The organism is Vibrio sp. Vb1574 (assembly GCF_033338675.1).
Genome location: NZ_JAWOTC010000038.1, coordinates 1 through 49,707, shown reverse-complemented (window position 1 = coordinate 49,707; position 49,707 = coordinate 1). Strand labels below are relative to the sequence as shown.

Genomic DNA, 49,707 nt, shown 5'->3' with positions numbered 1-49,707 from the left:
CGCTTAAGAAGATACTTAAAAAACGCGACGCAACTTGGCAGTAGATTGATTAATCTCGCCTTGTAACTCTCTGATAACTGGTTCATAGTTCATCCCATAATTAGCGCCGAGGACATAAGAATGCCTTATTTATTAGCAATTGTACTATCAATTTTCACTTTAACAGGGTGTCAATCTGCTTATTACTCAGCAATGGAGCAGGTTGGGTATCATAAACGAGATATTATGGTCGACCGCGTCGAAGATGCCAAAGAATCTCAACAAGATGCACAAGAAGAATTCACCAGTGCACTTGAAGCCTTGTCTGCGATCACCAACTTTGATGGTGGTGAGCTAGAAAATGTCTACAACAACATCAATGACAAATACGAAGATAGCGAAAAAGCGGCTCAAGACGTACGTGACCGTATTGCTGCGATTGAAGACGTATCCGGCGCACTGTTTGATGAGTGGCAAGATGAGCTAGAGCTGTACTCGAGTGCGAAACTGCGTCGTTCAAGCGAGCAAAAACTACGTGAAACCAAAGCCTCGTACAAAACCATGCTTAGCGCTATGAAGCGTGCAGAGAAAAAGATGACACCGGTACTGGATACGCTACGTGACAACACGTTGTACTTAAAACACAACCTTAACGCCAGTGCGATTGGTTCTTTGCAAGGTGAGTTCTCTAGCTTAGAGAAAGACATTCAGTTTGCGATCAAACAAATGAACGAAGCGATTGCAGAGTCCGATAAATTCCTACAAAAGCTCAATCAAAAGTAAATGATTTAGACCTCCTCCAAGTGAGGAGGTTTTAGTCGGCGACCTCACCGAGTAAACCGATGACTCTTCGAACAAAGCCTACCCTCTCTGGTACAGTTCCCCATGGCACTTCTACCACTTCATAACCCAACTCAGTATAGACACTCACTAACGACTGATGAATCTCCAATGCTTCTTCAAAGCTGTGCGGACGCACTTCATCTTGTACGTAAATGGATGCTTCAGGTCGACAAGTAAACACCTGACTATGGTACCCAGCGCTTTCGGTTAAGAAAGCTTGGTCAACCTTACAGCCGCCCACTTGTAGGTATGCAATGATGTCGGGGATGGCGCGATCAACAAACGCAACATCATGACAACGCGCATCACTCTTTTGTTTGTCCATCAACCCAAGGCATAACTTGGCAAACTCAGGTAAATTCGTCCACGGCAAAATACCATTTTCTAACTGGCTTTGCTGCTCAATCAAGTCGCGAGACCCTTCAGGAAACGTGGCATAACCACACGCGTCTAGCGCATTCAGCAGTGTTGTTTTTCCCGCACCAGGCCCACCGGTGATAATAATCGGGTTCATATTCAACTCCAGAAAACAAAAAGCCCCGAGCATAACTCGAGGCTTCTTCTTAATTGAATCGCTTAACGAAAATTATTTCGCGCCACGAGAAGCACGCTTACGGTCGCTTTCCGTTAGGAACTTCTTACGGATACGGATGCTTTCAGGCGTTACTTCTACTAGCTCGTCGTCATCGATGAATTCTAGTGCTTGCTCAAGAGTCATCTTGATAGGCGGAGTAAGAACCTGTGCGTCATCTGTACCAGATGCACGAACGTTGGTTAGCTGCTTACCTTTCAGTGCGTTTACCGTTAGGTCGTTGTCACGGCTGTGAATACCGATAACCATACCTTCGTAAACTTCAACACCGTGACCGATAAATAGACGACCACGCTCTTGAAGGTTGAACAGTGCGTTAGTTAGCGCTTTACCCATCGCGTTCGCGATTAGTACACCGTTTACACGTTGACCGATGTTACCGCCTTTGTGAGGGCCGTAGTGATCAAACGTATGGTAAAGAAGACCTGAACCTGAAGTCAGTGTCATGAATTCCGTTTGGAAACCGATCAGACCACGTGATGGCATAACGAAGTCCATACGCACACGACCTTTACCGTCTGGAGACATGTCTTTCAGCTCACCTTTACGTAGGCCGATGTTCTCCATGATGCCGCCTTGGTGCTCTTCCATTACGTCGATAGTTACCGTTTCGAACGGTTCCATCAACTGACCATCTTCTTCTTTGATGATTACTTCTGGACGAGATACTGCTAGCTCGAAGCCTTCACGACGCATGTTTTCGATCAGGATAGAAAGGTGAAGTTCACCACGACCTGATACGCGGAATTTATCTGGATCGTCTGTTTGCTCAACGCGTAGTGCAACGTTGTGTACCAGTTCCTTCTCAAGACGCTCAAGGATGTTACGTGACGTTACGAACTTACCTTCTTTACCCGCGAATGGAGACGTGTTTACTTGGAACGTCATTGTTACTGTTGGTTCATCAACAGACAATGGTGGTAATGCTTCTACTGCGTTTTGTGCACAGATAGTGTCAGAAATTTTCAGCTCGCCAAGACCAGTGATTGCGATGATATCACCCGCGTTAGCTTGTTCCACTTCGTGACGCTCTAGGCCAAGGTAGCCCATTACTGTACCCACTTTACCGTTGCGAGTTTTACCATCAGCACCAATAATGGTTACCTGCTGGTTTGGTTTAACGCTACCACGAGTTACGCGAGCCACGCCGATAACACCAACGTAAGAGCTGTAGTCTAGCTGAGAAACTTGCATCTGTAGTGGACCATCAAGGTCAACATTTGGCGCGTCAACAACATCAACGATAGTTTGGAATAGTGGTTCCATGTTCTCGCCAGTTTCGCCTTCTTCTAGAGAAGCCCAACCGTTAAGTGCTGATGCGTAAACTACTTTAAAGTCTAGCTGGTCATCAGTTGCACCTAGGTTGTCGAACAGGTCGAACACTTGGTCCATAACCCAATCAGGACGTGCGCCAGGGCGGTCAATCTTGTTGATTACAACGATTGGTTTTAGACCGTGAGCAAACGCTTTTTGTGTTACGAAACGCGTTTGAGGCATTGGACCATCAACTGCGTCAACGATAAGTAGTACAGAGTCTACCATCGACATGATACGCTCAACTTCACCACCGAAGTCCGCGTGTCCCGGAGTATCTACGATGTTGATACGGTAATCGTTCCAGTCGATTGCTGTGTTTTTAGCAAGAATGGTAATACCGCGCTCTTTCTCGATGTCGTTCGAGTCCATGACTCGCTCTTCAGCTTCACCGCGAGACTCAAGCGTGCCTGATTGTTGTAGCAGCTTGTCAACCAACGTGGTTTTACCGTGGTCAACGTGCGCGATGATCGCGATATTTCTTAATTTATCAATCTGTGGAGTAGCCATGGATATTGATTCACTTAGATAGATGAAATGCCCCCACGCTGAGAACGGGTGCTCTCTGGCGACATTTGCTGATTAAAAAAACGGCCATAATGTACCAGATTTTAGCAAAAAGCCTAGAAATATGTGATCTACTCCCGAGCATTTCTGCGATTTTTACGCTTAATGCCCATTTTCTTCCTCAGAACGAATTGATTAAACGCAACTTTATTCTAATCGATGCATAATTCAAATTGACTCTTGCTCAAAAACTGGGCTGAATACGCAATGTACCTGTCACATTATGGTGCAACAATGATTTTTGGCACCATAATAGTGCAAGCAAAGATCATTTTGGTGCAAGCAAGTGCACCAAACTAGCATTCAAAAACACAATTGCTTGAAATTAATGGAATATTTTTTTTGGCACGGTTTTGGCTTTAGTTAAAACAGCATCGATTAATGAAAAGTCAAATTGATTAATCAATGCCAGGTTTCATGAATAATTCATAAATCGAGCTTTTACCGCTTATTAACACTGGAGGTTATCCAAGATGTCAGTAGAAAACGTTCTATCGCTGATCCAAGAAAACGAAGTTAAGTTTGTTGACCTACGCTTCACTGATACAAAAGGTAAAGAGCAGCACATTTCGATCCCTGCTCACCAAATCGACGCAGACTTCTTCGAAGAAGGTAAAATGTTCGATGGTTCATCAGTTGCTGGCTGGAAAGGTATCAACGAATCAGACATGGTAATGATGCCTGACGCATCTTCTGCTGTGCTTGACCCATTCACGGAAGACGCAACACTAAATATCCGTTGTGACATCTTAGAGCCTGCAACAATGCAAGGCTACGACCGTGACCCACGCTCTATCGCAAAACGCGCTGAAGACTTCATGCGTTCTACAGGTGTTGCAGATACTGTACTTATCGGTCCTGAGCCAGAATTCTTCCTATTTGATGACGTGAAGTTCTCGACAGACATGTCAGGCTCTTTCTTCAAAATCGACGACGTAGAAGCGGCATGGAACACAGGTTCTGACTACGAAGAAGGTAACAAAGGTCACCGTCCAGGCGTTAAAGGTGGTTACTTCCCAGTAGCTCCAGTAGATTCATCTCAAGACATCCGTTCTGCTATGTGTCTAGTAATGGAAGAAATGGGTCTTGTTGTTGAAGCGCACCACCACGAAGTGGCAACGGCGGGTCAAAACGAAATCGCAACTCGTTTCAACACGCTAACAACCAAAGCTGACGAAATCCAAATCTACAAGTACGTTGTACACAACGTTGCTCACGCGTTTGGTAAAACAGCGACGTTTATGCCTAAACCACTTGTTGGCGACAACGGCAGCGGTATGCACGTTCACCAGTCTCTAGCAAAAGATGGCGTAAACCTATTTGCTGGTGACAAGTACGGCGGTCTATCTGAAATGGCGCTTTACTACATCGGTGGTATCATCAAACACGCTCGTGCAATCAACGCATTCGCTAACCCATCAACAAACTCGTACAAACGTCTTGTACCAGGCTTCGAAGCACCAGTAATGCTAGCTTACTCAGCGCGTAACCGCTCTGCTTCAATCCGTATCCCAGTGGTACCAAGCCCGAAAGCACGTCGTATCGAAGTTCGTTTCGGTGACCCAGCGGCGAACCCATACCTATGTTTCGCAGCAATGCTTATGGCTGGTCTTGACGGTATCAAGAATAAGATCCACCCAGGCGAAGCGATGGATAAAGACCTTTACGATCTTCCAGCTGAAGAAGCAGCAGAAATCCCAACTGTTGCATACTCACTAAAAGACGCGCTAGCAGAGCTAGATGCTGATCGTGAGTTCTTAACAGCGGGCGGCGTATTCTCTGACGACTTCATCGATTCATACATCGACCTTAAGTCTCAGGACGTAGAGCGTGTGAACATGACAACTCACCCTGTTGAGTTCGAACTTTACTACTCTGTGTAAGGTCGACACTGTGTAAAATGTAAACACAGCAATAAAATATTAGGCTCGCCTCGCAGGCGGGCCTTTTTTGTATTCGCCACTCAAGCTTCGACGTTTAACATGAGGGGATAATAAAAATACACTTAGAATTTTTCCTTACAGGTCAAAGAGCTAAGCCATTGAAACGTGAAATCATCGAACAAGAGAAGGTGAGCAATGAAAGTTCAGCTTATTCCATCACTGTGTGCACTCAGCGGATTGTTAATCGCCTCTATCGCCTTCGCGCAGGTCGCGTATACGTGGGTAGATGAAAATGGCGTGGTTCACTTTAGCGATACGCCAAACAAAGGAGCAAAAGCGATCGCACTGCCAAACCTTGAAGCCAGCGCACCAGCTCCTGAGGTAGAAAGTACTGAATCGCTCGCACCTCAGACTACGCCATCTACTGCATCACAAAACAAGCCAGATAAAACAACCGAGAAGCCTCTCCCATTACAACTCTCGATGCTGGCTCCCAAGCACAACGAGACCATCCGCAGCAATCGAGGCATCATCAATATTCAATTAGAAACCAATCGCAAGCTTGGTATCGGTGAGCAATTGCAATTGTTACTCGATGGAAAACCTTATGGTGCACCACAAAACCATATAGTGTGGCAGTTAAACAATATTGACCGAGGCACTCACACACTTGCTGTGCACGCGAAAAGAAGCGGCAAGCTTATTGCATCTACTAGCCCTATAACGGTGCATTTACATAGAGCAAGTGTTAAGCCGACCGTAAAAGGGGCAAAATAGAATATCTGGTGAAAAAAATCACATCACAGCGATGCTTTTCACTTTTTCTTCTAAGATTTATTCGCCATACTTAACGTTCAATTGCACCATTATTGTGCATCGCACAATCTTAAAGCAAAACAAGGACGTAATGTGGATACCAGTCTTCCTAGTGCCATTCTCAACAATATGGTGACAGCAACGCTGATTCTTGATGATGGATTGGCCATCCGTTATGCCAATCCGGCTGCCGAATTGCTGTTTTCTCAAAGCGCCAAACGAATTATTGAACAATCACTTTCTCAATTGATTCAGCATGCGTCGCTGGATCTCGCGCTGCTCACTCAACCGTTGCAAAGTGGCCAAAGCATCACCGACAGTGACGTCACTTTCGTTGTTGATGGCCGCCCTTTAATGCTAGAGGTGACGGTTAGCCCTATCACTTGGCAAAAGCAGTTGATGCTTCTGGTCGAGATGCGCAAAATTGATCAGCAGCGCCGACTCTCTCAAGAACTGAACCAACACGCCCAACAACAAGCAGCGAAGCTGTTAGTCCGAGGGCTTGCACATGAGATTAAAAATCCGCTTGGCGGCTTACGCGGTGCGGCGCAATTGCTAGAAAAAATGCTGCCAGAGCCCTCTCTCACCGAATATACACACATCATCATTGAGCAAGCAGACCGTTTAAGGGCGCTCGTGGATCGATTACTAGGACCGCAAAAGCCAGGTAAGAAGACACAAGAAAATCTGCACCAAATTCTTGAAAAGGTTCGCCAACTGGTTGAATTAGAGTCACAACGCTCAATCATCATTGAACGAGATTATGACCCAAGCTTGCCAGAGATTTTGATGGATACAGACCAAATCGAGCAGGCAATGCTTAATATCGTCAGCAACGCCGCACAAATTCTTAGCCATCAAGAGCACGGGAAAATAACCATTCGCACCAGAACGGTGCATCAAGCCAATATTCACGGCAAACGCTGTAAACTCGCTGCTCGTGTCGAAATCACAGACAACGGCCCAGGTATTCCACCGGAACTACAAGACACGCTGTTCTATCCCATGGTCAGTGGCCGCGAGGGAGGAACTGGATTAGGGCTATCTATTTCGCAAAATTTGATCGACCAGCACAATGGAAAAATAGACGTAGAAAGCTGGCCTGGTCACACAACATTTACTATTTATCTGCCGATCTGAGTGCGCTAATGGACTTCAAGTCGCGTCAGTTTTTCGGTTTGCTGCAAGGATTACTACATGAGTAAAGGATATGTTTGGGTCGTTGATGACGACAGTTCAATTCGCTGGGTAATGGAGAAAACGCTCTCCTCTGCCAACATCAAATGTGAAACCTATGCCGATGGGGAAAGCGTGTTAATGGCGCTCGAACGCGAAGTGCCGGATGTTCTAGTATCAGACATTCGCATGCCAGGTATTGATGGGTTGGAGCTACTAAAACAAGTACAGCGCGATTACCCAGACCTTCCCGTGATTATCATGACCGCGCACTCAGATTTAGATGCGGCAGTGAATGCGTACCAAAAAGGTGCTTTTGAATATTTACCAAAACCTTTTGATATTGATGAAACTTTAACTCTGGTTGAACGAGCCATTGCACACAGCCACGAAAACAAACGCGAGCAGCTCTCTCCAGAAGACATTCCAGCAGAAACGCCTGAAATTATCGGTGAAGCACCAGCGATGCAAGAGGTGTTTCGCGCCATTGGTCGTCTTTCTCGCTCCTCTATTTCAGTCTTGATTAACGGTGAATCGGGCACGGGTAAAGAACTCGTTGCTCATGCACTGCACCGTCACAGTCCACGTGCTAACAAACCTTTCATTGCGCTCAATATGGCGGCGATTCCCAAAGACTTGATTGAATCAGAACTGTTTGGCCACGAAAAAGGCGCGTTTACGGGGGCAAACAATGTTCGTCAAGGACGATTCGAACAAGCCAATGGCGGCACTCTATTTTTAGACGAAATCGGCGACATGCCATTGGACATTCAAACTCGTTTGCTACGCGTTCTAGCTGACGGGCAGTTTTATCGAGTGGGCGGTCACTCTCCGATCAGTGTCGATGTACGAATTGTCGCGGCAACACACCAGAACTTAGAAAAGCTGGTGCAAGAAGGTGACTTCCGTGAGGACCTCTTTCATCGCTTAAACGTGATTCGCGTGCAGATCCCGGCACTGCGTGAGCGTAAGCAAGACATTGAAAAGCTTACACAGCATTTTCTTATCCGTGCGGCTGATGAGCTTGGTGTGGAAACAAAAACTCTCCACCCATCGACCGTGGAGATTCTTAACCGCCTTGATTGGCCTGGCAACGTGCGTCAATTAGAGAATATTTGCCGTTGGTTAACCGTTATGGCCAGTGGTAGCGAAGTGTTACCAAATGACTTGCCAAGCGAACTACTCGAAGAGAAAAAATCCATTTCAGACTCTGCACATGGTAGTTGGCAAGAACAATTGGCGGATTGGGCACGGCATTCACTCGCAGAAGGAGATAAAGAACTACTTTCTTACGCTTTACCAGAATTTGAACGCATTTTATTAGAAGCAGCCTTAGAGCACACTAAAGGTCATAAGCAAGATGCCGCTAAAGTATTAGGCTGGGGGCGAAATACACTCACCAGAAAATTAAAAGAATTGTACTGACAATCACTTACGTGGTGCGTTAACAACGAGCGTCGTTTGTCACTCGATATTAATAAAAACATCAGTACAATTGTGGCGCACCACTATCTATGTGATTAGGCGATGTCTACTGCTACGACTCAAATTACACTGCGTACTGCTGTTCTGATTCCATTTGTCATGATCTTCTTACTGGCGATCGGTGTCATTGTCTACGTCCAAAAACAAAGTTACGAAGAAGTGGTCACGGATATCAGTGACAAGCAACTTTCCGTGTTAACCGAAAGTGTCCACGACCACCTCAATAGCTATCTACGTAAGCCTTTTACTGCGGTTATGGCTCTCGCGCACAACGTCAGCTATCACAACCTTTATCGCCCTCACGATACCTCAGACATTCAAAACTACCTGCTAAGTGCATTCAAAAATCTTTACCAATCGATACCGCAGTTGGATGTAATCGCATTTGGTTCAGAAAACGGCGACTTTGCAGGCTTTCGCCGCGAACTTTCCGACGATTACACCTTAATGGTGCAAGATCGCCACACCGATGGTGATCTGGTTATTTATGGAACCAACCATGTGAGTAACAACATTCGAACGGTTATCTCCCAATACGATCCTCGCACTCGCCCATGGTATAAGCCCGTTGCGGAGAGCCAAAACGCCACTTGGTCTGAAATTTATACCAACGCTGATGAACGCCAGGATATTACGCTATCAGCCATGACGCCGGTGTACAAACACGACCAATTTGCTGGTGTTTTGGTGACAGACATTCGTATCAATACATTCAACGAATTCCTGCGCGAGTTAAAATACAACACTAAAGCGTCGGTCTACATCATGGACCCAGATCATCGTTTAATCGCTCACTCAGGCCCGGGAAGCGTCATCTCATGGGGCACAAAATTTTCGGATAAAGGGCAGCGTTTGCTTGCCGCTGAAAACGCAGACCCGATCATCAAAATCAGTGCGAGCCGCGTCCGGTCTTTCGATCTCAACAACACCAAGCAACCTTATACTTTTTCATTTGAACATGATGGCCAACGTATTTTCAGTCGGCTAACCCCGTATCGAGACCAAGACGGCTTAACATGGTTTATCGGCACCTCCATTTCGGAGTCTGAGCTTCTCGGCCTGTTACCGAAAAGCCAGCAAGAGAGTTGGCTCGTTGGCATTATTGTAAGCCTATTTGGGATCGCCATCAGTTGGATCATTTTCAACCGAGTTACCAGACCAATTAACGCGACGGCCGCCGCCGCTCAGCACCTGGCAAATGGGGATTGGGATAGCGGCATGCCAAAGCCTGGTTATGTGTATGAGACAACCGTACTGGTTCATGCTTTTAATGAAATGGCGAACAATCTAAGAGCGTCATTCAAAGCATTGCGTGAACAGTTGGTTTATGACTCTCTAACACGCTTATATAGCCGTCAGGGTTTGGTCGAAATCTGTGAAAATCAGTCTGATCTTTGTCACGGCAGTTTATTTTTACTTGGCATCAACAAATTTAGAGATATCAACGACAGTGTGGGTCATCACAACGGCGACCAGTTGTTGGTCAGCATCGCTGAAAGGCTAAAACAGCAGTTTCGTGACAACGCATTATTGGCTCGGATTGGTGGTGATGAGTTCGCGGTGTTTCTCTCAAATGTCGACACTGAAACCAAAATTAAACAAACCGAGCGTCGATTACAGCAACTCTTTTCCACCCCATTTATGGTGGAAGGCGAGAATGTAGTGATGAAGATTTCACTTGGTATTGTACAAACCCAGCCAAACGAAACCATGCCTTTATGGTTACGCAACGCCAGCATCGCATTAAGTTACGCCAAACAAGACTCACTGACTGGTGTTTGTCACTACAGCCCAGAACTAGCGAGCGCTTCAAAGTTTCGTACGCAAATGCTGACCAAGATCCAAACTGGCATTGAAAACCGAGAGTTTATTCCTCATTACCAACCGATTGTGGATCTCGTCAGTGGCACAGTGTGTGGCGCCGAAGCACTTGCGCGTTGGCATAGCGACTCAGGTATGGTGTCACCATTAGATTTTATTCCAATCGCGGAAGAAAGCGGCATGATCAAAGCCATTGGCCAACAGATTCTGTTACAAGCTTGTCGCGACACTTACCAAGCGATCGAAAGCAAACAGTGGCCGTCGGACTTCCAACTGCATGTGAATATCTCCGTTAATCAACTATCTTGCCCAAGTTTTGTCGATACGGTGACAAGCGTATTGGATATCACGAAATTACCAGCAAGTAACCTCACACTAGAGATCACAGAATCACGCATCATTGATAGCGCACCGACCACACTAGAAAACATGACTAAACTGCGTGAAATGGGTATTGGTATCGCGATAGATGACTTTGGCACTGGTTACTCATCACTGGGTTACCTCCACTCTCTACCGTTTACTTGCTTGAAGATTGATCGCACCTTCATCAATCAACTCACACAAGAAAACTTAAACAGTTCAGTCGTCGCTGCCGTCATCAATATCACAGCAGGTCTCAAAACTAATGTCGTCGCGGAAGGTGTCGAGGATAGCAATCAAGCACAATTACTGCGCTCTTTAGGCTGTAATCAGGTGCAAGGCTTCTACTACAGCCGCCCTATGCCACTAGAAGAATGGCCAACACATTTGGTGAACATGAAGTAGAAAAGAGCGAGAATCGTTGATTTCCTAGTCATCCTCTACTGACAATCTACCCAACTGTTATTTATACTTAACTGCAAATCTTACCCATGTATTGTCACAGATGATGTTTGGGCCCTGTTCCAGTTCATAACTATCCGGATCGACAAAATGATAACGAAGAACCTTCCTCTTACTGATTTGCACCGTCACCTCGACGGTAACATTCGTACTAAAACGATTCTTGAGCTAGGCCAAAAGTTTGGCATTACCCTACCAGCGTACGATATTGAGTCTCTCACTCCTCACGTTCAAATTGTCGAAGCGGAACCCTCTCTTGTTGCTTTCCTTTCTAAGCTCGACTGGGGTGTTGCTGTACTGGGCGATCTAGATGCGTGTCGTCGTGTCGCGTACGAAAACGTAGAAGACGCGCTAAACGCACAAATCGATTACGCAGAGCTGCGTTTCTCTCCTTACTACATGGCGATGAAACACAAACTACCAGTAGCGGGGGTTGTTGAAGCCGTCGTGGACGGTGTGCAAGCGGGTATGCGCGATTTTGGCGTGAAAGCCAACCTGATCGGTATCATGAGTCGTACATTTGGTACTGACGCATGTCAACAAGAACTGGACGGCATTCTGAGCCAGAAAGATCACATCGTTGCCGTCGACCTTGCGGGTGACGAGCTAGGCCAACCGGGTGATCGCTTTGTGTCTCACTTCAAGCAAGTACGCGATGCTGGCCTTGGGGTAACGGTCCATGCTGGTGAAGCAGCAGGTGCAGAGAGCATGTGGCAAGCAATCAATGAGCTAGGCGCAACTCGTATCGGTCACGGCGTAAAAGCGATTCACGATCCAAAACTGATGGATTACCTAGCAGAAAACCGCATTGGTATTGAATCTTGCCTGACGTCAAACTACCAAACAAGTACGGTAGAAACGCTAGAAAACCACCCTCTCAAGCAGTTCCTAGAGCATGGCGTTCTTGCGTGTCTTAACACTGACGATCCAGCGGTTGAAGGTATCGAACTGCCATACGAATACGAAGTAGCGGCACCAGCCGCTGGTCTGAGCCAAGACCAGATTCGCCAAGCGCAAATCAATGGCCTTGAGATTGCGTTCCTTTCAGAAGCAGAAAAAGCGGAACTGAAAGAAAAAGTAAAAGATCGCGCTTAAATCCAGCGAAAACATAAAAAAATGCCAGCATCTGCTGGCATTTTTTATATCTTGAATCTGTATCTCGGATTAAATAACACGAGAGAATTGTTGCTGACGCGCCTTCGCTCGCAGGTACTTATCGAAGCTCATACAAATATTACGGATCAGCAAACGACCTCGCAGCGTCACACGAATTTCATTGTCATCCACTTCCACCAGCTCATCGTTGATGAAGGTCTGAAGTAGCTGTAAGTCTTCTTTAAAGTACTGATCAAACTTCACTTTAAACTCAGACTCAATGGCTTTCTTGTCTAACTTGAAGTTACAAATCAGCTGCTTAATCACTTCACGACGGAGCAAATCATCAGAGTCCAGCGAGACCCCTTTCCATAGAGCGTGACGAAGTTCGTTGACTTGAGCGTAGTATTTCTTCAGCTCTTTCTGGTTTTGCGCGTACGCATCGCCGATCATCGAGATTGCAGAAACACCAAAGCCAACCAAGTCACATTCACCTTGTGTGGTGTAGCCTTGGAAATTGCGATGCAAAATACCTTCGCGCTGGGCAACAGCAAGTTCATCGTCCGGCAAAGCAAAGTGGTCCATACCGATAAATTGGTAGCCAGCACCAGTCAGTGTCGCGATGGTGTCTTGCAGAATCGCCATCTTCTCCTCTGCTTTTGGCAGGTCTTCGTCTTTAATCTTACGCTGCGCTGCAAATAGCTGTGGCATGTGCGCGTAGTTAAACACGGATAGACGGCCCGGCTGCATCTCTAGCACTTGTTCTAGAGTCTTGGCAAAAGATTCTTTGGTCTGCTTCGGTAAACCGTAAATCAAATCTAGGTTCGTCGAACGAAAGCCTAACTCTTTTGCGCGCGCAACCATCGCAACGATGAACTCTTCATCTTGCTCACGATTCACCAGTTTTTGCACTTCTTTGTTGAAGTCCTGCACACCGATGCTCAAGCGATTGAAGCCTTCACTACGCAGATGATCCAGCATGGTCAGCTCGATTTCACGCGGGTCAACCTCGATACTGATTTCAGCATCGCTACTAAAAGTAAACTCTTGGCGTAGCAGGCTCATTACACGCGTGATTTGCTTTTCAGAGAGAAACGTCGGTGTACCACCACCAAAATGCAATTGCGTCACGGTGCGACCAACAAGTAATGCAGCACGTTGACGAATTTCGTGTTCAAGCACGTCAAGGTATTCATCCGCTTTGTGCGAGTGGCGCGTAATGACTTTATTACATCCACAGTAGTAACAAAGCTTGTGACAGAACGGAATGTGTACGTACAGCGATAATGGGCGTTCTGGGTATTGAGTGCATGCCATATCATAATCAGAAATGGTGAACGCTTCATGAAACTCCAGCGCCGTTGGGTATGACGTATAACGAGGCCCGGAATAGTTGTACTTATCCAATACCGCTTGATCCCAGACGATTTGCTGTTTCGATTCAGTGTGTTGATTCGACATGGTGGTACTTTCCGTTAAATGCTAGGGCAACGAAAGCCGTCACCCGATATTCAGAGCCGCTATTTTGCCATACGACGATGACAAGCGTGGCAACGCCGACTGGCTTTTTAAGTATAAAACTAAAGAAGTGCTAGCGTGATCACGATACCCCCATTAGCCATAAGGAGACTATTGGGGGTCGCGCTTAAATCATCTGAATATTGATTTGATTATTCAGTGGCTGGACGTTTTTCTGCAACACTTTGAGCTCCTCAATAATCGCATCAGTGAGGCGGCTTTCCGCTTTATGACGCGTCAAGTTCTGTTGCATACGCTCTTTCTTGGCAAGTTGTTGGCGTTCTTCGCCACGCGCCATATCTTTCACTATGTGGTAAAGCTCAGAAATCGCAGGGTACGTTTTATCGAAATCAACGCGGTCTTCACCTTGTACATAATCCATGATGTTATACACACGGATACTGATTTCAGATAAATCGCACTGCCCTTGAATGCCCGCCTGACACAAGGTATGCACATTCTCAAAAATGTTGGCGTTACGTTTGTCTATCGCCAATTTTTGATGCTTCAGCTGCAATTCCTTTTGCTTTTTCAATTGAAGCAGAAGGTAACCTGCATAAGAAGCGAGTGCGATGATAATCACAACACCAGCAATAGCTAATAAGGTTACATTCATAGCTTAATTATCCTTTATAGTCGTCGAAATTAATGTCGTCGAAATCTGCCAGCAAGTCATCATCGTTGCGCGTGCTTTTCTCAGCAGGTGCAGTGAAGTCTTCCTCTTCTTCAGGTTCCAACAAACCTAGTTGGTCCATTAGCTTCTCAATGCGATCGAGTTTCTCATCGACGAATTTCTGTAGACCTGTGCCCAGGTTTTCACCCGCTTCAATACGGTCTAGCAACACGTTCAATTGCGCGTCATTTTCTAGCATCTCTAGTTCTTGCTCTGCCGACAAACGACGCTCTTGCTTCGTCATTTTCTTCGCAGGTTCAACAATCAGAGGTATTTTCTTTTTGCTGCCTAAGCGCGGGTCGCGATTTTGTGCAGCAGCTTGCTTTTTCTGCTCGTTAACTTCTGAGTTACGGTTACCCGTTTTCAGACCTTTACGCTTTTTAGCACGCTTGCGTAAGCGGCCTTCCACATCAGATTCTGTACGGTTACGAGTTACAACAAACTCAGGTGCACCAGCGGCACCCGGTTTTCTAGATTTTTTACTACGGCTCATTACTGGGGTTTCCTCAGTAAAATTACATCATTACCAATAAATTCGAGTTCGAGCTTATCCCGCTCTGCTAGGAACTGGAACGTGTCACGACTAAAGAACACTACGTGAGTGAGATCGTTCTTATAATGCCATGATTTGAAAGCCTCCACGTCGATGACCATTTTCGTCATCAGGCCTATCCAGCCCCCTGGCTTAACTAAATTCAACCATTGCTTCCACACCAAATCTGGGTGGTAGAGGTGCTCTATCACCTCTGTTGCTGTCATGAAGTCGTACGTTTTTTCTAAAACCGACGTATCAGGGTGGTAGTAGAGATCGTACAACGCCATGTTGTGCCCCGCCTCTTCCAGCATCAAGGAGAGCGTTGGGCCAGGACCACAACCAAAGTCGATACCATTTGATTGTGGAGAAATTCGCTCTGTGATCGGGTCAGTAATACGCGACAAAAAGCGTCGGTAACCCAAATCATCGGGGTTGTTCTCATGCAAATCATAGTGAGCTTTTTCGCTTTCCGCATCCAAACGTTGGTCTGGATTTACGAATACCAAGCTGCACTGCTCACATTGAAGATATTCACGACGCTTATCTTCAAAATAATGGTGAGTGCGCTGATTTTGGCATAAAGGACAGGTATGCATGCTGACTTCCTCAAACAGGGATGCGAAACATACCAGAAAGTGAACTCGGATTGGAGTGTTGTTGAGTATTTTTTCAGCAATTTTTGTTAAAAAACTTTGTTTACAACCTATAAAGCTAAATAAGTGCAGTAATATCAATTCAAGTTACGACTGAGCAAGTCAACGGATATAAAAAAAGCGACAGTCAGACTGTCGCTTTCTAAGTGCCATCAATTGGCGAAACTGTGTTGCACACATTTGGTGCACCAATGATCCCTTTGTTTTTAGAGCTTTCCCTGCCAAAAAGAGTTGTTTTTCATCTTCCTGATGAATTTTGGCTATCCGTTTACTTCCTGTCTACTGAGCAACTTCCTGTGCCTGATCCGTTTCACTGTCTTAACCGTCAGACGAGATGACCATCCTTATCTGATAGGCTCCCTACCTATCTAAATCCCTTTCTAAATCACCAAGCATCCGAGCTACATCCTTGGAGACCTAAACCGTGGTCTTAAATCCTTACATTCACTCCCTGTGAACGACTTCTACTTTACGCCATCCCGTTATGCTCACAAGTAATGGGTTGAAAAAATAATCCGCCTATTTTTCTAAAAAATCAAAATTATCATTTAATCAAAAACTTAAAAACACTAACAAGAAAAAGCCAACATCAAGTATGGCAAATGTCTCACAAACTGCCGAGCCAACTATCGCTTTCGCATCCAAACTCGACTGTGATATCTGTCACGAACAAAAATGCCCTAGTGGATTCACTAGGGCATTTTTGTACAAGTTGCTCGAACGATGTAGGGACATCTACCCAACCAGCTCAAGATGCAGGATCTTGAGCGATTTAGGTATATTAGTGCAGACCGCCAACGTATTTAGACAGCACTTCGATATCTTCGTCTGTCATTTTCTTCGCGATGTCGCGCATCATGGCATTCATATCATTGCCACGGTCGCCATCACGGAATTTTTCTAGCTGAGCTTTGATGTAGTCAGCATGCTGACCAGAAATTTTCGGGAAACCTGAAAGCTCAGTACCATTGCCACGAGGACCATGACATGCAATACATGCGGTTAGGCCACGCTCGGCATCACCAGCGGTATAAAGCGTTTTGCCTTTTGCTACTACATCTTCAGGTGTTGAGTTTTCTGAAACTGGTAGCGAAGCGTAGTAAGCAGATAGGTCTGCGATATCTTCATCGCTCAGTGGCATTGCCATACCACTCATTACAGGATCGTAACGACCTTGTTTACCACCACTTGTCATGCCTAGCTTAAGTTCTTTTAACTGCTTCTCAAGATACTTAGCGTGTTGGCCTGCGAGTTTCGGGTACGTTGTTATTGCACTGTTGCCATCTGCTCCGTGACAGGCGACACAGGTTTGTGATTTTGCTTTACCAGCCTCAATATTACCTTGGGCCCATACTGAGCAACTGGCTAAAAGACTCAAAATTAGCGCTAATTTCTTCATGACATTCCATTATAATTATCAAGCTTCCAGTACCACGGAATGTGAACATACCGCGTACACTCATGGTACAATAGGCGACCTTATGCCGAGCACGGTTATTTTACACATTTTCACAAAAAAGTAATCAATCGACTACACAAAGTCGAGATGGAGTTAACAGTGAGCGTAAAAATTCATTACCAAAATACGCATTTCATCACCAGCGCACCCGATATTCGTCACCTGCCGGAAGACGAAGGTGTCGAAATTGCGTTTGCAGGACGCTCAAACGCTGGTAAATCGAGTGCACTTAACCGTCTAACTAATCAAAAAAGCTTAGCCAAGACATCAAAGACACCTGGTCGTACGCAATTAATCAACCTTTTCAAAGTAGAAGAAGGTTGTCACATTGTCGATCTACCTGGATACGGTTTTGCTCAAGTACCGGTAGAGATGAAAAACAAATGGCAGAAATCTTTGGGTGAATACCTACAGAAACGCGAGTGCCTAAAAGGCTTAGTGGTTCTAATGGACATTCGTCATCCAATGAAAGATCTCGACCAACAAATGATTTTCTGGGCCATCGATAGCCACATTCCTGTGCAAGTTTTGCTAACCAAAGCAGATAAACTAAAAAGTGGTGCACGCAAACAAACTCTACTGAAAGTTCGTAAGCAAGTAGAAACTTTCGGTGGTGACGTTTCTGTTGATGTGTTCTCTTCACTGAAAGGATTAGGTGTCGATCAGCTACGTGCAAAACTGGATACCTGGTTTGCACCAGCACTAGCACACCTGATAGAAGAAGACGAACAAGAGATACCAGCGAGCGATGAAGAATAATTAACAATATTTGTTAAATTTCTTCGACACGGCCCTGCCATTTGGTGGGGCTTTTGTTTATCTGAACTAAATAACAGGCAATAAAAATCCCCGCCTTCCTGGCAGGGATAACGGGAGAGAAAAATTGGTAATTATTGTTATGTGACGAAGCATTGCTGAACTGAGATTCGATTTCAATAGGTTAAAAAGCGCTCTTGTTTCCTGTGTATCACCAAACATTCACTCCAAAAACACCCAATAGCGTTACAATTCAGACAGTTAAGCCAAGCAAATCTTCAAAAAGATGTAACTTAGTTTCTTTCAAGAAAAAATAATAGTGTGACTGGCGTAAATTTACAGGATGAATAACGCAATAAATTTGAAGGAAAAATCGAGATTTTGCAGTGACTTAGAAAGGTCAAAAAAGAAGGTTTTTGAAGGCTAACTTTAAGCTGCTGATCCAAAAGAATAATTTTCTTTCGCCCAATAAAAAACGCCCCAGTCAAAAACTGACTGGGGCGGCTGAATCAGCCTAATCCAATAACGTGAAACAAAAGGTCTGAAAGATAGAACATCTTACCTCTGTACCCTACGAGTATTAATGTACAACAATTGGTCAGAATTGCAAAGAATTTTTGTAGTTTTTTTTCATGAAATTTTTATTAAGCAACATCAAAGTTAACTTTGCGCTAGCTTTTTTAATCTCAAAAAAAAGCCAGCGTTTGTGCGCTGGCTCATAATTAATTGGTTATTTTGGTCTAAAAGTGACTAATGAGCTTGATCCCAGTTATCACCATGACCTGCTTCTGCAACCAACGGTACTTTTAGCTCTGCTGCAGATTCCATCAATTTCTGTACTTTACTTTCAATTTCGGACAATGATGACTCTTCAACTTCAAAGACCAATTCATCGTGTACTTGCATTAATAACTTCACACGACCATTGCCTTCTTCCTGAATCCACTGATCAACCAACAGCATCGCTTTCTTAATGATGTCCGCAGCCGTACCTTGCATTGGTGCGTTGATTGCCGCACGTTCAGCAGCTTTACGACGCATCCCGTTGCGCGATTTGATTTCTGGTAAATGCAAACGTCGACCAAAAATCGTTTCAACATACCCTTTATCTGCTGCCGTGCTGCGTGTGTCTTCCATGTACTGCATCACGCCTGGGTAACGTTCAAAGTATGTATCCATGTACGCTTGAGCTTCACCACGAGGAATGCCTAATTGCTTCGCCAAACCAAACGCACTCATGCCGTAAATAAGACCGAAATTAACCGCTTTCGCACGACGACGTTGCTCACTTGAAACGTCTTCAATAGAAACACCCATGATTTCTGCTGCGGTTGCCGCGTGGATATCTTTGCCATCACGGAATGCATCCAATAACGCTTGGTCACCAGAAAGGTGCGCCATGATGCGAAGTTCGATTTGCGAGTAGTCGACCGCTAAGATTTTATGCCCTGATGGCGCGACAAACGCTTGACGAATACGACGGCCGGCTTCGTTACGAATTGGAATATTCTGTAAGTTCGGATCAGTAGAAGATAGACGACCCGTTGCGGTCACTGCTTGGTGGTAAGAAGTATGCACGCGACCCGTTGATGGGTTGATCATCTTCGGCAGTTTGTCGGTGTAAGTTGATTTTAGCTTCGCCAGACCACGGTATTCCAAAATCAGTTTTGGTAGTGGGTAGTCTAGCGCGAGTTCTTGCAGAACTTCTTCATTCGTCGATGGTGTGCCTGATGGCGTTTTCTTCACAACCGGTAAACCCATTTTTTCAAATAGGATGGCTTGTAATTGCTTTGGAGAGTTCATATTAAACTCTTGCTCAGCAATTTCGTACGCTTTCTTTTCAAGCTCATCAAGGCGAGCGGTAATCTCGACCGACTGCGCACTCAGCTTCATTTCATCGATAAAGACCCCAGTGCGTTCAATGCGCGAAAGAACTGGCACCAACGGCATTTCAATCTCTTCGTAAACTGTCTTTAGGCTTTCATCCTGCTCGATATTAGCAAACAAGCGATTGTGCAGACGAAGGGTCACATCCGCATCTTCTGCCGCGTATGGCGATGCTTGTACCAGTTCGATTTGGTTAAACGTAAGCTGATTTTTGCCTTTACCTGCAATTTGCTCAAAAGAAATGCAGCTGTGCTGTAGGAAGCGAAGCGCCAAGCTGTCCATATCGTGTTTACCGCCGACACTGTTGTAGATATACGATTCCAACATCGTGTCGTGCTTAATACCTTTTAGCTCAATGTCGTAACGAGCGAGTACAGACGCATCATACTTTAAGTTTTGACCGACTTTTGCTTTCGCTGCATCTTCAAGAATTGGCTTCAGCTGTTCTAGTACCCAATCACGATCAAGCTGTTCAGGCGCATCTAAATAGTCATGTGCAACTGGCACATAAGCCGCAATACCTTCATCGACAGCGAATGACAAACCAACTAGATTCGCTAGCATGTAATCTAGGTTATCGGTCTCCGTATCAAATGCAAACAGCTCAGCCGTTTGAAGTTTATCTAGCCAAGCATTGAAGGTTTCTTTATCCAGAATTGTTTCATATTGGCTGCGATCGATTGTTACCGCAGAAGTTTCCATCTCGGCTTGAGAAGAAGAAGCTTGTGAAGATCCTGCAAGCTCTACGGCCTCCACAGATCCAGAACCGCCTTCAAGTAGTTCATTCAACCAAGATTTAAACGTCAGTTGGCCATACAGCTTCACTAATTCGTCTTTATTTGGTTCCGCTTTCAGCAATGATTCTGGCGTTTCCTCAAGCTCAACATCCAATTTGATGGTCGCGAGCTCATACGAAAGCATGGCATTTTCTTTGTTGTCGATGAGCTTTTTCGCCATGGTTTTAGAACCACGGAAACCAAGCCCTGCAATATCATCGAGGTTTTCATACAACTTCGTCAGACCACCAATACCTTGCAGTAGTGCGGTCGCTGTTTTATCACCGACACCCGGTACACCAGGAATGTTATCTACTTTATCGCCCATCAGTGCTAAGTAGTCGATGATCAACTCAGGTGGAATGCCAAACTTTTCAACCACACCTTCACGATCCATTACGACGTTCGTCATGGTGTTGATCAAGGTAATGTTGTCATCCACTAGCTGCGCCATGTCTTTATCACCAGTACTGATCAATACAGGCATGCCCTTTTGTGATGCTTGGTATGCTAACGTACCGATGACGTCATCCGCCTCGACGCCAGGAACACAGATCAGCGGCAAACCCATTGCACGAATAACATTGTGTAATGGTTCAATTTGACAACGCAGGTCATCCGGCATTGGCGGACGATTCGCTTTGTATTCTGCATACATATCATCACGAAAGGTTTTTCCCTTTGCATCGAAAACCACCGCGATGCGCTCAGACGCAAACTGACGCATCATGCTGCGTAACATGTTCACGACGCCGTAAACGGCATTAGTTGGAATTTCACCATTGCTCATGGTGCCCGGGTAGGCGTGAAAAGCGCGATATAGGTAAGAAGAGCCGTCGATAAGGATCAACGGATTTTCAGGAATACTTGCCATAATTGTCTGTATCCAATTCAGTACTTGAGAGATCTGCCTAGGATGCCATGACTGCTGATCTGAATCTATCTTGTTCGCTCGATCTAGGTCGCGTAAATTTTTCCGACTTTATTCACGAAAACACCACCTCCTGTGGATAACTCTGTTTATAGAAATTATCCACTGGTTATCCAATAACAAAAAAAACAAGAAAACACCAACCCAAACCATTGATTAATAACAACAAATTCTCATAACAGCGAGAAGATCAACGTTCCTAAAATGATCATCGCATGTGGAAAAGATATTAATAGTGACGTCAAATAGAAATCGTAGAAAAGAAAAAAGCGACCCGAATGGGGTCGCCTAGCAGAAGTGGTAAAGCAAATTCTGTAAATAGAGCAGCTTAACCAAGAAGCTATAAATTACACTGGAAGCAATGTGAGCAATGTCGTGTCAAAAAGAATTCGTGCAAGTTCTCGGAAAAATGTTTCATCACTTCTCAACTTTCAGTTAATTAACTTCTGTTAATAAGTCATTCAACGTCCTTGTGAACTTTCCTCATTCCCTAAGACAGGTTTAATAATAATGATTCTCATTTCGTAGTCAACAGTTAAATGAGAAAAAATCTCATTTATTTTCACATTGCTTTAATGAAATGCACTCGAGATTCTCGAAGATTTACTTTTTCTTCAAACTTTTCAATTATATAGCCATTTCTCAATAACAAGCGAAGCATAGCCGGAAACTGGTTTCGAGATTTCACTTTTAATGTGTTGTAGCCTTGTTCTGCCACCCAATCCTCTTGAGCTTCCAAAAGCAGTTGTGCCACGCCTTCATTTCGAGCTTCAGGGACAACACCACCTAACCAGCTATAGAAAACACCATCCTCTAATTCGTAACCTATTTTGAAGCCGACAATCGTGCCATTTTTTTCTGCAACGAGGATTAAACTGTTTTTCTCTTCTAAACGTTGAGTCATGGAGTCTACCGTTTCTCCTTTCGAAAACTCGGTAACACGCGCCACAACTTGAAGTGCTTCTTCCAATGTGCCTTCACGAATCAGCATTGTCATTGTTCTCTTCTCCAAAATAAAAATACCCAAGCACCTTGGATTGTTACTGTTGTAATCCGCCTGAGGTTACTTGGGTATATACAGACGAACAACTCTTGTTGGTCTGGTATTTCTCACTGAGCGATAATTACTCTTCTGTCGCTTCCGGAGTACGATTTAGGTGTTGAGCAGTTTGTGCATTCTCTTCTGCCAACCACTCAGCAACGTCTTTCGCAAAGTACGTTAAGATGCCATCTGCACCTGCACGTTTGAAGCACAATAGTGATTCCATCACAATTTCACGCTCTTTGAGCCAGCCATTCATGATCGCCGCTTTATGCATCGCGTACTCGCCAGAGACTTGATAAGCAAATGTCGGTACTTGAAGTTCAGTTTTTACTCGGCGAACTACATCTAAGTATGGCATACCAGGTTTAACCATCACCATGTCCGCACCTTCGTTGATGTCTAGCGCCACTTCGTGAATCGCTTCATCAATGTTTGCTGGGTCCATTTGGTAGTTTTTCTTGTTGCCGCCTTTTAGATTTGAAGAAGAGCCAACCGCATCACGGAATGGTCCGTAGTAGTTCGATGCGTACTTAGCCGAGTAAGCCATGATTTGAGTATGAATGTAGCCCGCGTTTTCTAATGCTTCGCGGATCTTACCAATTCGGCCATCCATCATGTCTGAAGGCGCGACTACGTCAGCACCCGCTTCTGCATGAGACAAAGCCTGCTTAACCAATACTTCTGTGGTTTCATCATTCATTACGTAGCCATCTTCATCGATGATGCCGTCTTGGCCATGTGTCGTGAATGGGTCGAGTGCCACGTCTGTGATTACACCAATTTGAGGAATGTGTTCTTTAAGCGCTCGTACTGCTCGCTGAACCAAACCTTCTGGGTTGTAGGCTTCAGTAGCACATAAGCTTTTAGCGTCTTGGTTTACGACAGGGAAAAGCGCGATTGCTGGAACGCCTAGATTTGCAAGGTATTGTGCTTCTTCTAGCATTAAATCAATCGACAAACGCTCTACACCCGGCATGGACTCCACGCTCTCACGACGATCTTTACCCATAAGAATGAACATTGGGTAAATCAGATCATTAACAGAAAGTTGGTTCTCAGCCATCAAACGACGACTAAAATCGTGCTTACGTAAACGACGCATACGGCGTGCAGGGAATGGACCTTGAATTGATACAGACACCATTTTCTCCTTGTCTGGACGGTTATGATGATCAAATCATCTGGTGAACAAAATCATATCACTCTTGATGCATGTTGCGAGTGACAATCTGGAAAAAGGTAATGAAAAAAACTGAAAATGACCCAGCACTCACACTCAAGTATACTTCGAATACGAAACCAACTATGAAGCACAGAGAGTAACGATGATCGATACCCACGCGCACATCTATGCCAGCGAATTTGATAACGACCGCGATGAAGTAGTACAACGCGCCTTAACGCAAGGCATTAATAAAATCCTGTTGCCAAACATCGATCTGGACTCTATTGAGCCCATGCTACAAACCGAAGCGGCATATCCTGACGTGTGCCACTCAATGATGGGACTCCACCCTTGTTATGTGGACAGCAATGTTGAACAAACGTTGGAGATCATCCGCGGTTGGTTTGAGAAACACAAGTTTATTGCGGTGGGCGAAATCGGTATCGACCTGTATTGGGATAAAACCTATCGTGCTGAGCAAGAAATGGCGTTCGTAGCTCAACTTAACTGGGCAAAAGAGATGGACTTACCAGTCGTTATCCACACTCGTGATTCGATTGAAGAAACACTCACTTTGCTAAGACAAGAGCAAGATGGTCGTCTGCGTGGTGTATTCCACTGTTTTGGAGGCAGCTTAGAAGAAGCGCAATCAATCAATGAGCTAGGCTTCCACTTAGGCTTGGGTGGCGTATCGACCTTTAAGAATGGCGGGATGGATAAAGTCATTCCACATTTGGATATGCAGTGGGTCATTTTAGAAACCGACTGTCCATATTTAGCGCCTGTGCCACACCGTGGTAAACGTAATGAACCAGCCTACACTTCTCTCGTTGCACAACGTGTTGCCGACTTGCGTGATGTCGACATCGCAACCATCGATGCCATAACGACTGAGAATGCCAAAACGCTGTTTAATATTTAATTCACGAGAATTGAAAAAAGCGACGAAATCAACGTCGCTTTTTTATCACCTAAACTATTGAATGAACGATTCAACCCGTTGAAATAGTAGAACAATCCATACAAAATTATTGATAAACATAATAATTAACTAGCAACTCTACTTACTTCTCATATCGTCACTTTACTTCGTCCGCTTTGCAAAACTGTCGACAACTCGACACATTATTTTTCTATACTGATTTACGCCCATTAATTAGCACAAATGTAAAACAGCATGAATATGGAAGTTGAAGTGTGTACACATGGTGCTTACTTACAACGCGTACCGCGCAGTTTTTTTCAAAAGCTGCTGGGCATCAAGGAAGTATACGTATGCACAAAATGTGGTTACGTCATGAAAGTTAAGTAATTAGCCCAAGAAAAAACCAACCGCAAAAAAAGCGGCTCAATTGAGCCGCTTTTCACATCTAGATTAGCCTTATTCTTCGGTTTCCGCTTCTACTTCTTCGCTTCGACGAGTATAAAAACGCGCGAAGAACAAACCGACTTCAAACAGTAAACACATCGGAATAGCGAGTAAGGTTTGCGAGATCATGTCTGGTGGCGTTAACACCATACCTACGACAAACGCAGCCACTATAATATAAGGACGTTTCTGTCTTAAATCTTCTGGTGTAGTGGCCCCAGTCCAACACAACAAAATAATCGCAACAGGCACCTCGAATGCGATACCAAACGCCATAAATAGCGCCAGCACAAAGTCGAGATAACTCGAGATATCAGTTGCAAACTCTACTCCACCAAGAGAGATAGCGGTAAAGAAGCCAAACACCAATGGAAATACCACGAAGTAGGCAAATGCCACTCCACAGTAGAACAATAGCGAACTCGAAAACAGCAGTGGCATGATCAATCGACGTTCATGCTTGTACAAACCTGGCGCTACAAATGCCCACACTTGATACAAGATAAAAGGCACCGCAATAAATACCGAAGCAATTAACGTCAGCTTAAGTGGCGTAAAAAAAGGTGACGCTACATCCGTAGCAATCATGGTCGCGCCTTCAGGTAGACGCTCTACTAAAGGTGCGGAAACAAACTCGTAAATGTGGTTAGAGAAATAAATTAGTCCAACAAACACGACCAACACTGCGAGGATTGAACGCAGTAGTCGGTTGCGAAGCTCCAACAAATGACTAATTAAAGGTTGTGTCTGCTCGACGGTAGACATGGCAAACCTCTTATTAAAAACCAGATCAAAAAGGAGCTACCAATCACTAGTAGCTCCTCCGAATGAGACTATTCGGCTTTCTTATCTGCCGCTGTAACCTTGCTCTCTTGCGCTTTCACGGCCTCTTCGACTGCTGGCTCTGTTTTTACAGGCTCAGCCTCTGAATCGGTGTTCTTTGCGTAAGGACGATTTACAGATTGCGCTGCCTTCTTCAACTCTTCAACTGAAGATTTCAACTCAGGGGACAAATCATCCATCCCCATTTGTTCTGCTTTGCGCAAGTTTTCTTGCAGCTCTTGGACTTTCAGCTCGTGTGACAATTCGTCTTTGACGCTATTTGCCATACTCTTAGCGGCACCGATAAAGCGAGACACGCTGCGAATAGCATGAGGCAAACGCTCCGGCCCAAGAACGACCAGACCAACAACAGATATTAATACCAGTTCCCAAAAACCGATATCAAACACGTTTTACGCCTGCTCTTTGTCTTTTTTCGTTTCAGGAGCAGCTTCTTTTTTCTGCTGCTCTTCTAGACTTTTTGGTTCGAAGTCTGCGTCTTTGTCATTTTTCGCAGGTTCATCTTCGCTCATCGCTTTTTTGAAGCCCTTAACGGCACCACCCAGATCGCCACCGATACCGCGTAGTTTCTTTGTTCCGAATAGCAATACAACAATTACAGCAATGATTAGAAGTTGCCAAACACTGATACCACCCATTCTCTTTACCTCGGGTCTTTAAACAAACAAAAATATTTCAAGAGTTTAACGTCTATTGACGATAAGCTCGCCAACTAAGCAGCCAAAATGTGACACCTGCGATACCGCAGGCCAACGAAAGCTGCTCAAAAGCATCGTTCACCAATATTGCCGAGCATACGACTAAAGTCGCGCCAACGCCAAACAAAAACTTTCCTGTCGCCTGCTGGCGCTTGCTCTGGCGATACCCTTGATAAAGCTGATCCATACGTTGATTCATCGCTTTACCTTGTTTCAGGCTATCGTAAAGTAGCTCTGGCAGTTCAGGTAATTTCTCTGCCCAAAATGGTGCGCGGTCTTTAATCGCATTCACTAGAGCTTGCGGCCCAACTTGATTCATCATCCATTCCTCCAGGAATGGTTTTGCGGTCTCCCACAAATCAAGTTGAGGATATAGCTGCCTACCAAGCCCTTCCACGTACAACAGCGTTTTTTGCAACAGTACAAGCTGTGGCTGAACCTCCATATTGAATCGACGTGCCGTGTTGAACAAATTCAACAACACATGACCAAAGGAGATTTCGCACAATGGCTTAGCAAAAATAGGCTCACACACAATGCGAATCGCGAACTCAAACTCATCGACATTGGTATCCGCAGGCACCCACCCTGAATCCACATGTAACTCCGCCACTCGGCGGTAGTCACGATTGAAAAACGCCAGGAAGTTTTCCGCCAGATAACGCTTGTCTTCGCTATTAAGTGTACCAACGATTCCGCAATCTAGCCCTATCCACATTGGGTTCTCTGGATGTTCGGGTTTGACGAACACATTACCCGGATGCATATCGGCATGGAAAAAGCTGTCTCGGAACACCTGAGTGAAGAACACACTCACACCGCGTTCCGCGAGCAATTTCATATTGGTGCCATTTGCTTTCAAGCCTTCAATATCAGAGACTTGAATGCCATATATTCGCTCAGAAACCATGACAGTTTCATTACTGAAGTCGGGAAAAACTTCAGGAACATACAATTCTTCGCTGCCCTCAAAGTTGCGGCGCAACTGAATGGCATTCGCCGCCTCACGTCGCAAGTCGAGTTCATCAAGCAGGGTTTTCTCGTACTCACGCACGACTTCAACTGGTTTTAAACGACGTGCTTCAGGCATCGCTCCGGCGACTATACGCGCCATTCGGTGCATCAGTTTTAGATCTGAATCAATGACTGGGCGAATATCTGGGCGGATAACCTTTAATACCACTTCTTGGTTAGTGTCTTTTATGCGCGCAGTATGTACCTGAGCAATCGACGCAGACGCCAGTGGTTTGATATCAAACTCGGTAAACCATTTTTCTAACGGACCACCTAATGCTTGCTCCATCTGCTTTTTTGCCAACTCGCCATCAAAAGGCGCGACTTGGTCTTGAAGTAAAGCTAGGGGATCAGCGATATGCGGAGGAAATAAGTCACGGCGCGTCGACATCATCTGACCGAACTTAATCCAAACCGGCCCCAGCTCTTGCAGTGCTAAACGCAGACGTTCACCGAGTGGTTTTTCTGGGTGCTTGTTCTTAATCCAAAACAAGCTTTTGCGCAGTAAAAGCGGAGCTTTGGTCAGTTGGTGATCGGGAAGCAGCTCATCTAAGCCGTATTCCAGTTGTACTTTGGCGATGTGGTATAAGCGCTTTAGTTCTGCTGGCGTCATGGTTTCTCCAATGCAGGCTTATCTGCATCCAGCTTATTCAGCAAAGCCGTTAAACGAGCTTCAATGCGAGAAGCCTGGCTGCGAACCTCATCAACTTGGTCGCAGAAATAGGCCACTTCTAACGGAGCGGGAGCCAGTTTCCATTCTTCAGTCACTACTTGCGCAAGATGACGTTGGTGTTTTTCTGCTTGAGACGCAAGAAAGTTGCCGATGTTTTTTGAGCCTTGCACAAAGGTATGTGCGGCGACATCGCCAGTCACGCGAGACAACCACTCTTCAACATCTGGTTTGCAATCCACCATCAACTGAGAGAATTTCTGCGCCAATTGAATATCGCCTTCGAGTTCAAGTTTATCTTGTTTAATAAGACGAGTGATGTTGGCCTGATCGCGCAGCTCTGGTAACACACTCAAGTTGAGCGATAGATAGCAGTTAGGCTGCCCTTCGTAATGACCAAGCACATCAATTTGCTGACTAAAAACAAATGTCAGTGTTTTATTGATCTCTTTCAGGTGAACTTGAATAACTTGACCTTTTAGACGCGCTAAACGACGGCCCAATGCAGGGTCGTCTTTGATCAGTGTATTCAGTGACGTTTCAATCACAGCGGTGATAAGTGGTTCAAATGGCATGCCGTTAACCCTTAGAATTTATAACCGCGATGCAAAGCCACAATACCACCAGTTAAGTTGTAGTATTTGGTGTTTTCAAAACCTGCGTCTTGCATCATGCCTTCCAGCGTTTCTTGGTCTGGATGCATACGGATTGACTCCGCTAGGTAGCGGTAACTCTCTGAGTCATTCGCAACTAGCTCACCGATTCTCGGCAACAAGTGGAATGAATATGCGTCGTATACTTTCGATAACGGCTCTAGCACTGGTTTTGAAAATTCCAACACCAATAGACGGCCGCCTGGCTTCAGTACGCGGAACATTGAACGAAGCGCTTTGTCTTTGTCTGTCACATTACGCAAACAAAAACTGATGGTGATGACATCAAAATAATCATCAGGGAACGGCAGTTCTTCTGCGTTGGCTTGAACGTAATGCACGTTACCCACAATACCGTTGTCACGCAGTTTATCGCGACCAACGTTAAGCATTGAGTTATTGATATCGGCAAGGATGACATGGCCTTCATCGCCAACAATGCGCGAGAATTTCGCCGTCAAATCACCCGTACCACCACCTAGGTCAAGAATACGTTGGCCAGGGCGAGCACCACTACAATCGATAGTGAAGCGCTTCCAAAGGCGGTGAATACCACCAGACATCAGGTCATTCATGATGTCGTATTTTGTTGCCACGGAGTGGAATACTTCGGCAACCTTAGTCACTTTTTCGTCTTTTGCCACTGTAGAGAAACCAAAGTGAGTGGTTTCATTCTCTAACGCTGTATTGGATTGCAAACTTGTGTCCGTCATTCTAATTCCTCTTAGGCAGCGCTTTCCTCTACGGGGCGTTTGTTGACAAATAAAATCGCCCACTGCACTGCGGGCGATTAGTTTACTTTATCCTCAGCCGGATGTCTTTCTACTAACGGGTCATTTTCTGAAAATGCATCACTCTGCGCTAACTGCGCGAGGTCGGAAGAAATCGGTCGTTTAATTTCAACTCCCAAGTGTTTAAAGCTTTCGGCTTGGCGAATCACATTTCCGCGCCCTGTGGCAAGCTTGTTCATCGCACCTTGATAGCTTTGATTCGCCTTATCCAGCGCACCACCGAGCCCCTCCATGTCGTCTACAAACAATCGTAATTTGTCGTAGAGTTTTGTCGCACGCTGCGCAATCATTTTGGCGTTTTCATTTTGGCGTTCATTGCGCCATAGATTATCAATGGTGCGCAGTGCCACCAGCAACGTTGTTGGGCTCACCAAAATGATGTTTTGCTCCATCGCGTCTTTGATCAAACTTGGATCGGCTTGAATCGCGACTTGGAACGCCGGCTCAACCGGGATAAACATCAGAACATAGTCCAAACTCTGAATACCTTTGAGTTTGTGGTAGTCCTTCATGCTTAACCCTTTGATATGTGCACGTAGAGCGGCTAAATGCGCATTCAAAGCCTGATCGCGCTCAGCATCAGTTTCGGCGTTGAAGTAGCGCTCATAGGCAACCAGCGCCATTTTAGAATCCACAACCACTTGTTTGTTTTGTGGGAGATGAACAATGACATCAGGTTGGTAACGCTTGCCTGCTTCATTTTGTAAGTTCACCTGAGTCTGATATTCGTGCCCTTCACGCAAGCCAGATTCGGCAAGTACCCTAGCGAGCACCACTTCGCCCCAGTTACCTTGTTGTTTGTTGTCCCCTTTCAACGCTTGGGTCAAATTAACCGCTTCGCGCGTCATTTGCTCGTTCAAACGTTGCAGGTTTTTCAGCTCATGCACTAGGGTATGGCGCTCTTTAGCTTCTTGGCTAAAGCTGTCATTAACGTGCTTTTTGAACCCTTCTAACTGTTCTCTAAGCGGTGACAACAAGCCTTCTAAACTCTGACGGTTTTGCAAATCGACCTTCGCGGTTTTTTCTTCAAACAGTTGATTTGCCAAGTGCTCAAATTGTTGTTTCAAGCGTGCTTCCGCTTGTTCTAAAATTTGCAGTTTTTCGGCATTAGCTTGGTTAATTTGCTCATGGCGAGCTTGCTGTTCACGCAGTTGCGTTTCTAGACGTGATTTGTGTTCACGCATTTGACCAAGCTCATCAAAGTATTGCTGGCGCTCTTGCTTTACGGCCTCGAAGTAACGCAGTTTTTCCATAGCTGCCATCAGCTTTCCGTGCGTTTGACGCACTTCAAACGCGGCTTTATCGCGCTCATCATCTAATTCATCCAACTCTTGCTGGGCATCGGCAAGGCTTTGCTTGACCTGTTCAAGTTGCTGTTGATGAAGCTGTTTTTCTGAAACAAGTTGTTGCTCGAGAAGCTGAGTTTGGGTGATAAAACGCTGTTTCACCCACCAACCGGCAGCGACACCACTAAGCGTGGCAGCACAAAGAGAAGAGAGAATGAGAGATTGGTACTCAAGAATCCATTGCATAATAGCGAGTTAGCCTGTGTTTTGTATCTATAACAATGGTATTTAGACACTGGATAAATGTCCAGTTTGTTGGATGAAAAATCCTCGCATACACTAGGCCTTCCTATAATATTCTTTCTTCCGCTCAAATTATCCAAACCGAGCGGCACATCATCACGCAGAGGCATCATGAACGAGCGTCGCGCCCTAGGATTTGGGCTCTCAGCAGTATTACTTTGGTCTACCGTTGCAACCGCATTTAAACTCACGTTGGCAGAATTTACGCCGATTCAAATGCTATGCATTGCCAGCATCGTCTCTGCGATTGCGCTAACAGTAATCTGTGGTGTGCAAGGTAAACTGGGCCAGTTAAGCGCTACATTTTTCTCAAACCCTTGGTATTACCTACTGCTTGGGTTGATTAACCCTTTGGCGTATTACGTTATTCTGTTCAAAGCATATGACTTGCTGCCCGCATCTCAGGCTCAAGCGATCAACTACAGCTGGGCCATCACCTTAACGCTAATGGCCGCTGTTTTCTTAGGACAAAAGATCCGTGGTAAGGACTGGCTGGCTTGCGGTTTTAGTTATGTCGGCGTGATAGTGATTGCCACACAAGGAAATCTTTTAGGCATGGAACTTGAGAGCCCGTTGGGTGTTGGTCTTGCGCTGCTATCAACGCTGCTGTGGGCCGGTTACTGGATTTTAAATACCAAAAATAAGGCCGACCCTGTGGTTGGCGTTCTGCTCGGCTTTTTGGTCGCTATTCCATTCGCCATTGGTTTAAGTCTTTATGAAGGTGCGAGCTGGCAGGCAATCTCAATTAAAGGCTGGGCAGCGGTGACGTATGTCGGACTGTTTGAAATGGGGATCACTTTCGTTTTGTGGCTGAGCGCACTCAAATCAACGCAAAACACCGCGCGTATCAGTAATCTGATCTTTGCTTCTCCATTTATCTCACTCATGTTGTTAGCTACCATCATCGGCGAAGAAATTCATCCTTCAACCTTGATTGGCCTGGTATTGATCATCAGTGGCTTAGTCATTCAGCAAGTCTCATGGGGCAAGAAAACCAAAGCGGTAAACGCTTCTTAATCACCTATCCAAAGCCCTAAAAAACGATGCAATAAGTTGGATAAAAAAGAGATATAGATAACATTTTAATGATAGAAAGCACTTTACGCTGCTAGGATTTAGCTACGCGTTGGATACGATACTCACAAAGCCCAATAGCTTACGCTAGATTCTAATATAATTACCTTTGGGCGATTTAGGACTCGTTATTAATTATGTTTCGCTTCGCTATTCCTTCGCCTTTGATGGCAGACTGGCAACACGTTCTGCGACAATGCTGTGATGTAACTCAAGCTCAGGGACAGCTTTATACTCTGAGCGATACTCAGCAGTGGCTATCGACTGAGGTGTCCACCTCAACCCAAAATCATCGTGCTATCATCGATGTGATAACGCAAGTTGTCGATCACTTTACGCCGACAGATTTTACAGTTAGCCATACCCCCTTTGAAGAGCAAACCTTGAGCATTGGACCGATTTGGCTACCTAATGGCGAATTGCTTGCCGTACTGACACTGACTCACCCTAATGATCAATCAACGGTTGTTTCGGCATGGCTAAGCGCAATCGCGGGGCGGATCAGCTTTGATATCAACTTGCACTGTCAGCAAGAACAAACGCGACATCAAAGCGCGGAAATAAAGCCAACACCAACACTACAAGAGTTTATCGACTGCCTTGAAGACCACGTATGGATAAAAGGCATGGATGGTCTTTATTCGATGACCAATCGAAGCGTAGAAAACGCGTGGCAAAAAACCAACAGTGAAATCATTGGAAAAGACGATTTTGCCCTGTTTAGCCATGAACGTGCGGAAAAATTCATTGATGCCGATAAATTGGTGGTAGCCACTGGCACGCAAAATATTGTTGAAGAATGCCGTCAAATTGATGACAACAATAACCCCACTTGGCTAGAAACCATTAAGTCTCCTGTCCGTGATCATGCGGGAAACTTAATCGGCATTCTGGGGATGACACGTAACATCACCCGCCGAAAAATGGTAGAAACGCAGCTCTCCTTAGCGTCCCAAATTTTCAACAATTCGCAAGAAGGCATGGTCATTACAGACCGCAATGCCAACATCATTGATGTAAACACGGCTTTTACCCAAATTACAGGTTACCGCTCTGAAGAGGTGATAGGAAAAAACCCACGAATTCTGCGCTCAGGTCATCATGATCAAGGTTTCTATCAACAGTTGTGGCATCAACTCGAAAACAAAGGCCAATGGAAAGGCGAATTCATCAACAGAAAGAAAGATGGCAGCATTTATCCGCAATTAGCGACCATTAGCGCCGTAATGGACGATAAAAACCACCTTATTAACTACATTTGTGTGTTTGAAGATATCTCTGTGCGTAAGGCACACGAAGAAAAGCTGCAGCGCATGGCTTTTTACGATCCATTAACCAATCTACCTAATCGCACTCATTTACTTAGCTTACTCGAGCAACACATCGAAACCGGACACAAAAGCCAGCAGACGTTTGCCACCCTATTCTTAGATATCGACCATTTCAAACACATCAACGATAGCATGGGCCACTTCTGTGGTGACCAATTGCTGTCTAAGTTAGCGATTCGTCTGCAAGATGTGCTTCACCTCAATGCGCATGTGGCTCGCATTGGCGGCGATGAATTTGTGATTATTTTGCCAGACATCCATAGTGATGTTTCCTTATTGGAAACCGTCGGCGATATTCTAAGCGTATTCCAGCAACCATTCGACTTGGCAAACCACGACTCACTTCGTGTCTCGACCAGTATTGGTATTGCCTTGTACCCAAGAGACGGTCAAGACAGTGAAACCTTACTGAAAAACGCAGACACCGCGATGTACTTAGCGAAGAAAAATGGACGCAACGGCTACGCGTTTTACTCACCGGATTTGACCGATAAATCCGTATCCCATGTACGCATTCAATCCGCTTTGCATCAAGCAATAGAAAAACAACAACTCCGGTTAGAATTCCAACCGCAATACAACTTGGAACAAAATTCGATTGTCGGCGTGGAAGCTTTATTACGCTGGCAGCATCCAGAGTTTGGCCCTGTACCACCAGCAGACTTTATTCCAATTGCAGAAAAAACAGGGCTGATTCAAAGCATTGGTGAGTGGGTGTTACAACAAGCTTGTTTGCAAGGTAATGCTTGGCTGGACCAAGGCATCGAGTTTGGCAAAATCGCCGTCAATGTTTCTGCGTTGCAGCTTCAGCAGTCAAATTTCATTCAGCGATTAAGTACTATCCTCGATAACACCGGATACCCTGCCCAACGGTTAGATTTGGAGATCACAGAGAGCTTTTTACTGATCGACCCTCAACAAGCCATTGCATCGTTAAATCAATTACGAGAGCTGGGTATTGAGATTTCTCTGGATGACTTTGGAACTGGCTATTCGTCTTTGTCTTACTTGAAAGGTTTGCCAATCAACAAACTGAAAATTGACCGCTCATTTGTCAGTGATGTCCCAAGTAATAGCGACAGCAACGCGATTGTGAATGCCATTATTGCCATGGGAAAAACGCTGTCGTTGAAAGTCGTCGCGGAAGGGATAGAAACTCGGGAACAAGCCGATTACTTATTCGAAAAAGGCTGTATTTATGGTCAGGGATATTTATTTAGTCAGCCAGTGAGCGCTGGAAAACTGTTTCGTTGAACCAGCTTGACCCTCAAGTCACTCTCGCGGTGCCACGTCCGCGGAGGTGATTTGCTTTGCTTGATTTTGGGTTGATTGGCATAGCTCTAGACGATCAACCAAAATATTGATACAAACCAGCAACGGCACACCGATCAATAGTCCCATTCCGCCCCAAAGCCAGCCCCAAAAAACAAGCCAAACAAAAATCACTAACGGGTTTAAGTTAAACCTTTTCCCCAATAGTGTTGGTGTAACAAACTGACTTTCAATCAAATTGAGCAGTAAATAGATAGACACCACCGTCAGCATAAAACTGACCGACTCCAACTGCAGATAAGCCACAAAACCGAAACTCACCATGGAGATGACTGGGCCGAGATACGGCGCAAAATTCATCACGCTAGCAAACGCGCCCCACAAGAACGGGTCCTCAAGGCCTAAAACAAAAAACACCGCCCCAACACTCAACCCAAGTCCCGCATTCACCAACGTGATAGTGCCAATGTATCGAGATAGGTCTTTCTGTAGTGCTTTGACCAACTCAATCGCTTGGCGCTGCTTGGCAAACCCATGTAAGTAAGACACTGACTTTCGAAATAAGCTTCGTCCATGATTGAGCATAAAGTAAACCATAAACAGCACGATCATCGCTTGTGTCAAAATCGTCGGCGTAGTGGTCGCGAGCGTTTTTACCAAAGAAAAGACGGTGTTGTTCCCGACCTCATCCATACTCATATCATTGGCGATATTCAATGGAGTATTAAGGTGATCAGCCGAAGCTTTAGTAACTTCGCTTACTTCTTGCGACACATTTTTCACGATACTGGGCAGCTCAGACCACCATTGCTTGGCGGGCTCCGACATGGCGGCAAGACCAATAATTGAGGCGCCAACGAGGAATGACAGTGTCAACACGACGGTAATAGCACGTGGTAAGCCTTTGTCTTCAAGATAATTAATGAAAGGACTGCACAGCAGAGAAATAAAGGTGCTAAGTACAATAGGTAACAATATTGGCTTGGCAAAATACAGCCCTGGGACGAGTAACAGGACGAGAAGCGTTGCACCAATCGCAGTGTTGGCAGGAATGTTCAATTTCGCTGTCATAATAAGCTCAGAATCGGTAAGAAAATTTTGCGGTGAAATCCGCTATTAGAGTGGTTCGCCCTCTGTCGTCGCAGCGTTGCTTACTTGTGTTGCTGCATTTCCATTTTGCTCCGCATCTGACTCATCCAGAGAAGCTGCCGCGACCGGCTTTGTGAGCGAATCGGTAATATCAGACACGCTGCTAACCAATAGCCCCATTGACGAAATAGAAGAAGTCAGTCGAGACAATCGACCTGCTTTTGCTGCGGTAACGGCAACGACAGCACTAATGCCTAATGTCGTCCAAGGGTTTTCTCTCACAAACTTCTTGGTGGTAAACGTGAACATTTCCATCGACAAACAACATTGCTCTAGAGATGCTTTACCTTCCATCCGCTTGATCCGCATGGCTCGATTGAGCTTTTGTAGCGAGCGCATCCCACCCCTCCTGTAATTGTTCTGTCGTATTTTTGAATCCAAGAAATCCAACTAAACGCTTCTGCCACCAGGCTAAAGCAAATAATGCCAAGCCTAATGATGTGATAAATACACCCACGGCAACATATACGTTGGCAGTTAACTGATAAGCCACCACCCCAGAGGCAAGGCACAAACTGAATACGAACAATACCGACAATAGGGTAAAAACAACGGTACACAGCAAAATCTGACGCACTGCGGACACGTTAACTTTCATCTCCAAGAGGAACAAATCCAACGTTGAACCTGACCATGCTTTTAGCGATTTCGTCAGTTGGTCCAATTGCGCAAGAATGCTGCTCAAACCATTAATGGTTTGTTGGATATCCTGTTCTTCTGCCCCATCAGGGGCTCGGCCGCTGTCTGAAGCCGCCGAGCCTGATTGCTGATTGGTAACTTGCCCTGAGTTATTCATGTGAAGCCTCGCCTTTCTGTTGTGTGGCTTAATCCTTGGTGACCACTATTATTTGATCAGCTTCGAAACCGCCCAACCAGCAAGGAAGGCACAGCCTATGCTCAGCAATGGGCGCTCCTTGATTACATTTTCTGCCGACTTAGTCGCCTGCTGAACTTGCTGTGCACCGACATCCAGCTTCTCTTTGGCTTGATCTTTCATCGCGCCAACGGCTTCCGTCGTGGCTTGTTCCGCTAAGTGATATGCTTCTTCTAACTGCTCTTGAGGTTTTACTGTGCTTTCTTTTGTAGTAGCCATAACTAGCCTCCATTAATGAGTTGAATAGTGAATCAAGTGAAACAATGTTTGACCTCACTTACTCCCTACAAAGCCATATCCATGCCAGAATTTTAAGTTGTTGTTTTTTATTGATTTTATTTTTATTTCGATAAAAAGCCGTATCTGTACGTGTAATTCTTTCCAGGCTTTCCCCGCCATTCTTGTAATTTTTTCTTAGCGCCTTACCGACTGTTAGCAATTTATTGCAAAACAAGACATTAAGTCACTGATTAATAAGACTTAAAACTCATTGGCATACAACCTGCAATTGAAGATGAACATCGTGTTTGTATTCCATACGCTCAAACACCCCTATCACCAGTAAATAAGGAGTGGCATATGAAAAATGAAAACATCGCCTCAATCATTGAGCTTATCGAAAGCGGAAATGAAATTTACAACAAGGCCATCGAGAACATCGACAACACTTCTTTGAATAATGTGTTGGTAGAACTGCTCAGAGTACGTGAGCGTGCAGTCATTGAGCTCACTCCCTACTCTCTAGCAAGTAACAATGAAGAATCTGCCGACGACACTCCGGTTTCCTACACCATCAAGGCGCGTGAGGTCTACAGCGACGTGATGAAGGAAGTGTCCTCTGACAAAGAGTCTATGTATTTAGAACAGCTTGAAGGTGTCGAAAGCAAGGTACTCAAAGAGATTGAGAATTTGATTACTTCCCACCCAGAGCAGGCGGATAACTCGGTTCTGCTGAAAGTTCGTAGCGATATAAAAAGTTGCAAAGAAAAACTCAGCAGCATCAGCCTTATTAGCTAAAACCTGGTGGTCGCCCTTGCAATAAAGCTCGGTATTGAGCAAAGAAATGGCCAACTTGCTTTGGCCATTTCTGACAAGCCCACAGGCGCATTAACATAACCGTCACGAGAAATGTCCCACGACAATAATCACAAATAAAGAGGTCACTATGACATTGGATAACAATCGAGTAAGGGAGCTACTCGTAAAAATGACACACCATCGCCAAACGTGTTTGCCTCTCGTTAACCCGCAATCACATATGACACTCGCAAGAGCGGCATATCGATTCGTGAAAATAGAAAAAGTGATGATCAAAAAGATGGCGAAGCTGTTCTTCGATCAAGATGGTGAACAATTCATTGCAGAAAATGCCACCGAATACGGCGTTGCCGAGTTAGGCAATTACAAAGAAATGCATTTTATGAATAAATTACTGTTAGATGATTTAAAAGCCCTGCTTAGAGCCATTGACGACACCAACTTAACCGCACTTGTTTCTTATTGGTTAGCTGCTTTACAAGTTGAAAACGATGAAATTGAAAAGCACTTACCTCAGGGTGAGTAATTATACTCGCCCTTCTTTCTTCACTTTGTTTAACCCTCATCCCCAATCAACCTAATAAAAAGGTGCAGATAGACAAAAGCCGCTGCATCTACGCAGCGACCTTGATAGCCTTTTTACGACGCACACCAAATCATCAAACAGCACAGAAAAAGCGCCATGTAGAATACGAAGCAAATGGCGCGTTATCCGCGGATTATCTGTGTTAAAGCGAAGCTGATTTACGTCTCTGGCTTGGAACAAATACGTTCAATGACTTTGGACGCAGCTTGATTGCCAGTTGCTCATCAGAATACAGTTCACCATCAATCACATATTCAATCGGTTTATTCGCAGAAATAGTGACGCTCTGAGCCGTCGCGTATTGAAAATGTGTCGATTCTTCCTGTGCGCCTACGCTCGTTAATATCAGATCCGACAAGGCGATAAGACGTCCGCCTAAAGACTCGGTGTTATCTAAATATGTGATATGCAGCTTGCCATCATCAGGCTGCGGCGCATCACCACCTTGGGCAAGCAACGTACTAAATGGAGCGATATTCGCAACGACAAAACTATGGACGTCAAGCGTTTGTGTATTCTTGTCGTGGTTTCCATCTTCAGTTGGAGCGTCTAACGATACGGTTAAAGCTTGCGTTTCTTCCGCCACTACAGCATTAAAAAAGCCGGTGAGGTAAGCGAGTTGTCCAAAAACATTTTTCTCTTCTCGCTGAGCGTGCTCGATCATTTTCTGTTCTAGCCCAATGCCTAAGACCAATAAAATAAGCCGCTGATTACATTCCGCAGTATCAATACGTTGGCAGTGTCCGCCAAGCAACGCTTCACACGCTTTTTCGACCGGTGAGAATTTTGCGCCAACGCCATAGAGCACATGACATAACGCATTGGCAGTTCCGAGCGGAACAATACCGAGTTTTAGGTCGGTATCCACCAATTGGCTCGCCACCTCTGTTACTGTGCCATCGCCACCAGCTACGATGATTTGCTTAGCTCCACTTTCTTTTGCCTGTTGTGTTAGCTGCTCGGCGCTGAGGTTTGTGGTGGTTTGATGAATACTCAAGCGATATTTTTTGGTTAGTTCACGAATCAAGTGCTGTTCGTTTTCCTCCCATTTTCCGCCACCTGCAACAGGGTTAACCACCATCCAAGTGGATTGATCCAGCCCTAGCACGCCTTTTTCACTGATCGCTCGTAACGTTCTAATCTGTAATTTATTCAATCTCGCGGTACTGCGTACGTCATTGATTTTTTTCATCACGGATTCAACCGTCAGTGACGGGTCTTTGCTTAATAAATACGCCGCCACAACAAACACTGAACGACCACGCCCTAACGCACAATGCACAACCACTGCCCGCGAGCACGAGATTTGAGTATCAATCCAGTTAATCGCATGGCGCAGGCGCTCTAGCGTTGGGGCTTTGTGGTCGAGTACCGGAATCGAAAGGTAATGAAACTGCTTGTCGGTCATCGCACTTTCAAGGCCTGCAAATTCTGCGGTGACATCGACAATACAAGAGATTTCATTGGATTCGAGAAAATCTAAGTCACTCTGAAACAAACGGCGAGATAGGTATAAATTGTCGCTGACTTTTTGGATTGGAGGCACTGTATCACGCCGTCTTTCCCAGGCGTTATACGCTCTAGCCCCCAATAGAAATGGGATGAATGCCCAGCGAATCCACCTGACAATCTTGCCATCTTGGTTTTTTCTAAAAATAGAGGGAATGTCGAATACGTAGGCTACGCTGACCAACGCTAAAGAAAGCGATATCCATAAGAACAGCAAACTAACGATAATTTGAGGCGTATAGATAGCGGCCAATAAACTGATCAGAGCGCCAAGAATATAATATTTGATGATAAACATTCGCTCTCCTTGCCTTCAGCGAGTGCACTTTTTAGTGGAAGTTAGAATACGCGGGGGATTGAGCTTGGATACATGAACTTTAGTTAACGCCTTGATTGAGTGCCTTCCCGTGCCGAAATGGCACGAAAAGGTCCAACACTCTACCTAGCTTACCATCTCTTCAACATAACCATCCGCTAGTTTCATTTTCTGCTTATCGGTCATTACCTTACCGGCTAACTGGAAGAAACGCTGCTCTTCTTCCTCAAGATGGTGCAACACTTTGTGACGCAAGGTTTTCATTAGGTTGAGCCACGCTGGCGAGCTCATATCGGTTGCATCAAGCTGTGCAATCACTTTATCAATTTCATGATGCTCTGCGATGCCATGGCGAGTGAGATCAATGGTCTTATCACTATCTATTAAAGGCGCGTAGAAAAACCGCTCTTCTGCCGCTGCGTGCTGTTCGAGTTCCTCTTTAAGGTTGTGGTAAAACTCTTCACGAGCGGGGGAATCTCCAGACGTTTCCATCAGAGCATCGAGTAAAAGGCGTTGCTTTTCATGACTCTCTTTCAGTACATCAAATATGTTTTTCATCTTTGACTCCTTATCTGATTGTAAACAATTGGGACAAAAGGAAGGGCGGTTATTGACCGCCCCTCTCTTACATAGCTATGCGTAAAAAACCTAACCTGATTCGGCTAACAGTCTTGGTCTTCAGCGTTTAGATTTTCTTTAATGTTTTCACATTCATCTTCAATCGCATTTTGGGTTTCTTCGGCGGCTTCATCTATCTTTTTGCCGGCCTGTTCCATTGGCCCTTCTTCACTACAAGCTGCCAACGCAAACACCAAACCGAATACTGCGGCGATACGGTAAACAAATGACGTAAGTCGCATGGAATCTCCTATCTATTTACGTTTTTTCTTCCCAGCAGAACAATCACTATTGATACAATTAATGACAATAGGAATAGGTAAAATATCACTTGCGCGATAGAGGCAGCAGCTCCTGCAATACCGGTAAAGCCTAATAGTGCAGAAATTAGTGCCAGTGCCAGAAAAATAAACATCCAACGAACCATAGTGTTACCTCCTAATAAAAGTGGGTTAAATCACTCGGCTCGCTATTATTGAACCACTTCTAGCTTATCAATCACCTTATTTACGTCATTGGTGTTATTTGCAATTGAAATTGCAAGATCATGCTCCGCATCTGAATTAACTTTACCTGCCAACGTTACCGTTTTGTGTTCTGTCGTTACATCAATATCCGTGCCACTCACATTGGTATCCATTAGTAGGCGCGTTTTAACTATAGTCGTGATTTTAGAATCGGTCAGTGTAGCTAAAGCTTCTGAATCAGTTTCTTTCTTGCCTTCATTCACTACTGACAATTCGTTGTTTACTTTTTTCACACCATCAAGACCAGTAACAAGCTCTTCGGCAAGTGATTTTTCAAGATCATTGTTTACCGAACCAGAAAGGGTAACGACCTGATTCTCAACATCGGTATTGATATCAAAAGAGTTGAGATTGCTGTTTAGCAGTAGCGTGGTTTCAGCTTTACCATCTAGCCAAGCGTCCATGGATTCTTTTTCCCATTTATCACTCGCTAAGACTGCTGTAGATGAAGTAGCAAGAACTGACGTAAGTACAATTTTAGCTGCGATGTTATTCATGGTAATTCTCCTTTATTGACGTTGCACTTCCCTATAAGCAAACCATGTGCCAACTTTATAACTTATTGTTTTTAATTAACTAATAAAGAAAAGAGGTAAAAATGAGATGAGCAATAAAGTATAAGCATGAATTATTTACACGTAAAAAATGTAATTTTTAATCGGTGATAAAGCCTCCGTCACTTGTGCCGAAATAACCTGATAAAACAGAAAGGCTATTTCTCCAGAATCAATTAATAGCAAAATTATTATTTAAAAAATAAAAATCTGAACAAAAGGAAATATCTACTGATGGCTCTCACCGATATATATCAAAAAGGGGCTAACAACATAAAAATACCGAACAAATCCTTAAATCTATGCTGACAATATTTTGTCTTGTGAAGTGAGAATAATCCACGTACATTGTTTCTGTCATAGTAAAGAGGACATTTCTATGTCGATGCCAAGCCTGTTTCTAAGAATACAAGATCCATCACTTAAAAATGCCATCGCTTCTTGCCAGGAACTGAACAAATTTCGTCTGCATGACATCGATGCCGCAGACCAATGGATTGAAGATTTCCTACAACTCAAACCGGAAGTTGCGATTGTTGAAGTCGCCCACTTTACTAGTGCAGATTATCAACGTCTTTCTAATATCGAAGACATCTACGATATGGACTTGATCATCATTAGCTCAGGCGCTCCAAACGAGAACTTGGATAAGCTGATGAACTTGGGTGCTATTTTTCACTACAGAAAGCCCGTTGATATTGCCATTCTGACGGACACCCTGAGCGAAGTCAGCCAATACTATCAACACAAACAAGATCAAGGGCGTAAAGTGTCCACCAGCGATCTTGACCAATTTGGTCTTTTGGTCGGCTCTTCCTCTCCGATGCATCAGCTCTATCGTATGATCAGGCGCGTTGCTAAAACAGAAGCCAACGTCCTTATTGTCGGTGAAAGTGGATCAGGCAAAGAACTGGTGGCGCAGACCATCCACTTAGCGAGTGAGCGTAAACAACAGCCCTTTATAGCGATTAACTGTGGTGCCATTAGCCCTGAATTGGTTGATAGTGAACTGTTTGGCCATGAGAAAGGCGCTTTTACCGGAGCAAATAAAACTCACCAAGGTGTATTTAAGCAGGCAGAGGGCGGCACCCTATTTTTAGATGAAATCACCGAGATGCCTATCGAGCATCAAGTGAAGCTATTACGGGTGCTAGAAACCGGAGAGTATCGCCCAGTTGGCAGTAATACGGTTCATATCGCTAATACTCGCATCATTGCTGCTACAAACCGTGATCCTAAAATCGCCATTGAGGAGCAGTTCCTGCGTGAAGATCTGTTTTTCCGCTTATCGCATTTCCCATTAACGATACCGCCACTGCGAGAACGAGGCGGTGATATCGTCGGTCTGGCCAAGCACTTTATCGCGCACCGCAACGCCAATGAGGCAAAAACCAAAACGATTCTTGACTCTGCGATCCAAAAAATCGCTGCACACGACTGGCCAGGTAATGTCCGTGAGCTCAAACACACGATCGAGCGTGCATTTATTTTGGCTGATGACACCATCCGAGATGAACACCTTATCTTCGACACACCACCATTGGAAACAGGCACCAGCATCGAAGACCTTGTTCCGGCGGGCGTTTCGCTAGAAGAGCTAGAAAAAGCCGCCATTCTCAATACCCTTGAAGAGAATCAAGGCAATAAAACGGAATCAGCGCAGGAGTTAGGCATTAGCGTGAAAACGCTCTATAACAAACTCGAAAAGTATCAAGACGAGTAACTCGCTATGGGAATACAAAAAGAGCACTGACTTTTATTCAGTGCTCTTTTTGTATCTTATCTTTTATGCAGTTAGGCTGCGTTTGGTGTTTGATTAAACCCACTGCCCCGCAACAAAGCCGCTCGACCAGCACCACTGAAAATTGTAGCCCCCTAGCCAACCAGTCACATCCATCACTTCACCAATAAAATAAAGCCCTTTAATGTCTTTGCATTCCATGGTTTTCGAGGATAAGTGATCAGTATCGACACCGCCGAGTGTCACTTCCGCAGTTCGGTAGCCTTCGGTGCCATTCGGGGCGATATCCCAATGCTCTAGACGCTCCACAATCGCCGCAAGCTCCTTTTGATTGAACTGTTTTAGCGGTTTATCGACTAGCTCTTTACGTTCAATTAAGACTTCAACCAGACGCTTAGGCAGCACTTTGGCAAGCGTATTCTTGAGTGACTGATTTGGATGCTTCTCACGACTGCGTTCTAATAACTCAGCAACATCATCGTTTGGCACAAGATTGATCAACACCTTTTGTCCGGCCCGCCAGAATGAAGAAATCTGTAACACTGCTGGACCAGATAAACCACGATGTGTGAACAACAGGGCTTCTTTGAACATGGTGCCATCTTCAGCCGTAATTTCCGCAGGTACCGCGATACCAGATAACTCAGCAAAGTCTTCTTTGTCTTCTTTATGCAGAGTAAATGGTACAAGACCTGCCGTGGTTGGGATAACTCGAAGACCAAATTGTTCCGCGACTTTATAACCAAATGGTGTCGCTCCCAGTTTTGGCATCGACAAGCCACCTGTTGCGATAACTAAAGACTCACATTCGACAATCTCAGTACCAGCATGCAAACGAAAGCCTTCATCAATTTTTTCAATCGAATGAACATCGCATTGGTAACGCTGCTCGATGTTCGGCATGTCACACTCAGCTAACAACATCTTCACGATATCTTTGGCCGTAAATGCATCGACACAAAACAACTGGCCGTGATCACGCTCTTCGAACTCAATGCCATGTTTACACACCATCGAGATGAAATCCCAGTTAGTGTATTGGGAGAGCGCCGACTTAACAAAGTGCGGGTTTTGACACAAATAGTGATTAGCTGAAACGTCGTAGTTAGTGAAGTTACAACGACCACCGCCCGAGATAAGGATTTTACGTCCTGGCTTTTTAGCATGATCGAGCACCAAAACACGGCGGCCTCGCTTGCCTGCTTCTGCAGCACACATTAAACCTGCTGCGCCTGCGCCAATTACAACAACATCAAATTTCTTACTCATCGGTAGCTCTTAGACTGATTGGTATCGAATCAAAATAAAAAAGGATGTGCACATTGCACATCCTTGCTTTCTAGGCGCGACATTCTACCGACAAATACCGAAAGGGAAAAGCGCTTAAACTCTAAGCGCTCTGTATGTCCGCAAAATCTCAGACAGAACAACTATCTAGATCATCGACTCTTAGAGAATGAAGGCCGCAAGTAGCGTCACGCCGAGCAACGCGGTCGATAGAACAAACAATTCACGCACTCTTTCACACTTACCAGTAAAAATTTCATCGTGGTGATGATGATATTCTTTACTTTTAATGTAGTGATACAACCTCACCTGCTTGGTGACATTTCCATGAGTGGTAAAAAAACCATTACCATCAACTTGCTGATATAACAGCGGATGCGCTTCACGCATGATATAAATTAGAGAACGAAGAGCGGTGAGATACCGGACCATATTAACTCCAGTTACCACCATTAGCGCAAATAAGATTGTGTCTCCACTGATCATCTTTTCCTCCCTACATCTTCAACAATGCTCAAGAGAAAAAGACGACCAAGACTTCGTCTTTACCCGCTACTTACAACGTCCCAAAACGCGTTTACGCAGCTGGAGCATCCATGATTGAAGATGAACCTTCTTTCGCCATTTGTGCTAGATCTTTGTCGATGAAGAACAACGCTTTACCGTCTTCACCTACCAGTTCGATCTTATCTAAAATCCCTTTAAACAACTTCTCTTCTTCGTGCTGTTCTGACACGTACCACTGTAGGAAGTTAAACGTTGAGTAGTCTTGGCTAGTAAATGCAACGTGCGCCAGTTTGTTGATTTTTTCCGTGATCATTTGCTCATGTTCAAATGTCTCGCGGAAAACGTCACCTAGGCTCGCAAAGTCATGCTTTGGCGCATCAATAGCGCCTAAGATTGGCATTGAGCCAGTTTCACTCACGTAAGTGAATAGGCGTTGCATGTGCTCCATTTCTTCTACGGCGTGAGCGCGTAAAAATTCAGCCGCACCTTCAAAACCTTTGTCTTCACACCAAGCACTCATTTGTAAGTATAGATTGGATGAGAAAAATTCTAGGTTAATTTGCTCATTCAATTGTTCGACCATAGTTTGAGACAGCATGTTAACTCCTATTATTGTGCATGCAATATACCCAAGTAACCTCGAAATAAGTGACGCTGCGAGAATAGCTTGGTCTGGCAGACACGGCGAAGTTTCACTTCAACTCTAGTCAGTAACACTACGCTTATTTCAGCATATCAAAGTCACTTGGGTATAACGCCACTATAACATGATTACTGAGACAAGACTTTGTACCTACGGCACCGATATGAGATCACTTCAGCAAATTTTTTTTGGGGTTGGTGCTAATCTAAAACTATGACCTTACAAGGAGATAGCAATATGAGTTACAAACACATACTTGTGGCAGTCGACCTTTCAGACGACAGTAAAGTGTTGATTAAGAAAGCCGTATCACTGGCTAAACCTCTGGATGCGAAAGTCTCTTTTATTCACATCGACGTGAACTACGCAGAACTCTACACCGGGCTTATCGATATCAATATGGCAGAAGCGCAACATCAAGCAATGGAAGCATCGCGCACACAATTGGCAAACTTCGCAGAATATGCGCAATACCCAATTGCCCATACTTTAGTCGGTAGTGGCGATTTGAGTAATGAGCTGTGCGATACTATTCAAGACTACAGTATCGATTTGGTGGTTTGTGGTCATCACCAAGATTTCTGGAGCAAGATTCTATCTTCGACTCGACAGCTGATTAACTGCTCACCAGTCGATATGCTGGTCGTACCGCTAAAAGACTGATTGGCGCAGCGATAAAACTTGGTTAGACTGCGGGCACATTTGTTGTTGATAAAGATTCTCATCCATGGCTTATCTATCCGCAGTTACCCTACTTTGGGCATTCTCATTTAGCCTGATCGGCGTTTACCTCGCCGGTCAGGTTGATTCTTGGTTCTCGGTGTTCATGCGCGTGGCACTGGCGAGCCTGGTTTTCATTCCCTTTTTGAAATTCCGTGGCGTTAGCAAACCCCTGATCGCGAAACTGATGACCGTCGGTGGCTTCCAGCTCGGCTTGATGTATTGCTTCTACTACCAATCTTTTTTGCTCCTTTCCGTGCCAGAAGTATTGCTGTTCACCGTATTCACACCCATTTACGTCACGCTAATCTATGACTTCTTGAAAGGTCGCTTTTCACCTTGGTACTTAGTTACCGCTGCAATAGCCGTATTTGGTGCCGCCTGGATTAAATTTGCAGGCATTAATGAAGATTTCCTACTGGGCTTTTTGGTCGTACAAGGAGCAAACCTCTGCTTTGCCATCGGTCAGGTGGGCTACAAATATATCATGGAGAGTGAGCCCGTCGATTTGCCACAACACACCGTGTTTGGCTACTTCTACTTAGGTGCACTTTGTGTAGCAACCGTGGCTTTCGCGCTCATGGGTAACCTCGACAAACTACCAACCACTACAACGCAATGGGGCATTCTGACATACCTTGGGTTGATTGCTTCTGGTTTTGGTTACTTTGCTTGGAACAAAGGCGCGACTATGGTGAACGCAGGTGCACTGGCAGTAATGAACAATGCATTGGTTCCGGCGGGCTTGATTGTAAACATTGTGATTTGGAACCGCGATGTTGATGTCATGCGACTCGCCATTGGCGGTGCGATCATCATGCTATCCCTATGGATTAACGAAACCTGGGTGAAAAAGCGCGTAGAGATGAGTTACGCCAATAAGTAACGCAGCTAATCCTATAAACATTTCGACAATAAAAAACGCTCTCCGACTGGAGAGCGTTTTTTGTTTGATTAATGCACTTTGGCTTGTGAGATTGCGTTCATCAAAGCATTAGGTGGCGTTGGCAGCAGCACTTCTAGTTTCGCATTGCGCGCTTCAAGCTTGCGCTGACGCTTAAGTAACTTTTGTTGTTTTTTCGCCACTTTTAGTAACTTCTTTTGCTGCTTATAGTGCTTTTTCAGTGCTTTTTTCGCTTTCTTGAGCGATTTTTTATCCGCTAAATCAAACCATACTGGTGCGTCGGCTCTTACTGGCTCCGGAGATTTTTCGGCTTGTTTTTTCTCTTTCACACGCTCGACCACACGTTTCACGATCGCCGCCTTTTCTGCGCTGTGTTTTGACGTGACGGAAATGGATTGCGCAGGCAGCGCTTCAGCTAACAAACCGCATGCTTGTTGCTCGTTTAACGGCTTGTCTTGGCATTTTTGTGGAGGAATTGCGGCAGGCTTACACAATGAGTCTTTAGAAGCGGAAGAGCGTGCACAAGAGCGACAAACGAACTTAGGTGCGACGACCAAACGGTGAATGTCACCCAAGTTGGCCGCAATTTGTTTGCGGTTCATCTTACATAAGCGTTTAGACATTCGACTACTCCAGCTTCCCAATTATCGACAGCATCACAACAAGTGAAATAATAATAATTCTTAGTTAGATATACAGTCAGAGTGTCGAATTAGCAAGTGAAAACTATCAATAGTGTTCAGGAAAGAATGGCAGCGTCACAGCACTTGGTTCAATGCTGTGACGAGAAGTTTTTGCGAGTCAGGAGGTTATGCCATCGAGGCTTTGACGTAGACGTCGAAACGATTCTTTTTGGTTTCAATCGCCATGCTTGGCTTTTGCTCGTTCAGCCAATTCGCGTAGTCCGGGCGCTTAACTACTACACGCTTTGTGGCTAACGCCATGGCTGGTTCTAGTAGGCCATCGGCGTCCAAATCAGCGCCAACCAACGATTGGAAAACGCGCATTTCTTTTTTCACGAGCGCCGACTTCTTTTTATTTTCTGGGTGCGGATACATCGGGTCAAGATACACCACATCTGGCTGGACAAAGTCTTTATCTTGCGCCAATTGTTCCAGCGCATCATGGCTAGAAGCATGGATTAGCGACATGCGCTCAGATACCCAGGTGCCGATTTCTGGGTCTTGTTTCGCTCGATCCAAGCCATCATCTAACAAAGCCGCGACGACTGGATGACGCTCGACCATCTGCACTTTACAACCTAGCGAGGCGAGCACAAACGCATCACGACCAAGACCTGCCGTGCCGTCTAACACGGTTGGCGTTGCCCCTTTGTTCAACCCCGCAGCTTTCGCAATTGCCTGGCCTTTACCACCACCGAACTTGCGACGATGACCGACCGCACCACCAATCAAATCCACAAAGATTGCACCCAGCTTTGGCTCATCCACTTTACGTAGCTCCAAACGCTCGGTGGTTAGCACCAAAGCAAAATCGCTATCGTCAGTGTGTGAAAGCTGCCAACGCGCAGCGAGTTCATCAAGATGAGATTGTTGAGACGGGTTTTCACAGATCAATTGCAGTTGCAAAAGGAGGCTCCAATAAAAATCGAGGTAACTGGCGCTGAGTGTATACC

Annotated in this window: 47 protein-coding genes; 16 read left to right on the top strand and 31 right to left on the bottom strand. The window is 45.0% G+C overall.

Features of this window, described 5'->3' with window-relative positions:
• The first annotated feature begins 120 nt into the window (after positions 1-120).
• Positions 121-762: a DUF2959 domain-containing protein gene (locus R7O12_RS18855; protein ID WP_005382972.1), complete on the top strand. Its 642-nt coding sequence runs from the start codon at positions 121-123 to the stop codon at positions 760-762.
• Between the two features lie 31 nt (positions 763-793).
• Here R7O12_RS18855 and R7O12_RS18850 read toward each other — a convergent pair whose 3' ends face one another.
• Entirely contained in the window at positions 794-1,336 is a 543-nt protein-coding gene (locus R7O12_RS18850) for an AAA family ATPase (RefSeq protein WP_031779018.1), read from the bottom strand.
• Between the two features lie 72 nt (positions 1,337-1,408).
• Positions 1,409-3,238, bottom strand: coding sequence for a translational GTPase TypA (typA, locus tag R7O12_RS18845; protein ID WP_005379276.1), 1,830 nt, complete (start codon positions 3,236-3,238; stop codon positions 1,409-1,411).
• A 530-nt stretch (positions 3,239-3,768) separates the two neighbouring features.
• Here typA and glnA point away from each other — a divergent pair.
• The 6 genes from glnA to add all read left to right on the top strand — a co-directional run bounded on the left by glnA (position 3,769) and on the right by add (position 12,396).
• Entirely contained in the window at positions 3,769-5,178 is a 1,410-nt protein-coding gene (gene glnA, locus R7O12_RS18840; protein ID WP_005379275.1) for a glutamate--ammonia ligase, read from the top strand.
• Positions 5,179-5,373: 195 nt separating this feature from the next.
• Positions 5,374-5,955, top strand: coding sequence for a DUF4124 domain-containing protein (locus R7O12_RS18835; protein ID WP_017635013.1), 582 nt, complete (start codon positions 5,374-5,376; stop codon positions 5,953-5,955).
• A gap of 132 nt (positions 5,956-6,087) precedes the next feature.
• Positions 6,088-7,134, top strand: a complete 1,047-nt coding sequence (glnL, locus tag R7O12_RS18830; protein ID WP_017821940.1) for a nitrogen regulation protein NR(II) — start codon at positions 6,088-6,090, stop codon at positions 7,132-7,134.
• A gap of 57 nt (positions 7,135-7,191) precedes the next feature.
• On the top strand, positions 7,192-8,595 hold the full coding sequence (gene glnG / locus R7O12_RS18825) for a nitrogen regulation protein NR(I) (protein ID WP_318126252.1): 1,404 nt from the start codon (positions 7,192-7,194) through the stop codon (positions 8,593-8,595).
• A 102-nt stretch (positions 8,596-8,697) separates the two neighbouring features.
• Positions 8,698-11,244, top strand: coding sequence for an EAL domain-containing protein (locus R7O12_RS18820; protein ID WP_025768297.1), 2,547 nt, complete (start codon positions 8,698-8,700; stop codon positions 11,242-11,244).
• A 147-nt stretch (positions 11,245-11,391) separates the two neighbouring features.
• Positions 11,392-12,396 (top strand): adenosine deaminase, encoded by a 1,005-nt coding sequence (add, locus tag R7O12_RS18815; RefSeq protein WP_172563432.1) that lies wholly within the window; start codon positions 11,392-11,394, stop codon positions 12,394-12,396.
• A 69-nt stretch (positions 12,397-12,465) separates the two neighbouring features.
• Here the strand turns inward: add and hemN are convergent, their stop codons facing one another.
• From hemN to R7O12_RS18790, 5 genes are all read right to left on the bottom strand, one after another.
• Positions 12,466-13,857 carry an oxygen-independent coproporphyrinogen III oxidase gene (hemN, locus tag R7O12_RS18810; RefSeq protein ID WP_017635016.1) on the bottom strand — a complete coding sequence of 464 codons (1,392 nt, stop codon included), beginning with the start codon at positions 13,855-13,857 and terminating at the stop codon, positions 12,466-12,468.
• 184 nt (positions 13,858-14,041) lie between these two features.
• Entirely contained in the window at positions 14,042-14,530 is a 489-nt protein-coding gene (locus tag R7O12_RS18805) for a DUF2489 domain-containing protein (protein WP_005379254.1), read from the bottom strand.
• A gap of 7 nt (positions 14,531-14,537) precedes the next feature.
• On the bottom strand, positions 14,538-15,080 hold the full coding sequence (gene yihI / locus R7O12_RS18800) for a Der GTPase-activating protein YihI (protein ID WP_005379252.1): 543 nt from the start codon (positions 15,078-15,080) through the stop codon (positions 14,538-14,540).
• Positions 15,080-15,718: a class I SAM-dependent methyltransferase gene (locus R7O12_RS18795; RefSeq protein WP_017821951.1), complete on the bottom strand. Its 639-nt coding sequence runs from the start codon at positions 15,716-15,718 to the stop codon at positions 15,080-15,082. Before R7O12_RS18795 ends, yihI begins: the two co-directional genes overlap by 1 nt.
• Before the next feature lie 838 nt (positions 15,719-16,556).
• Positions 16,557-17,174, bottom strand: a complete 618-nt coding sequence (locus R7O12_RS18790; protein ID WP_005379248.1) for a c-type cytochrome — start codon at positions 17,172-17,174, stop codon at positions 16,557-16,559.
• A 159-nt stretch (positions 17,175-17,333) separates the two neighbouring features.
• Between R7O12_RS18790 and yihA the strand changes: the two genes are divergently transcribed.
• Positions 17,334-17,993 (top strand): ribosome biogenesis GTP-binding protein YihA/YsxC, encoded by a 660-nt coding sequence (gene yihA, locus R7O12_RS18785; RefSeq protein WP_017635019.1) that lies wholly within the window; start codon positions 17,334-17,336, stop codon positions 17,991-17,993.
• Between the two features lie 747 nt (positions 17,994-18,740).
• Here yihA and polA read toward each other — a convergent pair.
• From polA to hemB, 3 genes are all read right to left on the bottom strand, one after another.
• Complete coding sequence (gene polA / locus R7O12_RS18780) at positions 18,741-21,527, bottom strand: DNA polymerase I (protein ID WP_318126251.1); 2,787 nt, start codon at positions 21,525-21,527, stop codon at positions 18,741-18,743.
• Between the two features lie 619 nt (positions 21,528-22,146).
• Complete coding sequence (locus R7O12_RS18775) at positions 22,147-22,581, bottom strand: GNAT family N-acetyltransferase (RefSeq protein WP_005379245.1); 435 nt, start codon at positions 22,579-22,581, stop codon at positions 22,147-22,149.
• 127 nt (positions 22,582-22,708) lie between these two features.
• On the bottom strand, positions 22,709-23,770 hold the full coding sequence (gene hemB, locus R7O12_RS18770; RefSeq protein WP_031777176.1) for a porphobilinogen synthase: 1,062 nt from the start codon (positions 23,768-23,770) through the stop codon (positions 22,709-22,711).
• A 184-nt stretch (positions 23,771-23,954) separates the two neighbouring features.
• On the opposite strand from hemB, the gene R7O12_RS18765 reads away from it, so the two are divergent.
• Entirely contained in the window at positions 23,955-24,716 is a 762-nt protein-coding gene (locus tag R7O12_RS18765; RefSeq protein WP_318126250.1) for a TatD family hydrolase, read from the top strand.
• Between the two features lie 459 nt (positions 24,717-25,175).
• Here the strand turns inward: R7O12_RS18765 and tatC are convergent, their stop codons facing one another.
• The 7 genes from tatC to rmuC form a co-directional block, all read right to left on the bottom strand.
• Positions 25,176-25,928, bottom strand: coding sequence for a twin-arginine translocase subunit TatC (tatC, locus tag R7O12_RS18760; protein ID WP_005379234.1), 753 nt, complete (start codon positions 25,926-25,928; stop codon positions 25,176-25,178).
• Positions 25,929-25,996: 68 nt separating this feature from the next.
• Positions 25,997-26,395 (bottom strand): Sec-independent protein translocase protein TatB, encoded by a 399-nt coding sequence (tatB, locus tag R7O12_RS18755; RefSeq protein WP_017635021.1) that lies wholly within the window; start codon positions 26,393-26,395, stop codon positions 25,997-25,999.
• Between the two features lie 3 nt (positions 26,396-26,398).
• Positions 26,399-26,644: a Sec-independent protein translocase subunit TatA gene (tatA, locus tag R7O12_RS18750; protein WP_005382958.1), complete on the bottom strand. Its 246-nt coding sequence runs from the start codon at positions 26,642-26,644 to the stop codon at positions 26,399-26,401.
• 52 nt (positions 26,645-26,696) lie between these two features.
• On the bottom strand, positions 26,697-28,331 hold the full coding sequence (gene ubiB / locus R7O12_RS18745) for a ubiquinone biosynthesis regulatory protein kinase UbiB (protein WP_005379226.1): 1,635 nt from the start codon (positions 28,329-28,331) through the stop codon (positions 26,697-26,699).
• Positions 28,328-28,963, bottom strand: coding sequence for an SCP2 domain-containing protein (locus tag R7O12_RS18740; RefSeq protein WP_005379213.1), 636 nt, complete (start codon positions 28,961-28,963; stop codon positions 28,328-28,330). Before R7O12_RS18740 ends, ubiB begins: the two co-directional genes overlap by 4 nt.
• Positions 28,964-28,974: 11 nt before the next feature.
• The gene (gene ubiE / locus R7O12_RS18735) at positions 28,975-29,754 is read right to left on the bottom strand and encodes a bifunctional demethylmenaquinone methyltransferase/2-methoxy-6-polyprenyl-1,4-benzoquinol methylase UbiE (protein ID WP_005379210.1); all 780 of its coding nucleotides are present in this window, start codon (positions 29,752-29,754) and stop codon (positions 28,975-28,977) included.
• Between the two features lie 77 nt (positions 29,755-29,831).
• Complete coding sequence (gene rmuC / locus R7O12_RS18730; RefSeq protein WP_005379209.1) at positions 29,832-31,364, bottom strand: DNA recombination protein RmuC; 1,533 nt, start codon at positions 31,362-31,364, stop codon at positions 29,832-29,834.
• 168 nt (positions 31,365-31,532) lie between these two features.
• On the opposite strand from rmuC, the gene R7O12_RS18725 reads away from it, so the two are divergent.
• Positions 31,533-32,438, top strand: a complete 906-nt coding sequence (locus R7O12_RS18725) for a DMT family transporter (RefSeq protein WP_318126249.1) — start codon at positions 31,533-31,535, stop codon at positions 32,436-32,438.
• A 194-nt stretch (positions 32,439-32,632) separates the two neighbouring features.
• A complete protein-coding gene (locus tag R7O12_RS18720; protein WP_042522593.1) occupies positions 32,633-35,080 on the top strand; it encodes an EAL domain-containing protein in 2,448 nt (815 codons plus the stop codon).
• 18 nt (positions 35,081-35,098) lie between these two features.
• Here the strand turns inward: R7O12_RS18720 and R7O12_RS18715 are convergent, their stop codons facing one another.
• The 4 genes from R7O12_RS18715 to R7O12_RS18700 are packed head-to-tail and all read right to left on the bottom strand — an operon-like array spanning position 35,099 to position 37,340.
• Positions 35,099-36,169 carry an AI-2E family transporter gene (locus tag R7O12_RS18715; RefSeq protein ID WP_318126247.1) on the bottom strand — a complete coding sequence of 357 codons (1,071 nt, stop codon included), beginning with the start codon at positions 36,167-36,169 and terminating at the stop codon, positions 35,099-35,101.
• A gap of 45 nt (positions 36,170-36,214) precedes the next feature.
• Entirely contained in the window at positions 36,215-36,541 is a 327-nt protein-coding gene (locus R7O12_RS18710; protein WP_005379200.1) for a hypothetical protein, read from the bottom strand.
• Positions 36,531-37,043, bottom strand: coding sequence for a phage holin family protein (locus R7O12_RS18705; RefSeq protein WP_005379198.1), 513 nt, complete (start codon positions 37,041-37,043; stop codon positions 36,531-36,533). Before R7O12_RS18705 ends, R7O12_RS18710 begins: the two co-directional genes overlap by 11 nt.
• Before the next feature lie 48 nt (positions 37,044-37,091).
• Entirely contained in the window at positions 37,092-37,340 is a 249-nt protein-coding gene (locus R7O12_RS18700; protein ID WP_005379196.1) for a hypothetical protein, read from the bottom strand.
• 360 nt (positions 37,341-37,700) lie between these two features.
• Here R7O12_RS18700 and R7O12_RS18695 point away from each other — a divergent pair, with 360 nt between their 5' ends.
• Both R7O12_RS18695 and R7O12_RS18690 read left to right on the top strand, forming a co-directional pair.
• On the top strand, positions 37,701-38,138 hold the full coding sequence (locus R7O12_RS18695; RefSeq protein WP_005379194.1) for a DUF2383 domain-containing protein: 438 nt from the start codon (positions 37,701-37,703) through the stop codon (positions 38,136-38,138).
• Positions 38,139-38,286: 148 nt separating this feature from the next.
• A complete protein-coding gene (locus tag R7O12_RS18690; protein WP_005379193.1) occupies positions 38,287-38,685 on the top strand; it encodes a hypothetical protein in 399 nt (132 codons plus the stop codon).
• Positions 38,686-38,887: 202 nt separating this feature from the next.
• On the opposite strand, the gene R7O12_RS18685 is transcribed toward R7O12_RS18690, so the two are convergent.
• The 5 genes from R7O12_RS18685 to R7O12_RS18665 form a co-directional block, all read right to left on the bottom strand.
• On the bottom strand, positions 38,888-40,552 hold the full coding sequence (locus R7O12_RS18685) for a diacylglycerol kinase family protein (protein ID WP_318126245.1): 1,665 nt from the start codon (positions 40,550-40,552) through the stop codon (positions 38,888-38,890).
• A gap of 144 nt (positions 40,553-40,696) precedes the next feature.
• Positions 40,697-41,128 (bottom strand): hemerythrin domain-containing protein, encoded by a 432-nt coding sequence (locus R7O12_RS18680; protein ID WP_017821107.1) that lies wholly within the window; start codon positions 41,126-41,128, stop codon positions 40,697-40,699.
• A 104-nt stretch (positions 41,129-41,232) separates the two neighbouring features.
• On the bottom strand, positions 41,233-41,430 hold the full coding sequence (locus R7O12_RS18675) for a hypothetical protein (protein WP_017821108.1): 198 nt from the start codon (positions 41,428-41,430) through the stop codon (positions 41,233-41,235).
• A gap of 8 nt (positions 41,431-41,438) precedes the next feature.
• The gene (locus R7O12_RS18670) at positions 41,439-41,615 is read right to left on the bottom strand and encodes a DUF1328 family protein (RefSeq protein ID WP_005379177.1); all 177 of its coding nucleotides are present in this window, start codon (positions 41,613-41,615) and stop codon (positions 41,439-41,441) included.
• Between the two features lie 45 nt (positions 41,616-41,660).
• Positions 41,661-42,212 (bottom strand): BON domain-containing protein, encoded by a 552-nt coding sequence (locus tag R7O12_RS18665; protein ID WP_047103707.1) that lies wholly within the window; start codon positions 42,210-42,212, stop codon positions 41,661-41,663.
• A gap of 436 nt (positions 42,213-42,648) precedes the next feature.
• Between R7O12_RS18665 and R7O12_RS18660 the strand changes: the two genes are divergently transcribed.
• Positions 42,649-43,992, top strand: coding sequence for a sigma-54 interaction domain-containing protein (locus tag R7O12_RS18660; protein ID WP_005382945.1), 1,344 nt, complete (start codon positions 42,649-42,651; stop codon positions 43,990-43,992).
• Positions 43,993-44,085: 93 nt separating this feature from the next.
• Here R7O12_RS18660 and R7O12_RS18655 read toward each other — a convergent pair whose 3' ends face one another.
• The 3 genes from R7O12_RS18655 to ftnA form a co-directional block, all read right to left on the bottom strand.
• Entirely contained in the window at positions 44,086-45,279 is a 1,194-nt protein-coding gene (locus tag R7O12_RS18655) for an NAD(P)/FAD-dependent oxidoreductase (RefSeq protein ID WP_005382944.1), read from the bottom strand.
• Between the two features lie 180 nt (positions 45,280-45,459).
• The gene (gene uspB / locus R7O12_RS18650; RefSeq protein WP_005379169.1) at positions 45,460-45,783 is read right to left on the bottom strand and encodes a universal stress protein UspB; all 324 of its coding nucleotides are present in this window, start codon (positions 45,781-45,783) and stop codon (positions 45,460-45,462) included.
• 91 nt (positions 45,784-45,874) lie between these two features.
• Complete coding sequence (gene ftnA, locus R7O12_RS18645; protein ID WP_005379167.1) at positions 45,875-46,402, bottom strand: non-heme ferritin; 528 nt, start codon at positions 46,400-46,402, stop codon at positions 45,875-45,877.
• Positions 46,403-46,684: 282 nt separating this feature from the next.
• On the opposite strand from ftnA, the gene uspA reads away from it, so the two are divergent.
• Both uspA and R7O12_RS18635 read left to right on the top strand, forming a co-directional pair.
• The gene (uspA, locus tag R7O12_RS18640) at positions 46,685-47,110 is read left to right on the top strand and encodes a universal stress protein UspA (RefSeq protein ID WP_005379165.1); all 426 of its coding nucleotides are present in this window, start codon (positions 46,685-46,687) and stop codon (positions 47,108-47,110) included.
• Between the two features lie 64 nt (positions 47,111-47,174).
• The gene (locus R7O12_RS18635) at positions 47,175-48,053 is read left to right on the top strand and encodes a carboxylate/amino acid/amine transporter (RefSeq protein ID WP_065274996.1); all 879 of its coding nucleotides are present in this window, start codon (positions 47,175-47,177) and stop codon (positions 48,051-48,053) included.
• A gap of 68 nt (positions 48,054-48,121) precedes the next feature.
• Here R7O12_RS18635 and R7O12_RS18630 read toward each other — a convergent pair whose 3' ends face one another.
• Together R7O12_RS18630 and R7O12_RS18625 are read right to left on the bottom strand one after the other, a co-directional pair.
• On the bottom strand, positions 48,122-48,694 hold the full coding sequence (locus R7O12_RS18630; RefSeq protein ID WP_318126244.1) for a hypothetical protein: 573 nt from the start codon (positions 48,692-48,694) through the stop codon (positions 48,122-48,124).
• Positions 48,695-48,880: 186 nt separating this feature from the next.
• Positions 48,881-49,660 (bottom strand): class I SAM-dependent methyltransferase, encoded by a 780-nt coding sequence (locus tag R7O12_RS18625; protein ID WP_053303431.1) that lies wholly within the window; start codon positions 49,658-49,660, stop codon positions 48,881-48,883.
• Between the last annotated feature and the right edge of the window lie 47 nt (positions 49,661-49,707).

What these genes read in the sequence shown, in the direction of transcription:
- tatC (WP_005379234.1), bottom strand. Translation starts at nt 25,928, where the DNA reads ATGTCTACCGTCGAGCAGACACAACCTTTAATTAGTCATTTGTTGGAG.
- R7O12_RS18705 (WP_005379198.1), bottom strand. Translation starts at nt 37,043, where the DNA reads ATGAATAACTCAGGGCAAGTTACCAATCAGCAATCAGGCTCGGCGGCT.
- R7O12_RS18670 (WP_005379177.1), bottom strand. Translation starts at nt 41,615, where the DNA reads ATGGTTCGTTGGATGTTTATTTTTCTGGCACTGGCACTAATTTCTGCA.
- rmuC (WP_005379209.1), bottom strand. Translation starts at nt 31,364, where the DNA reads ATGCAATGGATTCTTGAGTACCAATCTCTCATTCTCTCTTCTCTTTGT.
- tatA (WP_005382958.1), bottom strand. Translation starts at nt 26,644, where the DNA reads ATGGGTGGTATCAGTGTTTGGCAACTTCTAATCATTGCTGTAATTGTT.
- uspA (WP_005379165.1), top strand. Translation starts at nt 46,685, where the DNA reads ATGAGTTACAAACACATACTTGTGGCAGTCGACCTTTCAGACGACAGT.
- uspB (WP_005379169.1), bottom strand. Translation starts at nt 45,783, where the DNA reads ATGATCAGTGGAGACACAATCTTATTTGCGCTAATGGTGGTAACTGGA.
- hemN (WP_017635016.1), bottom strand. Translation starts at nt 13,857, where the DNA reads ATGTCGAATCAACACACTGAATCGAAACAGCAAATCGTCTGGGATCAA.
- R7O12_RS18835 (WP_017635013.1), top strand. Translation starts at nt 5,374, where the DNA reads ATGAAAGTTCAGCTTATTCCATCACTGTGTGCACTCAGCGGATTGTTA.
- R7O12_RS18700 (WP_005379196.1), bottom strand. Translation starts at nt 37,340, where the DNA reads ATGGCTACTACAAAAGAAAGCACAGTAAAACCTCAAGAGCAGTTAGAA.
- R7O12_RS18665 (WP_047103707.1), bottom strand. Translation starts at nt 42,212, where the DNA reads ATGAATAACATCGCAGCTAAAATTGTACTTACGTCAGTTCTTGCTACT.
- R7O12_RS18635 (WP_065274996.1), top strand. Translation starts at nt 47,175, where the DNA reads ATGGCTTATCTATCCGCAGTTACCCTACTTTGGGCATTCTCATTTAGC.
- ftnA (WP_005379167.1), bottom strand. Translation starts at nt 46,402, where the DNA reads ATGCTGTCTCAAACTATGGTCGAACAATTGAATGAGCAAATTAACCTA.
- polA (WP_318126251.1), bottom strand. Translation starts at nt 21,527, where the DNA reads ATGGCAAGTATTCCTGAAAATCCGTTGATCCTTATCGACGGCTCTTCT.
- R7O12_RS18790 (WP_005379248.1), bottom strand. Translation starts at nt 17,174, where the DNA reads ATGAAGAAATTAGCGCTAATTTTGAGTCTTTTAGCCAGTTGCTCAGTA.
- glnA (WP_005379275.1), top strand. Translation starts at nt 3,769, where the DNA reads ATGTCAGTAGAAAACGTTCTATCGCTGATCCAAGAAAACGAAGTTAAG.
- R7O12_RS18725 (WP_318126249.1), top strand. Translation starts at nt 31,533, where the DNA reads ATGAACGAGCGTCGCGCCCTAGGATTTGGGCTCTCAGCAGTATTACTT.
- R7O12_RS18805 (WP_005379254.1), bottom strand. Translation starts at nt 14,530, where the DNA reads ATGAATGTAACCTTATTAGCTATTGCTGGTGTTGTGATTATCATCGCA.
- R7O12_RS18715 (WP_318126247.1), bottom strand. Translation starts at nt 36,169, where the DNA reads ATGACAGCGAAATTGAACATTCCTGCCAACACTGCGATTGGTGCAACG.
- R7O12_RS18660 (WP_005382945.1), top strand. Translation starts at nt 42,649, where the DNA reads ATGTCGATGCCAAGCCTGTTTCTAAGAATACAAGATCCATCACTTAAA.
- R7O12_RS18655 (WP_005382944.1), bottom strand. Translation starts at nt 45,279, where the DNA reads ATGAGTAAGAAATTTGATGTTGTTGTAATTGGCGCAGGCGCAGCAGGT.
- ubiE (WP_005379210.1), bottom strand. Translation starts at nt 29,754, where the DNA reads ATGACGGACACAAGTTTGCAATCCAATACAGCGTTAGAGAATGAAACC.
- R7O12_RS18695 (WP_005379194.1), top strand. Translation starts at nt 37,701, where the DNA reads ATGAAAAATGAAAACATCGCCTCAATCATTGAGCTTATCGAAAGCGGA.
- typA (WP_005379276.1), bottom strand. Translation starts at nt 3,238, where the DNA reads ATGGCTACTCCACAGATTGATAAATTAAGAAATATCGCGATCATCGCG.
- add (WP_172563432.1), top strand. Translation starts at nt 11,392, where the DNA reads ATGATAACGAAGAACCTTCCTCTTACTGATTTGCACCGTCACCTCGAC.
- R7O12_RS18710 (WP_005379200.1), bottom strand. Translation starts at nt 36,541, where the DNA reads ATGGAAGGTAAAGCATCTCTAGAGCAATGTTGTTTGTCGATGGAAATG.
- glnG (WP_318126252.1), top strand. Translation starts at nt 7,192, where the DNA reads ATGAGTAAAGGATATGTTTGGGTCGTTGATGACGACAGTTCAATTCGC.
- R7O12_RS18795 (WP_017821951.1), bottom strand. Translation starts at nt 15,718, where the DNA reads ATGCATACCTGTCCTTTATGCCAAAATCAGCGCACTCACCATTATTTT.
- R7O12_RS18775 (WP_005379245.1), bottom strand. Translation starts at nt 22,581, where the DNA reads ATGACAATGCTGATTCGTGAAGGCACATTGGAAGAAGCACTTCAAGTT.
- R7O12_RS18680 (WP_017821107.1), bottom strand. Translation starts at nt 41,128, where the DNA reads ATGAAAAACATATTTGATGTACTGAAAGAGAGTCATGAAAAGCAACGC.
- R7O12_RS18630 (WP_318126244.1), bottom strand. Translation starts at nt 48,694, where the DNA reads ATGTCTAAACGCTTATGTAAGATGAACCGCAAACAAATTGCGGCCAAC.
- R7O12_RS18855 (WP_005382972.1), top strand. Translation starts at nt 121, where the DNA reads ATGCCTTATTTATTAGCAATTGTACTATCAATTTTCACTTTAACAGGG.
- R7O12_RS18850 (WP_031779018.1), bottom strand. Translation starts at nt 1,336, where the DNA reads ATGAACCCGATTATTATCACCGGTGGGCCTGGTGCGGGAAAAACAACA.
- R7O12_RS18820 (WP_025768297.1), top strand. Translation starts at nt 8,698, where the DNA reads ATGTCTACTGCTACGACTCAAATTACACTGCGTACTGCTGTTCTGATT.
- R7O12_RS18740 (WP_005379213.1), bottom strand. Translation starts at nt 28,963, where the DNA reads ATGCCATTTGAACCACTTATCACCGCTGTGATTGAAACGTCACTGAAT.
- R7O12_RS18685 (WP_318126245.1), bottom strand. Translation starts at nt 40,552, where the DNA reads ATGTTTATCATCAAATATTATATTCTTGGCGCTCTGATCAGTTTATTG.
- R7O12_RS18675 (WP_017821108.1), bottom strand. Translation starts at nt 41,430, where the DNA reads ATGCGACTTACGTCATTTGTTTACCGTATCGCCGCAGTATTCGGTTTG.
- ubiB (WP_005379226.1), bottom strand. Translation starts at nt 28,331, where the DNA reads ATGACGCCAGCAGAACTAAAGCGCTTATACCACATCGCCAAAGTACAA.
- R7O12_RS18690 (WP_005379193.1), top strand. Translation starts at nt 38,287, where the DNA reads ATGACATTGGATAACAATCGAGTAAGGGAGCTACTCGTAAAAATGACA.
- R7O12_RS18720 (WP_042522593.1), top strand. Translation starts at nt 32,633, where the DNA reads ATGTTTCGCTTCGCTATTCCTTCGCCTTTGATGGCAGACTGGCAACAC.
- yihI (WP_005379252.1), bottom strand. Translation starts at nt 15,080, where the DNA reads ATGAGCCGTAGTAAAAAATCTAGAAAACCGGGTGCCGCTGGTGCACCT.
- R7O12_RS18765 (WP_318126250.1), top strand. Translation starts at nt 23,955, where the DNA reads ATGATCGATACCCACGCGCACATCTATGCCAGCGAATTTGATAACGAC.